Raw genomic sequence first — 43314 nt, forward strand, 5'->3', positions numbered from 1 at the left:
AGCCGAATTTTTGGGCCACCACGCTGCTCAAACCAGCGTTGTCCAGAGATTCCCTTAGCAAGATAAGGACGATTGTCGTTATCGACCAGATGGATCGTTGACAGCTCAGGCATCAGACGGTGAATCCAGCGTCCTGCAACAGATTAAGAGCCGCTGTTGGTAGCCAGGCGATCTCAAGCTGGTCGAGCACGCCAACGACGGCCTTAGGATCGAATTGCTCCCAGTCGATCGCCTGATAGATCGCCTTGGGATCGTCGGCGAGGCGGACCTCCTTCCAATCAACAACGGATGGGATGAAGAAGGGTGAACGGGATGCCTCGACGAAGTCCACACGATCCCACTGGATTTGTTTGCGCTGCTTGGAGCGGAGCTGATCGTAATCCACCTGATCCCAGTCCACCGCTTCATAAAACGTCGAGGTGAGCTCAGGACTCTTGTGGATCTTGGACAACACACCGAAATCAAGTAGCACATCACCCGTTCGACCCAAACGATCGAGTCCATCCTTGATCGCAGCGGGAGAATCTATCGGTGCAAGAGGATCACCAAACAGCGCGTCTCGGGCGTCGGGATTAAGACTCGACACCTTGAAGCGCAACGGGTACGCATCGACGCCGGATGCAACAAGGGCAGCTTGCAGGGGCGCAACACGCTCGGCCGTCAGGCTGGTCGGATCAAAAGCCTTGGCCTCAAAACCCTTCAGCCGACTCAGGAAGCTAATGCTGGCCTCGGCCTCAGGCAAACCATCCACCAACAGGTCGTAGCCATAGAGAGAACCCACCTCAGACCCACGGATATCGATGAAGTAGCGACCAGCGGCCGGAGGGATCCACCACAATCCGACACCGTCCTGGTCCTCAATCTCGAGCAGAGGCTTGGGGGATAGGGTCTGATCATCAGCAACTGCGTACACGGATGCAGAAATCTCTCCGTACCCATCGTCGAGCCAATCGAGCTCCGGCAACACAACAGGCGATGGAACACCGGCCAACGAACGATCGACCGAAACAGGTGTGAGCGACGGGGCCAGATCCAGGTCCAGCCAATCCTGGGCAAAAAGGCTGAGAGCGTTGCTCTTCTCGTTGAAATCAAGAAGGGCGTCGATCTGCAACACGTCATCCGGACCAGCAAGCTGATCGCTGAAACTGATCAGCTTGCTTCCCAGCGGCACTCGGGCGAGCCGTTTGGGATCGCTCAAGCTAGGAGCATCAAATCCATAGGTGATCAGAGCTGCTGTATCCAACCTGCTGGTGCCCTTTTGGCCGAAATAATCGATCACATAGTTGTAGGGCTTAGTGAGATCAAGCTTGGCCACTGGCAGAAGGCTCGTCTTCGAGCCAAGCTGATCGAGATTCACGTTTAAATCGAACGACTCCAACACAACACCATCTGCAATGATCTGGCATTCCGCGAAGACAGTCAGATTCTTGATCAAGGCTTCTTGATCTACAAAGCTCAAGGTCTGAGGGTTGTACCAATCACCAAGGCTCGACCGCGCCGCAGCATCCACCTGAAGCGAAACATCCATGGGACTGGACGGGAGCACAGGAACTGGCACTCCGACCTGATCCAAATCAAATGCTGAGGCCAGGATGCGCGGGTCGTCGATACCAATCACCAGCTCCACAAGGTCGAGTGGGTGAATAAATTGATGCTCTTGCCAGTCAGGAGGGATTTGCAGAATTTCGAGATTCAGACCCGGCCTGGGCTGCGTAAGATAGGTCTTCGTATCCAACGAGTAGACACCGCGGCCATACGTAAACGCGAAAAGCTGATCATCCCGCTGGTCGTAAGCCAGGTTGGCCACGCGCGTGGTTGGCAGGTTGTCGTTGTAAGTGCCACCAATCTTTTGCCAGGCAGCACCCGGCACGTGTGTCAACAACTTGTACACGCCATCGCCTGTGGCGGAATAGATCGTATGAGAATCAACCACAATCACATCATTGTTCTGACCCGCGACCGGCAGAAAAGCGGCATCTGGCACGGGCGAACCAGAGACAAAGCGCGTGATTTCCGGGAACGTGCGCTCCCGATGAGCGATCGCGACAAAGCCATTACCAGATTGATAAAAGTCGTTCGAATCCGCATGGCTAAATGCCAGCGATGCGACAGCACCTCCACGTGGATTGAATGCAATATTCTGAGCATCCGCATCCACTGGTTGATCGACAAGCTCCAAGGCTCTACGCACGAGCAGGGCTTCACCACTGGCGAAACCAATCAACAAGGTTTGACCCGATAAGTCCCAGGGAGCGAACGCAAAGGAGGTGATCGCTGATGATCCAGAGCTGCCCAGGGTGTCACATCGCAGCTGATCTAAATCAACCGTACGCCAATAATCAGCCCTAGCGACATTGCTGGAATCAAAAACATTGGGGTAGACATAGATGCGGCTTCGATCGGCGAGGCCGATCATGGAGCGCTTGGCAGGGTGCTGCTCTGCAGGGAAATAAAAGCTGGCACCGTCGGAATAAGCAGGGCCGAATTGCACGGCGGTGTCACCGCCGTTAAACGAAACATTAACAGCAGGCTGCACATATTCCTTCACATCGATCGTGAGTCGCGGCGATGAATCAACCGTTGCCACATCCATACTCACATAATCGATCTCGCCGTTTTCTCTCATGATCTCTAGATAGAGATTGCCACCATTGGAAGCAAGAAAATCTGCGATATCGCGCTGCGTGGTTGCCGTTGAAGCCAGCATGGCCGTGAAGGCAGGCGCTGCACTGTTGCCTGGCGACCCAATCCAACGCAGATTGAGATTGGTGATCTGAGCACGCCCACCCGTTAACGCACGACGGAAGTGATCTGCGATGGCAGCCTGATCGCCAGAAATAACAGCCTGATCGCCGGAAATGGGCTGGAACAAGGGCAGCCGCTGGGCCCAAATATCAGCACCAGCCGATGGAGGATCCGATCCATTGTCGATCAGAACAGCATGTGTTTTGAAAAGTGTGGCAACAATGTTGCCTGAAACGGTTCCGGTCCAGTTACGTGGGCCATTGAGTTGCCAGATGGGCACGGTTGCATGATCAGACGCATTGCCAAGTGAGACCTCATCAAGCATCCGGTAGGCCGTTCGCTTGGCAAATTGATTGGTAAACGCCAACAGTGCATCTGAATCACCGAAGAAGCCTGCACCACCATCGCCATTGCTCACGAGATACGGCGTGTAACGATCCATCGACCCAACACTGATGCCGTTATCCTGTGCACCGGTAATCCAGCGATTGCCTCTCGCATTGAGGGAGCCGCCTTGGTAGAGGTTCGTAACGAGGTCAGTATTCAGATTCTCCCAATTGGCTGGATAAAAGCCAAGGGCAGGCAACATTTCTAGTCCAAAAGGCCCAATGGGAGACGCTGGATTAAAGCCGCCGCCCTCAATATCCCGGCGAAACTCACCCCACGTGTACGATTCACCCAGCCCCTTCAGCAGGATGGACTCGGCGCCATCATCCGGATTGGCGAGAAAACGGTTAAGCCCCCCATCGTTACCATAGTAAAGATAAGAACCATCCGTATAGAGTAATTGCGCGTCGGCATGGGTTTTGTTATTAAACGATCCAGCAGCATCCAGAAAAGCGCTTAGGCTTTGCCGGTCGGCTGCACTTCCGCGACCGGTTTGAGCCCAAAGATCAAGGGCGACTCTCGACAGGCCAGAGCTTCCAGGCGATAAAACACTACCCGTGCCATCAGGACGCTGCACATAAGAATTAAAACCGGCAGGATCCCAATGCAAATTGACGCCCCTTTCCTGAGGCTGGCGGACCGACACGGATGGATGAAGAAGATAGCCAAGCGTGGTGGCTCCCACATAAACCTTGTCAGGGAAGACGGGATCCACAAGTAACTCATTGGTATGAAACCACTGATTACCTCCCTCGATCGCAGTCCCCTGCCCAAGGGCATCCCACAGACTGGAACGGAAAACAGTTTTGGTGGCATCCGCTGGATCGGGGATGCTGTATCCCCATGCCATCCACTGAGTTGAGCGATCAAGCGCCGTAAAAACGCCCGGGCTCACCGCTGTGACCGTTGAACCAGAAAAATCTCGGTCGATATCTAACGAATAGAGTGTCGCCAGACCTGGATCCGCTGTCTCGTCAGGGAAACCATCATCGTCTGGACTAGCGAGAAGATACAGTCGGAATTGTCCGCGACCGAGGTCAGCCGTATCAATCCTGAAATTGGTAGATGTGATCGGCAGGGATAGGCGACTAGTCGTGCTACTAGCAAGGTCGATCAGAAAGAGTTGATTCAGATCCGACAAACCGAGAAGACGATCGGGGTCACCAGGGATCGGCTTGAGCTGTGTATAAGTTCGAGCGTCAGGACCGTTGGACCAATTGCCAGCGAGCAAGTCGCTCCATCCCCTTGAGATGTCATACAGCTGCAGGCCACTATCCGTGGCCAGAATCACGTGATCACCTACTTGGAGCGTGTCTCGCACAACACTCCTCGCTACCGACGTGGAACGATTCCACATGACACCGGAATCGAGTGAATAAAGGGTCTCCGTACCACCTGCCGAATCAGAAAAAGCAACCATCAGAGTGTCTGCTGAGGCAGAACTACGCAGTGCCGACAAGGCGGTGAAATTCATCGGTGCCCTCCTTGCACCGCGATCCTGATCACTCACCTGCGTCCAGCTCACTCCGCCATCACTGGAAGACCAGAGGCCGGCATTCTTCAAACCCAGAATGAGATGATCAGGGCGAGCTGGATCAACGGCAATGGACTGGGGCCGACCTGCATTCAACGCACCAAACCATCTCGTGTGATCCAGGAGTGTGCCGATCTGGCTAGGGGAATCTTGAGACAGAACCCAATCACGTTGATGAAATCTGGCACCCTCGCCGATCTTGCTCATCAGCGATGGATCCACTCCATCGCTCACCACAACATCAAAGACTCCCTGGCCAAATAAACCTTCGAGTTGTTTGGATGCTTGCGCGGTCCAGGTCTCGGCAGAGAGTCCGCCGAGCGAATCAGCTGAACCCCGATCAGTCAGCGAGAAGTTATAAAGCGCTCGGGCAGCTGGCTTCGAGAGTGTGCTGACGTCGTCAATCCCAGACCAATCACCACGGGCCAGCTGTTGAAGCAGCTCCCAAGACGCAACAAACGACTTCTCAGGCGTGAATCCATTGAGGTCAACAGTCCCAACTTCACGCCAGTCCGATCAACAACCTTGGCAGAAAGGTTGTTCTTACCAAGCGTCCATGTCGTACCCGCAAGTTGTTGATCAACCAGTGCCAGAACATCCAGCGATGTTCTGAGCTGGCTCAGCTGCGCCGCAAACAGGACATCCGCCACGCTGGCGCGCTCCTGATCGGTGAGCCTAGCCAACCACTTCGGGTTCCAGAGTGGCGTGTCAGTCTCCGAAGTACGGAGCACGATCAAGCCATTGGGGGCCTTCACCAGGTAACCGGCTGCTGCACGGGTGGCCCCGCGAGTCTCTGTAGCCACGAAGGGGGCCTCTTGGTCCTGAAGGCGGTTCAGAACTGCATCAGCTACGGCCCAGGACGCATTAGAGAGATAGCGCAGTAGCTGCTTGGAATCCATGACCCACAGAGCTTGAATACTCTCATTATGGGGTTAACCCAAAAACCGCGCACCACGTGAATCAATTCAAAGAAAGTTAAAGCTTTCTTCGGGATTTAGTTGCAGGAGTCGTGCGCTCGGGACCCTGTCAGTCAGCGTCGAGAGCGCGAATCGGAGCCAGGCGGGGATCGAGAATCTTTGGCCCCATTCCCGCAAATTTCACGGCAATCGAGATCTTTTCACCACTACCAAACAAATGGGTGACAACCCCCTCGCCAAAGCTGGTATGGATCAGGTGATCACCCACTGCCCAGGAGTGATCAGGATGGGGGGCTGCGGATCGCCGACGAACCGCATTGGCAGCCGATGCAGCGGCGGCCGGATCCTCTCGATCCACCCGGGTGAGCCGCTCGAGGCGCTGCTCGCGGCGAATCGAGGCACCACCACTACGGGGCAGATCACCCTGAACAAGAGCCTCTGGCAGCTCCGACAGAAAAACCGATGGCACCGCCGGCTCACGCATGCCGCCCCAGAGCCGTCGCTCACTGGCATGAGACAGGAAGAGTCGCTCCTTTGCACGGGTGATGCCCACATAGCAAAGGCGCCGCTCCTCCTCCAGGGCAGCAGGGTCCTCCAGTGAACGGTAGCTGGGGAACAATCCCTGCTCCAGACCCACCAGAAACACCACAGGAAACTCCAAACCCTTGCTGGCATGCAGGGTCATCAGGGTCACCCGATCCTGATCGGTGTCTTTGGAGTCTGCGTCGCTGGCGAGAGCTGCAGAGGCCAGAAAATCATCGAGGGATCCCTCTTCATTTTCCTCCTGATACTGCAGTGCAGCATTAACGAGCTCATTTAGATTGCGACGTCGATCTTCCGCTTCGTCGGTTCCCGCAGCAATCAATTCAGACAGATAACCGCTCTTCTCCAGCACATGCTGGATCAACGCGGAGGGAGGAGCCTCCGCAGCACGGGCCTGCAACCCCTGCAGGAGCTCACTGAACTGCAGCAGTCCCTTGGTGGAACGTCCCGCTAAGGAGCGCACAGCTTCGGGATCACTCACCACATCCCAGAGGGGAATAGCCAATTGGTTGGCGGCATCCGTCAACCGCTCAATCGTGGTCTTTCCGATGCCACGCTTGGGAACATTCAACACCCGCAGCAAGCTAACGCTATCAGCGGGGTTAACCAAAAGCTTTAGATAAGCAAGTACATCCTTGATCTCTCGCCGATCATAAAAACGCAAACCGCCAACAACGAGATAGGGGATTCCCCAACGCACCAGCGATTCCTCCATCGCGCGAGACTGAGCATTGGTGCGATACAAAACAGCCATATCACCCCAACTCAGATCTGGATGAGCGGCTTCGAGCATGCGCATCCGGTGCACCACAGCCTCTGCCTCGGCGATCTCATCGTCGCAGCGGGTCAGGCTGATCAACTCGCCTTCACCACGCGTGGGTCGAAGAACTTTGTCAATCCGCTCTGAGTTATGCGCAATCAAGGCATTCGCGGCCTCAAGAATGGTGGCTGTCGAGCGGTAATTGTCCTCCAACTTCACCATGGTGTTGGTCACATCATCAGGAGCCCCATCACCAAAGTCGTCCTGAAAACCCATCAGGATGGTGAAATCAGCTGCACGGAAGCTGTAGATACTCTGATCGGCATCACCAACCACGAACACCGAGCGACCACTCCAATCATCGAAAGCCTCAGGATCGCGTCCATCGGTCGCGAGTAACTTGATCAGCTCGTACTGGGTGCGATTGGTGTCCTGATACTCATCCACCAACACATGGCGGAAGCGCCGATGCCAGTAGTGGCGAACCTGCTCGTTCTGGCGCAACAACTGCACCGGCAACAACAGTAGATCGTCGAAGTCGAGCGCGTTGTTGGCGGCCAGGGCACGCCGATAGCGCCGATAGGTTTCGGCCATGAGCTTGCCGCGCTGCCCACCGGCATCAGCCTCAAGCTCTTCGGGCATCCAGCCTTGGTTCTTGGCACCGCTGATCGCCCAACGCACCTTCTTGGGCTCAAATCGCTTGGGGTCCAAACCCAGGTCCTGGGTCACAATTTCTTTCACCAGGCTTTGCGCATCGCCTTCGTCGTAGATCGAAAATTGACGCGTCCAACTCAGGCCTTCTGGATCGCGAAACTTATCAATATCGAAACGCAGCAGCCGGGCAAACAAAGCGTGAAATGTGCCAATCCATAAATCCTTGATCACCTCGCGGTAAATCCTGGATCGCAGCTGGCGTTGCTCAACAGCTGGCAGCGTGCTCCAGGGCTGACCGAACTGGCTTTGCGCCAACTTCTGAGCTAAGAGCAGCTCCAACCGCTCCTTCATCTCCCGAGCGGCCTTATTGGTAAAGGTGACAGCCAGAAGCTCAGCCGGATCAACACCATGGTGCCCAATCAGATGAGCGATGCGATGGGTGAGGGCCCGTGTCTTGCCGCTACCCGCACCAGCCACCACCAACAAAGGACCGGTGTGATGGTCCACTGCTTTGCGTTGGGCATCGTTAAGGCCAGATAGAAAGCTCAATGACGACTGCGGCATGCATGGTCTTGCACCAACTCTAAGGTTCAAAGCATCACGTGAGTCGCCACCGCATCAAACCGGCATCCATGAGTTGCGCCGCACTCGCAAAACGCCTGGAGGTGGAATCGGTGAGAGCCGCGTCTCGGAGCCGAGACCGCTCAAAAAGCTCCGCATAACAGGCATATTTACGACTGCCCTGCGAATGAGACCCAAGGGCGATCGCCATCTCTGTTCGCCGATAGAGATCATGGGTGAACTTGAAATGAGCGAGCGTGAGCAGGATTCTCCGGTCTGGATTGCAGCGCGTGCGATGACTGCCCACGATCCAGTTGTTGTGATGCAGATAGAGCGGCACCTTGAACGGTGTCGTGACATACGGCTGCTTCACCCCAGCGCCACGAAAGATGCGGGTGGAGGCGGAGGGGCGAATTCCCGCCAAACCACCACGCCAGCGAAAACGGGTGAGCGGCGCATGGTCGTAGTAGGGAGCCGTAGCCAGGAGGTCCGGCAAATCCTCGGGCGTCTTCTCCTGTTCCAGATCGATCAACCGAGACGGGAAGAATTCCACAAGAGCCGCCCCAACGGTATGAATTCGATACTGCTTCAGGGCTGCCAACAATGCATCAGCATCAGGCAGTTCTGGCGGCAGCAACAGAAACTCGTCGGCATCCAACGCCAGAACGAATCGATGGTTGAGCCAGAGTTGAGGGATGTACTGCTTGAAGAAGAAACAGGCTCGCCGCTCCATCCTGCGGCCTGCAAGATCAACGCTGAGAACAGGTTCCGCGTATGTCAAAGACGAGCGCAACAACACACAATCGTGTTGGGAGGCGATGTAAGCCGCTGACCCATCGCTCGAACCATCGTCGAGCAGCAGAAACTGCCGCACACCGAGGCGGCGGTGATACGCCAGAAAAGCTGGCAGGAAGAACATTTCATCGCGGATCACCGCGAACACCGCCAACCCGGGAGCCGCTCCATCCGGATCTCCCGAGACCAGCTCAAGGGCATCCCCGAAGCGGGGAAACACTCGTGCCATCACGTCCATGCGGCAAGGGGTCACGATAGGCAGGGCCCTTCCTCCGCCAACCGCGTGACCTCCGCTCCAGAAGCCGTGTTCATCGGTGGTTGCCCGCGCAGCGGCACAACGCTGCTGGCCAGTCTGCTCGGGGGATTTCCGGGATGCGTTGTCACCCCGGAATCCCAGTTCAAACATCGGCCACTGCAAAGGCTGCACCGCCAGCCTGAGATCCGACTCTCGGGGGAGGGCTTGGCACGCGAGTGGCGCAGCCACCTGCGCTTTCGCCATTGGGGCGTGGACCTGCTCGAGGCTGATCTCGAGCACACACTGGATCCCCAGGCGTTGCGCGCCCTGCTGTTAGCGCTGGTGGGTCGCATGGCAAAACCCGAGCAACAGAGCCTCGCTGCTGTCACCTGGATCGATCACACGCCTCAAAACATTGAGCTCGGCCTGGCCCTGAGCAGCCTGTTCCCGACCGCCAAACTGATTCATCTCGTGCGAGATCCTCGGGCCGTGGCGGCTTCGCTGCTGCCCTTGGACTGGGGTCCGCATTCCACGGCTGGGATTGCCAGCCTCTGGAGCCACCGACTGGCCCATGGTCTGGCTCTGGAAAAGGCGCTTCCCGAACGCATCCTGCGGGTGCATTACGAGGATCTTTGCCGGCACCCAGAGGACACCCTGAAGCATGTGGCCGCATGGCTGGGGCTGACGATGCCCACCAACAGGGCGCTCCTGCAGCCCACGTGCGATTTCCTCCCGCGTTACACACGCCATCAGCATCAACGGATCGGCGAGCGCCCACAGGTTGAACGCATCAACGCCTGGCGAGGGCAGCTGGAGCCCTGGCAACAGCGAGAGCTGGAGGGCCGACTCGGTGAACTGATGGCCTTGATGGGGTATCCAGCAGACGCGGAGCCACCTCGCCCGGGGGACCATCCACCAAGCCTCTGGCAACGACGAATCTGGCCCCTCGTCCGCGCGCTTCGAGGGCGGATTCGACATCGCCGGCACCAACGCCTTCACGCTCAGCAGCTCCGGTAACGTTGATCCCGTTGGCGAAGAGCGCGAAAGCAATGGAACAGCTGCGACCGATTTTGGCAGGCACGGCGCAGCAGGGCGGAATCGGGCGCGTGTCGATTGTGATCGAGTGGGAGAATGTATTGCTCGCTGGCAATAGCCGCGCCAAGCAAATGCTCGCCCAAGTGATTCAGCAGGCGAATCGACTGCCGAACTGCCATGAAATCCTGATCAGCGCCACCTGCAACCAGCCAGCTCTGGCCCAGCGGCCCAACACCCTGCGTGATGCAATCGACTGGCAGCTGCTCATCCACCCGGGACAGCACTACTACGAGCTTAAAAATCTGGGGGCACGTCAAGCCAGCGGCGATCTGATCGCCTTCGTGGATAGTGATGTGCTCCCGGAGGACAACTGGCTCGAGCAACTGCTCGCACCCTTGGACGAGCCCTCCACCCAGGTGTGCTGCGGGCGGGCTCACATCGATACGACGAACCTTTACACCAAAGCCTTTGCCCTCTTCTGGTTCTTCCCCGTGCGCCAGAGATCGAGAGTGCAAACCGGTGCGCCGTTGGTCAAACACTGCTGGCCCACAACAGATCATTTCTTTGCCAACAACATTGCCTTTCGCCGGAGCACCGCCCTGGCTTATCCGTTCCCTGCCAGCAAAGCCACATCCCGAGGGGCCTGCCTGGAACTATCCCAGCAGCTGCACAAAGCTGGTATCCCCATCCGCCTCAACAGCCAAGCCTGGGTGGCGCATCCACCACCGCAGCCCGGCGAACATTTTGTGCATCGAGCCCTGGCCCAGGGGCGCGACTGCTACCTGCGCAGCAGCGGGCTCAGCCGAACCATCCTGGGAAGTGGTTGGCGCTGGATCCGCAACAGTGGGCGCACCCTGATCAAGATCGCCTGGCTGCATCAACACGTGGATCTGAAGTGGTATGAGATTCCAGCCGCGTGGCTGATCGGGTTGGCGTACTACAGCCTCTACTGGATGGGAGAGATCGGCACGATGCTGCGCCTAAAGGCCGTGCTGTCGATCAGCATCTAACACAACCGTTGGCGGATGGCTTGCCGCCAAGCCTGCACGGCGTACAACGCCCGCAACCACACAACCGGCATCCTGGAAACAATCAGCCAGCGGAGCTGATTGCGTGGCGACAGGTCCGCTGGATAGGGCAGGGATCGCGCTGCTGGCGGCAGCAAGCCCACACGCTTGCGCTGCAGCATCCAATGCAACGCTTTACGGTTCGCGAGTTGCCGTATCCAGTGTTCTTCCTGCTTTCCCCAGGTGGGTGGGAGCCTCAGGCGCCCTGTTAAAGCATCCTCGGCAACACGGCACACAGGATGAGCACCGGTCATGGTCATCGGATCACGCACCACCTCACTGTGATCGCGTCGATAGCGACTGGTGACCTGTCCAGCCAGGATCACCGGTGAGCCCTGCAGAACACACCGGAACCACAGCGCATGATCACCGCCGCGGCGGGCCCCCCACTCGGGAAAACCACCGCAGGCCAGCAGAAGTTCACGCTGGATCACCAGCGAGTTGGTATGGATGAGATCAGAACGTGCATAAAGAGCCAGAAATGCGTTAGCAGCCAAACAACGACTGACCAGCACGCTGATCGTCTTGACAGCACCACCCATGTGCTCTTCGAAGCCTGAGCAATACACACCAGCCTCGGGGTACCGAGCAATCCAGCCGGCAGCCGTGGAGAGATGCTCAGGGAACCAGAGATCATCCGCATCAAGAAAGGCAATCCAGCGGCCCCGAGCTTCGCGGATTCCGAGATTACGGGCGGCATACCCCGCAGGCCCCGGCGTGCTTCGGTGCAAACAACGGATCGGGAGGCTGGGAAAGGCATGGATGGCCGTGAGGCCGTCATCGTCTGAGGCATCGTCAACAACCAATACCTCAAAATCCCGATGAATCTGGGTCGCCACACTTGCCAAGGCTTCGGCCAACAGAGGGCCCTTGTTATGGACAGGGATCACCACGGAAAACATGGGCCGCTGCCCTGTATCAGTCATGACAAGCCTCAACTGCCCTGACGCACTCCAACATCTGTTCGGTGCGACGGTCGTAGGTGAAGCCTGAGGCGAAGGCACTACGCTCCTGGCGCTTAGCAGGTGAGTCCTCATCCATGGCAGAGCGCAAATGCAGCGAGAATGCATCAGGGCAGGGCGCCACAAGATGCGCCCAGTCCGCAAAAGGCTGCAAAGAGCGAATGGAAGATGCCACAACGGGGCGTCCAGCCGCCAGATACTCGAAAAACTTCATCGGAAACATCGCATCGGTATAGCTATTGCACTGCAGCGGCAGAATTGCCGCATCCATCCCCGCCAACCAGGCCGGCAATTCCGCATACAGCCTCGAGGAGATGAAATAAACATTCGAGAGACGTTGCAAGGCCGTGATATCTGTGGCGGGATCCCCCTCACCAACGGGGCCGATCAGCACAAACGACCAATCGGGCCTGGCGGTTGCCAATTGCTCGAGCAGGTTGAGATCCAGCTTGTAAGCACTGATCGCACCGATGAAACCAACACGAGGCTTGGGGATCTCAGTGAGCAACCCCGGAAGTTGAGTCCCAGGATCTAAAGCAGCTGCAAAATGGGCATGATCAGCAACATTGGGAAAGTAATGAACCTCAGGATTCAGCGGACGCAAACGGTCAGCCAATGCTGGTGAGGTGACGAAAACAATCGAAGCCCGACGACACAGCAAAGCCTCCCATCGGTCGAGATCAGTAGGATCCATGCCGGGCTGAGACTGAATATGATCCACAGAGTGATAGATCACTTGCCGATACGCCGACACATCGAGGCAGGCAAGCGTGCGCGGGTTGTAGGTCCAGAGCCAGTCGCAGCGCAACCGGAGGCAAAAGCGAGCCCAGGCCAAACCCACCTGCAAGAGCACCCGATTGACCGCAGTCAACGTGCGTCCACGGGCTCCCGGCCAAACCAGCGGAGTATGCACCCAGAGGCCTGGAGCCACCTGACGTGGGGGACAAAAACCACGGCGGATGCGACGAACCACACGACGCCAATCCGAAGCTTGAGCTCGGAGACCGCGCAGCCCAAGCGAATCGACATACAACACCTTGTGCCCTTGGCGTGCCAACGAAACAGCAACATGCTGCTTATTCGTCCAGATTGGGTGATCCCAATCTGCGGTGGCTAGCAGGGTGATGTCAGCCATTGGCCCTGGACACGAGCTCTCGAAAGGAAGACGATCGTTCCTGCAACTGTTGATAATTGCCGTAGGCTTTCACAACTCCTCCTTCAAATTCATAGATGCGATCGCAATTCTTGATCGTGCTCAGGCGATGTGCAATGACGATCGTGGTGCAACGGCGCGCGATCAGCTCCAAAGCATCCATCACTTCACTTTCAGTTTTGTTATCCAATGCACTGGTTGCCTCATCGAGCACGAGTACGTCGGCCTTCTTATAGAAAGCACGGGCCAAGGCCAAGCGCTGTCGCTGCCCGCCAGACAAGCGAAGACCATTCTCACCGATCATTGTGTAGAGACCATAGGGGAGTTCGGATACGAACTCGGATAATTGAGCTGATTCCAAAGCTTCCCAGACAGCATTATCCCGAATAGAGTTTGGATCAATACCGAAAGCCACATTCTCACGGATGCTGGCATCTAACAACATAATTTGCTGTGGAACCATGGCACAACATCCCTGCCAGGCAGACAGCTCACTCTCCTCCAAAGGAATACCATCCAAGCTAATACAGCCTTGCTGGGGCTGATATAACCCAAGCAGCAGATGGGCCGCCGTGGTCTTTCCTCCACCGGTGCGACCCACCAAGGCCACACGCGAGCCAACAGGAACCACAAGATCAATTCCACGAATCACCCAATCTTCTGCGTGGGGATAGCGATACCAAACCTTGTCGAGCTTGATGCTGTTGCGCGGCATCACCCCTGCGCGGCTGGGCACACGTGCCTGAGACTGCAACATCCGCTGTGGGGGGAGTGCCAGCAAGAGCAAGGCATCGGAGATTTCGGGCAAGCCCCCACGGAAACGATTCACTGAGCGAAAAATCGCTTGTAGTGGCGTTGAGAGCTTGAGGGCCGCAAAAACCAACGCCGCGATGGTTGGAACAGACTGCTGGAGACTTTCTCGACCCCCATCAGCGAGCGCCGGAAACAGACAAACCGCTAGCAAAATGGTAATTCCAGCCGGTTCAATCACAAAGCGAGGGATTTCCGGCAACAATCGCGCCAAACGATCATATCGCTTGCCGCGCGCGCCAATATCAGAAAACTTCTCAAGGAAATAAGACTCGGCCCCATAAAGCTGCAAGTCGCGAGCCGATGCAATTGACTCCATGATGACCTTATTAATATTTACAGAAAGTCTTATTTTTTGCTTCGAGGCGAGTCGCAACCGCGGTGTCACCAAGGCCGATAAGAGCGCATACGCCCCAAACAAGGCTCCAAAGACCAAAAGGGCAGATGAGCCAATCACGAAAACGATTCCGACCGTTAGCACACCCGCAGAAATAATACTGGAAAGAAATGTGAGCAACGGCAGCACAATCCGATCAGAGATCTGATTAAGGATCAGGTTGAGACGCCCTAACAGATTCGAGGTTTTTTGACCCTGAAAATACTCCAGAGGCTGATAAAGAATATTGGCATAAATGCGATTGCCATAATCCGACCAAATCTGGGCACTGAGGAAAGCCTGCATCGAAGCAAGCAAAAAACGGAGTCCGTTCGATAGCCACACCAAAGCAATCAGAATCGAAGCCACCCAGATGGCTTGATCAGCCCTCCCACCTCCAAAAACCCAAATCTGAGGCAGGCTATTGGGCAACTTGGCACCACTCAGCGTTCCCACCAAACGGGCCAGCAAGCCAAGAAAAACAACGTCGATCAGGCCAACGAAACTGGCAACGAGCAACAGCACCAGAAAGCCTCGCAAGCGACGCGGTGGCAAGAAGTTCAGCAGTTGCCATAGCTGAACAGCTGTTTCACTGCGGAGACCTAGGCCAGGCTGATGAGCCACAGTGCGTCGTTGCAGTCTCAGTGAATCAAACACTATCGACCACCCTGGCAGGCCATGACGGAGACAAGCCAGTCAGGGAACTGATCGAGCCATCAGGCGATTGAAGGCTGTGAACAAACGGGGCGCCCGAGCTTGCCAATGCAAGCGGTGTCGCGACGGAGCCTGCAGCGGACGCACACCGTCACCGAGACGTGACCAGTGCTCTTGGATTTGGAGCAAGGTCGCTCTCCATCGTTCAGGTAAAGCCGCAGGATCATGGGCTTTGAGCAACGAGTTGAGCGCATCTGGGGCTGGCTGCCAAGACTCAGGCGACAGCACTGCTTGGTGGATGCGGTCCACGTCAGCCTGGAGGGTGCCACAGCCGATCTGAAACCCGAGACGACCATCTCCCAAGTGATCAGCGAGGGCATGGTTGAGGCTGCTGAACACCACACATCCGCAGGCCAAGGCTTCGATCGGAGGAAGCCCGAAACCTTCGCTCACACCCCGACCTCGCCAATAGTCTGCCGAGTCATAGAGATACACAGTCGAACGATTGAACAACTCCACCAAGTCGTCAACCCAACCGCTCTGCACCTCCACACGTAGGCCCCTCGCTCGCAGCGCCGGGACCAACTGCCTGAGCACATAGTCGCTGCTCTTGCGCTGCTGCACCAGCACATCGATCGGCCGGCGGAGACCACAGCGTTCCTGCTGACGTATCGCAGCCGCCGTGCCTGGGCGGGCTCCCTGTTCCAACCATGGGGAATCCAGGGCATTCGGCACCAGGAACAGCGGGTTGCGGGGAGCTCGGTCACCCCAATAGCCAAGCGTGTTACGACTCACCGCCACAACCGGCACCGACGCTGGCAAATCAAAACCGTACCCACTGCTGTGGGCGTGATAGGCCACAGGGCGGCCCTTCAGACGCCTGAGCAACTTGGGTACATCAAATCCCCAGCTCACAATCCAGAGTGGAACTTCGGCCGGAGCACCACCTCCATCCGACACACGGGGTTCCTGCCTGAGCAGGTCGGCAAGGAAGGGATAATCAGGCTCTCGCTGCCGGTACGTGACCACGTCAACCGACGCGACCGCGCTCACCAAACGTGCTGTCTGCAATTCCACCAGTAATCCACCACAGCGAAATCGGCCTGTGGTGCCTGGAACCAAGAAGCGTAGCGAGGGCACAGGGCCCGCTTCAGGCGGCAACGGCTTCGGTGCTCCCGGCCCGCTGGCGTCGGGTCAGGAAGCCAAAGAGCACTTTGCCAATCGCTGCAATCAGGTTGCCCTCGAGCTCCTGGAACATCTTCATGTTGAGGTGGAACGCATGGTTGGCTTCCTCTACGATGCGGTCAGCTACAGCCTGGTCGATCGGCAGGTTATCGAGGGTGGCGCGATAGTTGGCCTTAAATCCCTTCTCATCAGCAATGGCATCAAACTCATAAAATCGCAGGCCATCGTGGTCACCAAGATTCATGGCCTTCTGTGCGATGTTCTTGAGAATCTGGCCCCCACTGAGATCACCGATATAACGCGTGTAGTGATGACCCACCAACAGCTCGGGAGCGTCCTGCGCAATCTGATGAATACGGGCCACGTACTCCTGGGCGGCTGGGGTGGCCTTCACACTGTTCCGCCAGCCGTCTCCGAAATAAAAGGCCAGGTCCTGCTCCAGCGTTTCTCGGCGGTTGAGCTCGGGGAAACCCACGGGCCCTACCACTGGATGACCAGCGGCGCGGAGCTTACCGATCTCCTCCTCCATCGCCGAATACACAAAGAAGAGGTCAGCCACCAGGGTGCGGTAGCTGGCCTTATCCACCACGCCCTTGAGAAAGCAGCTCACAAAACCCGTGTTCTCAGCCATGGTGTGGGACTTTTTGGTCCCTTCACGCAGTTGGGCAGCAAGGGCGACAGACATGGTGATCGGTCCGCGGTCAGCACTCGGGCAGATCGCTCAAATTAGTGGGGCTGTCCCCAGCCACGCGGCGAAGGTTGCGAAGGGTTACGCAGCCTGGCTGCCTGGAGGCAAGGCCTGGCCCCCATCCACGCCAAACAGCTCAAACAACTCCCGCATGAAGGCGTGCAAAGCGTCCACGACAACCGCTTGAGGTCGATGGCTGCCCGTGGGCTGCCAGTCGCCCACGCTGGCCAGGCGCCACCGCTCAGATTCATAGGTAAGGCCGCGGATGGTCACCCCCAGCAAGCGGGGCTGCTCAGGCCCTCCGGCCGGAGCCTGTTCAAGCCGCAACTGCACCAGAAACGATCGGCACTGGCTGCGGGGACTCCAGCCGGGCAGATGAAAGGAGAGATCCAGGCTTTCCGCCTCAGCGAAGGCCCGGGTCAGGGGGTCATCGCGCCAGGGGGTGAGGTTGGCGCGGGCATCGGGGAAGTGGTGGCGAAACAACGCCGCGACGGACGCGATGCGTTGGGCCAGTTCCACAGATCGGACCTGGTCTGACGCATTCATGCCGTTGCCCCTGCAGCAGAACCGCACATCTCCAAAACCTAGGCTCGCCTCACTGTTCACGCCGCCCTCGGTTAGCAAGCACCCATGGCCACCTACGAGAAGCTCACCGCCCCGGCCCAGGGCACGGCCATCCGCTTCGAGAACGGCCAGCCCGTGGTGCCGAACGACCCGATCGTGCCGTTCATCCGCGGCGATGGTACCGGCGTGGACATTTGGCCGGCCACTCAGAAGGTGCTGGATGCGGCCGTGGCCAAGGCCTACGGCGGTGAGCGCCGCATCGAGTGGTTCAAGGTGTATGCCGGCGATGAGGCCTGCGACCTCTACGGCACCTATCAATACCTGCCGGAAGACACCCTCGAAGCGATCCGCACCTACGGCGTTGCGATCAAGGGCCCCCTCACCACACCAATCGGCGGCGGCATCCGTTCCCTGAACGTGGCCCTGCGCCAGATCTTTGATCTGTATTGCTGCGTGCGCCCCTGCCGCTACTACGAGGGCACCCCCAGCCCCCACAAGCGGCCCCAGGACCTCGACGTGATCGTGTATCGCGAGAACACCGAGGACATTTATATGGGGATCGAATGGGAAGCCAGTGATCCCGTGTGCCTGGAACTGATCAAGCACCTCAACGAGGTGGTGATCCCGGCCAACGGCAAGCTCGGTAAGCGCAAGATCCCTGCCGGCTCAGGGATCGGCATCAAGCCGGTGAGCAAGGAAGGCAGCCAGCGCCACATCCGCAAGGCCATCCAGCACGCCCTGCGCCTCGAAGGCAACAAGCGCCACGTGACCCTGGTGCACAAGGGCAACATCATGAAGTTCACCGAGGGCGCCTTCCGCGACTGGGGCTACGAGCTGGCCACCACCGAATTCCGCGACGTGTGCGTGACGGAACGCGAAAGCTGGATCCTCGATAACGCCGCCAGCAACCCGGGCCTGAGCATCGAAGCCAATGCCCGCATGGTGGACCCTGGCTACGACGCCCTCACCCCCGAGAAGAAAGAAGCCATCTCCGCCGAAGTGAAGGGCGTGCTCGATGCCATCGGCTCCACCCATGGCAATGGCCAGTGGAAGAAGATGGTGATGGTCGACGACCGCATCGCCGACAGCATCTTCCAGCAGATCCAGACCCGCCCGGCCGACTATTCGATCCTGGCCACCCTCAACCTCAACGGCGATTACATCTCCGATGCCGCCGCTGCCGTGGTGGGCGGTCTGGGCATGGCCCCCGGCGCCAACATCGGCGACAACGCCGCGATCTTCGAGGCCACCCACGGCACCGCGCCGAAGCACGCCGGCCTCGATCGGATCAACCCCGGCTCAGTGATCCTCAGCGGCGTGATGATGCTCGAGTACATGGGCTGGCAGGAAGCCGCCGACCTGATCACGGCAGGCCTGAGTGCGGCGATCGCCAACAAGGAGGTCACCTACGACCTGGCGCGTCTGATGGAGCCGCGGGTGGAGCCGGTGAGCTGCAGCGGTTTCGCCGATGCCGTGATCCAACACTTCGAGGCCTGATCAGGCGCTTGATCAACTCAGCCGCTCGCCCTTCACGGTGGGCACTCCTATCCCTGGATCAGCCGCGCATGCAACAACTCAAACAAGCGATCAAACATTGGATTCTGAAAGAACCGCTACCCGTCGGGACGGTCGTTTCCTTTCCAAAGTCTGGTCGAACCTGGCTTCGCGTGATGCTCGACAAGCTCGATGTCACCATGAGCTACACGCATGCCGGCAGCGAATACACGGTGAGCTGCCACTTCAATGACTTGCCGATGCCCAGATCACGCAGCGGACCAGGGAAGCAATTATTCCTACTTAGAGACCCACGAGATACCGTTGTTTCAGGTTATTTTCAAAAAAGCAAGCGCAAAAAGCGGGATCCCTTTTCGGGCGATCTATCAGAGTTCATCCGCGATCCGCACTATGGAATCGAAAAGATCGCGCAGTTCAACCTTGCATGGCTAACGAGCTTTGCATCCATGGATTCGTCCACCCACAGGTCGATCAGCTACGAAGCCATCCGCAACGATCCGGCTCAAGCCATGACCCTGATCTACACCTATCTCAAAGACCAGCCCCCCAATCCGCTCTCCATCCAGAGCGTGATTGAAGAAGCAAGCTTTTCCAGGATGCAGGCCCAAGAACGCAGTGGCGAGCTCGGTGCACAGTATGGATCAATCCTCACCCCCGCGGATGCGTCCGACCCGGAAAGCATGAAAGTGAGAAAGGGGAAGATCGGCGGCTATAAAGATTACATGAACCAAGACGATATCGCCTTTTGCAACTCAATTCTGAACAACAGGCGCTACGAGGCCACGGTATTGGATCATGCGCCACTCTTTCTTCTCTAAATCAACAACGATCCAGCAACGATTCACCCACGGCACGCGCGATCTCTGGGCTGAGGCGCTCAGACTGACCCCATGACGATGCCCGGACTAGCGGCCAAAGGCACCGACCCCTGCGTGCACTGCGGCTTCTGCCTGCCCACGTGCGCCAGCTACCGGGTGCTGGGCACCGAGATGGATTCGCCCCGGGGGCGGATCCACGCCCTCAAGGCGATCGAAGCCGGTGAGCTGGAGCTGGATGCCACCACGGCGAGTCATTTCGATAGCTGTCTGGGCTGCTTCGCGTGCGTGAGCGCTTGCCCCTCGGGGGTGCGCTACGACGAACTGATCGAGGCCACCCGGCCGAAGCTGAATGCCCCGGAGCTGCGAAGCCCCGCCCAGCGCGCGTTTCGGCAACTGTTGTTGGCACTGCTTCCCTACCCCCAGCGGCTGCGGACTGCCCTCGCGCCGCTGCGCGCCTATGCCGGCACCCCCTTGCAAGGCCTGCTGCGCCGCTCCGGACTGCTGCGGAGCCTGCCCGCCTCGCTCGCAGCAATGGAGCAGCTGTTGCCACCCCTGGCCGCAGAAGCCTTCCGCGACGGTCATCCCGTGGTGGTGCCCGCCCAGGGGAAACGCAGGGCACGGGTGGGCCTGGTGCTGGGCTGCGTGCAACGGGTGTTCGACCCTGGCGTGAACCGCGCCACGCTTGAGGTGTTGAGCGCCAATGGCGTCGAAGTGGTGATCCCACCAGCTCAGGGCTGTTGCGGCGCCGTGACTCACCACCAGGGGGAACTGGCGCAGACGCGCGAGCTGGCCAATGCGCTGATCGAGAGCTTCAAGGCGGTAGTGGGCCCAGGCCGGCCAGCGGGTCCCGAACCGCTCGACGCCGTGCTGGTGGCGGCGTCGGGCTGCGGCCACACGCTCAAGCACTACGGCGACCTGCTCGAGGACAGCGCTGGGGCGGGCTTTGCGTCCCAAGTGCGGGACGTTCACGAATTTCTGGCGGAGCTGGGGCTGAGCGAGAGCTTCCGGGCACGCCTGCGCCCGTTGCAACACGCAGACGGCCAAACCGCCACGGCCGACAACCCTGTGCTGGTGGCTTATCACGATGCCTGCCACATGCTCCACGGCCAGGGCATTAGCGCGGAACCGCGCCAACTCCTGCGCGCCATTCCGTACCTGCAGCTGCGGGAAGCCACAGAAGCCGGCGTGTGCTGCGGCAGCGCGGGGATCTACAACCTGGTGCAACCCGAGGAAGCCGCTGCACTGGGGCAGATCAAGGCGGCAGACCTGCAGGGCACTGGGGCCGAGCTGATCGCCAGCGCCAACATCGGCTGCACCCTGCAGCTGCGCCGGCACCTCCCGCAGGTGGGTGAAAGCAGCCTGCAATCACCCACCGTGGCCCATCCGATTGAACTGCTGCATCGCAGCGCCCACGGCAGCCAGGTGTGAGCGAGCCAGAACCCACAGCCACCCAACCGGGCAAGCTGCTCTCGGTGCTGGGGGTGGCCTTCGGCCTGGCGGGTTCCGTGGGCGGCACGATCGGCGCAGGCATCTTGCGTACACCAGGCCTGGTGGCCGCACAGCTGCACACACCGTCAGTGGTGCTGTTGGCCTGGCTGGTGGGAGGCCTGTATGCCCTGCTCGGTGCCATCTGCATCGCCGAGCTGGCCGCCAGCCTCCCCCGGGCTGGCGGTTGGTATGTCTATGCAGAGCAGGCCTTCGGCCGGCGCGCCGGCTGGCTGGTGGGCTGGACCGACTGGCTGGCCCACTGCATTGGCCTGGCCTGGGTGGCCACCACCGTGGGTGAGTTATTGGCGGAGTGGATACCCGCGAACACTGCCGCCACTTGGCAAGGCCGGGCGTTGGCGCTGCTCGTGCTCGGCCTGTTCAGCGCCGTTCAGCTGCTGGGTGTACGCGCCGGAGGCGCCAGCCAGGAGCTCCTCAGCCTGGTGAAAGCGGTGGCCTTTCTCGGCCTCGCCGCGGCCAGTTTTGCGCTGCCTCCAGTCGTTCCTGCGGTGTCGACTGCCGCGGATCCTGCTGACCTGCTCCAGCAGGGACCTGCTGTTGCGATCGGAGCGGTGTTGGCCTTGCAGGCCGTGATCACCACCTTCGATGGCTGGGCCTCACCGGTGTATTTCGCCGAGGAATTCAGCGACCCCAGCCGCGACCTGCCCCGATCCCTGATTGGCGGGGTTCTGGCCGTGCTGGCGCTCTATTTGTTGATCAACGCAGCTCTACTGCATGTACTGCCCATAGGGGTGCTCAGCGAAGCGAATTTGCCAGCCGCGGATGCCGCCCGCAGCGTGTTGGGCCAACGCGGGGGCCAAGTGATCAGCGCCGTGGCCCTGATCTCCTTACTCGGCCTGATCAACACCGTGGTGATGGCGGCACCACGCATCCTCTTTGGCCTGAGCCGCGATCAGCTGATGCCAGCAGCACTCAGTGGTGTCAACCCCGGGGGCACGCCCACCGCCGCACTGGTGCTCACGAGCGGCTGCGCTGCTGTACTCGTGCTCGCAGGCTCGTTCGATCACCTGCTTGGCATGGGTGCATTTCTCTATGTCGCCCTGCCCCTCAGCGGAATTGCAGCACAGCTGTGGTTACGCCGCCAGCAACCGGAGCTACCCCGACCGTTCCTGAGTTGGGGCTATCCGCTCACACCCTGGCTCGTGGGCGCTGGCTCACTGGCTTTTCTGATCGGAGCCATGGTGAGCGACACGGCCGACAGCCTTCTGGCCCTAGCGCTGGTGGGTGCGGGCGGGATCGCTGGCGAGAGCTGGCAACGACTTCAGCCCAAGGCAGGCAGCTGATCCATCCATTGCCAAGCCAACCTCAACGTGCCCGCATCCCCCAGATTTCCGGGAAAGGTGATCACCGGCAGATCCTCCGCCAGCACCAGCGACAGCCCCGGCAACAGCTGCCCCTGAAGCTCAACCGAGGCCTGATACAGCCCATCGGCCAACAGCGTGTGCGTGGTGATGCCGCCCTTGCTGATGATCAGGCCGAGCCCTGGAGCCAGGGCCGCCGCCAAGCGCGCCATCAAAGCGGCCAGCTCCAAGCCGAAGCGCCGCCGCTCCTGGGCTGAGGCAAAGCTCAATTCTCCGCGACTGGTGAACAACACCGGCGTCAGACCCTGCGCCAAAAGCTGGCGCAGTTCCGACAGCCAGCTCTGCTCCAGAGACGCGAGCAACTCACCCGGCAGCGGCCCCTCCAACACCCGCGCCAAGGTCGCCACCGGCAGCTCCAGGCCACGGCAACCTGGCTCCTCCAACAACTTCTCCAGCTGCTGATCCGCCAGGGGCACATGGGAGCCCACCATCACCAAAACCGGCAGCGGAGCTCCGCTGGGATCCCGGCGGCGCAAACCCGCCAAGCCGGCGGCATCCAGGGGCTGCGGCGGCAGGGGCACCAGCCCATTGATCAAGCTGGCCGCGCTCTGGAGCAACAGCCGCCGCGGCCGCGCTGATGCCGGATCGCTCACCGCCCAGATGGCAGCCCCGAGGGCGTCCAGCTGCGCCGGTTGCTCCGCATCCACCGCCACCACCTGCTGATCGTGCAGATCAGCCAAGCGAGCGCGCAGCGTCTCGGGAGGCCCCTCCAGATCGGCCAGAGCAATCCGCTCCACCGCCGCCGCCGCGATCCGAGCGACGGTTTTCTCCTCCACCCACTCAGCCAAATCACTGCTGCGGAAGCCGAACAGGCGATCGCGGGCAAAGGCAGTGTTGTGCACAGGCTCCCCGTGCAGGTAGTGCACGCCGCCGCGGGTAGTGCGCCCCCCCGGCAGGAAAGCAGGTGCCAGCAAGGTGGCATCAAACGGCCCCAGCTCGGCCGCGATGGCGTCCACCTCCACGGGGAAATGCCCCCGCAAGGTGGAATCCCCCCGGCTCACGATCAACCAGCGATCGAGCGCACCGGCCGCCTGGGCTTCTTCCAGCAAGGGCCGCAGCGTGCGACAGATCTCACGGATGCGCGCCCGGGCCTGCGCAGGCTCCAGAGCACGGGTGTTGGCGAGAACAAACAGCAGGGGAGACGGGTGCTGCAACCCCCTCCGCAAGGTGCCGGCATCCCAGCGCAACAACAGAGGCGCGCTGTGCACCGTCTGCGACCCGGTGGGGTCGTCATCCAACACGATGACCTTGCGCCGCTCTGCCATGGCACCATCGTGCCGTGATCTGTCCTGAGCCCAGCGAGCTGCAGGAGCTGGTGCGCGAGCTGCATCAGCAGGCCCAGCCATGGCTGCCAGCCGGCAGCGGCAGCCGGCTGAGTTGGGGCGGACCTGTACTGCCTGCGCCGGGCGAGAACGAGCCCCTGGTGGTGAGCACCGGCGGGCTCAACCGGCTGGTGGAGCACTGCGCCGGCGATTTCACGGTCACCGTGCAGGCGGGCCTACCCCTGGTCACCCTGCAGGCAGAACTAGCAAGCACCGGCCAGTGGCTGGCCCTCGATTGGCCCTGGGGCAGTGGCCCTAATGGAGAAGCCAGCGGCACGGTGGGTGGCCTGGTGGCCCGGGGCCTGGCCGGGGGCTTGCGCCAGCGCTATCTCGGCGTGCGCGACCAACTGATTGGTCTGGAGCTGCTGCGCGCCGATGGCACCGCCGCCAAAGCGGGCGGGAAGGTGGTGAAAAACGTGGCCGGCTACGACCTGATGCGCCTGTTCTGCGGCAGCTGGGGCAGCCTCGGCCTGATCACCCAACTCACGCTGCGCACCTACCCGCTGCCCCGCCATCGCAGCGGCCTGCTGATCCGAGGGGAGCTGGCGGCCCTGGAGCAACTTCGCCGCCGCTGCCTAGCGGCGCCGCTGATGCCGCAGCGCCTGGATTGGTGGAGCGCGGGCGTGACGGGGAGCGAACAACCCGCCTTGCTGCTCACGCTGGCCAGCGTGAGCCAGGCCGCCATCGCCGACCAAGTGACGCAGCACCGCCAGGCCGCAGCCGAGCTGGGCCTCCACACCGACCCCCTCACACCCGAACAGCTGCAGGAGCACGAAGGCCGGGGCCGCCAGGGCAAGAGCGACTGGCTGTTGCAACTGGGGGTACCGCCGGCCCAGGTCGCTGCACTCCTGGCCGATTCAGCCTTCAAGGGCGTGGCCTGCAACCTGGCCGCCGGCGTCGGCACGGGCCTGGCCTGGGCGGCAGCAAACGCCCTCCCCAACTATCGCGTGCAACAGCTGCGGCAGCGCTGCCGAGAGCTGGGGGGCCAGCTGAGCGTGCTTCAGCAACCCGCCAGCGCCACCCCCCTGCCCTGCTGGGACGCCAGCCCCGCTTCTGCGGTGATCGAAGCAGTGAAGCGGCAATTCGATCCGCTGCAGCAACTGGCCCGCGGTCGCTTGCCCGGCGTGGTTCAGGCCGGGCTGAGCACGTAGCGGCAGCGCAACTCAGAGCGCTGCCCTGGCTCCAGCTCCAAACCCAGTTCACCGCGCCGGGCGCTCCAGGGCTCCAGGCAGAGCATCGGCCGCGGAGGATCACTCCACAACACGGCATGGGCAAAGGGGGGCTCCATCTCCAGCTCCACCACGGCGCCGGAGCCCGTGGTGAGCCGCGGAGCGGGATCCTGCGGTGGCTGCAGATCCAGCCGCAGATCCACACCCTGCTCCAGCCGCGCCAGCTGATCGGCCGTTGCGGCTTCAGCGGCACTGAGGTGGTCAAAACAACGCAGCGGCAGGCCATCCACCCGGGCCTCAGCCAGGCTCTCTACCTGGAAATAGGGATGCAAACCGAAGGCAAACGGCATGGCCGAATCGGATGGGCCAAGGTGCTCCACCACAGCCCGAATCGCCAGGGCCTGGGGCTCGAGCTGAACCTCAAGGCTCAAGGCGAACCCAAACGGATAGGCCGCCCGTGTCTCCGGGCTGTCGCTGAGCTGGAGGCAAACCCCATCACCGCTGTCCAACTCCGTCAGCTGCCAGGGCAGATCACGGGCAAAGCCGTGCTGCGCCATCGGGAAGGAACCCTGGGGCAACACCAATTGATTGCCGGGCAAGTTCCCGCACACGGGAAAGAGCACCGGAATCCCGCCGCGCACGCTCTTGCTGGGATCTGCAAAGCGCTCAGCGTCGAAATACAGGCGCTCCTGGCCGCCAGAACGCCAACCGGTGATCAGACCACCCCGCTCCGGCACCACTTGCAACTGATCCCCGTTCGGGGCAGTGAACAGCCAGTGGGGGTAAGGGGTTTGAACGCGGGAGAGGGTCATCGCAGCGTGGCCAGCCACTCCAACATGGCCCGGTTCACCTGATCCGGCACCTCATCGTGGGGGCAATGGCCGGCCTGCAGCACCACTTCGGTGGTGTTGGCCGGAGCATGGCGCTGGAAGGCGCCGCGGCGACCCGCGGCATTGATCCAGGGATCGCGGATCCCCCAGAGCAGCAGCAGCGGGGCCTGAAGCTGGGCAAACAGCTCATCGAGGGGCTGGCCGCGGGGGATGTCGAACACCGTGCGGAACACCCCGAAGGCACCGGGATCGCGGCTGGGCCGCAGGATCGACTCCACCAACTCGTCGTCGACGTTGGTGGGATCGATATACACCTGTTTGAGCGTGCGGCGCACATTGCCGGGGCGGCGCATGTTCTCGAACAGCAGCCGCTGCAGGATCGGGCTCTTGAGCAGGGCGCTGCCGATGGTGCGGCGGGCGATGGCACCCCAGCCCTTCGGTTCACCCTGCTCATCGGAGAAAGGTCCAGCTGCATTCAGCAACACCACCCCAGCGCACTGATCGCCCAAGGACGCCCCGGCCGCCAAAGCCGCGTAGCCGCCGAGGGAGTTGCCCACCAGCACCGTGGGCCGGCCGATGCGCTCGCGCACGTAAGCCACCAGCTGATCGCGCCACAGCGCACCTCCATAGCGAGGCCCCTCGGGCTTGGCGCTGCGCCCGAACCCGAGCAGGTCGAGGGCATGCACCTCGTAATGCTCGGCAAGCACAGGGATGTTGAAGCGCCAGTGATCGGTCGAAGCACCGAAGCCATGCACCAGCAGGATCGCCGGGCCCTGGGCCGCAGCATCGGGGTCACGGCTGAGGCTGTGGATCGGATGGCCCTCGAAGGTCCACGCCGCTGCAACGGTCACCGGCAACACCAGGCTGGGTGGTGGATGCTAGGGAGATCTTCACCGCCGGCTGCCTGGTGCCCGACTGGATTCCTGAGAGCTGGGCCCTACTGCTGCCCGGCACCGCCCTCTGGGCTCTGGCGGTGTACTTGCCACTGAGCGCGCCTCTGTCGCGGCTGGAGGAAGCCCTGGCCGCAGGGCCGCTGGATGAAAGCAGCCAGCTGGTGGCTCTGGTGGTGAGCAGCCTGCTGCTGGCCCTCGGCGCTGGCGCTGTGATCAATCTGGTTCTGGGCTGGACCCTTGGCCCCGGCTGGGGCACGAGCCTTGGCCTGATGGCAGCGCTCTACGGCCTGTTCTGGGGCCTCGCGGCCAGTCGCAACGAGTAGGCATGCCACAAAACGGGGGCAACCCCAAATTGCGTACAAGCCGTACAGGAGTGAGGGAAGCGGCTGCGACCGAATGGATCGAAACTCTTGAGACAAAACTGCAACAGGGCCCAGTGGGAGGGCAACCTCAGCCGCGCCAATCCAGCCAGGGCAGCCCAGGGATGATCGCCGGAACGGCGCTTCGATAGACGGCGTACTCAGGATGCAGCCGCAGCAACATCCGTTCCTCCCGCCGGGCCTTGCCCCCGAGCACCGCACACAAGCCCAGCAGCAGGGCCAGATGCAGCAGGCTGCCGAGGGCCAACACCACCCCCAGTGAGCAGAGCAGCACCGCCTGATACAGCGGATGGCGGCAACGGGCGTAGGCGCCACTGGTCACCAGCTCTGCGCCGGGTTTGGGATCAGGCAGGGGCGTGAGGCTGGGCCCCAACCGCCAGAAGGCCTGGGCCGCCAACAGCAGCCCTACCAGAAACAACACAGCGCCAGCCAGGGTCACCGGCAATGGCCAGGCGTAGCCCCAGCTGCCGGGAGCAGGCCAGGCGGGCAGCAGGTGGGCCGCAATCAGCAACAGCTGGGCCAGCAGCCACCACTCGCCGTGGCGGTTATCGAGCCAGCCGGCCCAGCTGAACTGCCAACCCTCAAGTGGGGATTTCGGCGAGGGGGTCGAGGTCGGGTCCATCGCTCTTGCCAGCCAGCACCAGTCTGAGCAGCACCGGCGCCAGGAAGGTGGTGCCGATCACCATCAACAGGATGGCGGCCTCAAGGGCTGGGCTGAGCAGCTTGGCCTGGGTGCCCAGGCCCAGGAAGATCAAGCCCACTTCACCGCGGGGCATCATCCCCAGGCCCACCACCAGGCGGTTGGTGGGTTGGCTGGAGAGGAAGCACCAACCCGCCGCCACCTTGCCGGCGATCGCCACCACCAGCAGGAACGCCGCCACCACCAGGCCGGGGCGGTTGGCCGGATCGAGCGGGTTGAGCACCGAAAGATCCATCCCGGTGCCGATCAGCACAAAGAAGATCGTGGCAAACAGGGCCACCACCGGCTTCACGGCCGCCTCGATGGCGTGGCTGTGGTTCGACTTGCTGAGGATCAGGCCGGCGGCAAAAGCCCCCAGAGCAGCCTCCAGGCCGATGGCGGTGGCGGCAAAGCAGCAAAGGGTAAGCACCACGAAGGAGGCCACAGCCACATCGCCAGGGGCCTTGAGCCGATCGATCACCCAATCGAAGCCTGGGGCTGCGGTGCGGCTGAGGCCGATGGCCGCCACTACGAACACCAACGCCGCGGCCACCAGCTTGAGGATCGGACCGATCTCCAGGTTGCCGCCACCGGCAAGGCTCACCACCACCGCCAGGATCACGATGCCGAGGATGTCGTCGAGCACTGCGGCGCCGATCACGATCTGCCCCTCGCGCGAACGCAGCATCTTCAGCTCACCGAACACGCTGGCGGTGATGCCGATGCTCGTGGCCGTCATCGAGGCCCCGGCGAACACCGCTGGGATCACATCCACGTGGAAAAAGGCCATCAGGCCGGCGGTGCCCAGGGCGAAGGGCAGCGCCACACCGGCCACAGCCACTGTGGTGGCCTGGCCCCCCACCGCCACCAGCTCATCGAGATCGCTCTCCAGGCCGGTGAGGAACAGCAGCGCAAACAGGCCGAGGGTGGCCACCGCCTGCAGGGAGGGGAAACTCTCGGCATAGAGGTGGCTCACCACATCCGGCGGCACATCCGCCAGGGAGCCCACCAGCTGCACCAGGCCCTGGCTTAGGGCTGCCTGGGTTTCCGGCGGCACGATCAGATGCAGGCCGCTGGCACCGATGATCACGCCGGCGATCAGCTCCCCCAGGATCGTGGGCAGCTGCCAGCGCACCAGGAGCTCCGCCAGCAGCCGGGCGGCCACAAAAATCACCAGAAAGCGGCCCACCCCAATCAGGGTTTCCGCCACCTCAAGCTGGTGGGCTCCGATCTCGGGCATCAACGACGTGGGCAATTCCGCACGAGAGTCTCGCCCTGGCAGGTCATCCCCTGTGACAACGGCTACGTTCCGGCCAGAGCCTGAGGGTGCGCCCCCATGACCCTGAGTCAAACCAACCCTGCTCCGCAGCTCGCCGGTCCGGCGCTGGAGCAGATCGACGCCTGGTGGCGCGCCGCCAACTACCTGGCGGTGGGGATGATCTACCTGCAGGACAACCCGCTGCTCAGCGAGCCGCTGCGGCCCGAGCACATCAAGAACCGTCTGCTGGGCCATTGGGGGTCTAGCCCGGGCCAGGCCTTCATCTGGGCCCATGCCAACCGGGTGATCCGCGAGCACAACCTCGACATGATCTACCTGTCGGGGCCAGGGCATGGGGCCCCCGGGGTGCTTGCCCCCACCTACCTCGATGGCTCTTATTCCGAGATCTATCCCGACAAATCCCAGGACGCTGCGGGGATGCAGCGCTTCTTCAAGCAGTTCTCCTTCCCCGGCCACATCGGCAGCCACTGCACCCCCGAGACCCCCGGCTCTATCCATGAAGGCGGCGAGCTGGGCTATGTGCTCTCCCACGCCTGCGGCGCGGTGTTCGACAACCCCGATCTGATCGCCCTGGCCTGCGTGGGCGACGGGGAAGCAGAAACCGGGCCGCTGGCCACCAGCTGGCACATCAACAAATTCCTCAACCCGATCTCAGACGGCGCCGTGCTGCCGGTGCTGCACCTGAACGGCTACAAGATCGCCAACCCCACCCTGCTGGCCCGCATCCCCAGAGAGGAGCTGGCGAGCCTGATGCGCGGCTACGGCTGGGAGCCGCTGTTCGTGGAGGGCAGCGAGCCGATGGCCATGCACCAGGCGATGGCGGCGGCCATGGATGAGGCCACTGGCCGCATCCGGGCGATCCAGGCGGAAGCGCGCCGCAGCGGCGAGGCGCAGCGGCCCTATTGGCCAATGATCGTGCTGCGCTCCCCCAAGGGCTGGACTGGCCCTGCGGCCCTCGGCGACAAGAAGCTGGAAGGCTTCTGGCGGGCCCACCAGGTGCCCCTGCCTGATCCCCGCCACGACACCGCGCAGCTACAGCAGCTGGAGAGCTGGCTGAAGAGCTACCGCCCCTGGGAGCTGTTCGATGAGCACGGCAGCCTCAAGCCCGAGCTACAGGCCCTCTCGCCGCAGGGGAACCGCCGCATGGGATCCAATCCCCATGCCAACGGCGGCCTACTGCGCCACAAGCTGGTGCTACCGGCGATCGCCAACTACGCCGTGGCCGTGCCGCAACCGGGACGCGTGCAGCACGAGAACACGGCGGTGTTGGGAGAACTGCTGCGGGATGCCATTGCGCTCAACCCCGATTCGCTGCGGGTGTTCGGCCCCGACGAAACGGCGTCCAACCGTCTGCAAGCGATCTACGCGCAAAGCAAGAAGGTGTGGATGGAAGAGCTTCTGCCGGAAGACCTCAACGGCAGCGAGCTCTCCCGCAGCGGCCGGGTGGTGGAAATGCTCAGCGAGCACACACTGGTGGGAATGATGGAGGGGTACCTGCTCACCGGCCGCTACGGCCTGTTCCACACCTACGAGGCGTTTGCCCATGTGATCGCCTCGATGTTCAACCAGCACGCCAAGTGGCTGGAGAGCTGCCTGCACCACGCCCCCTGGCGCGCGCCGATCGGCCCCTGGACCTGCCTGATCTCCTCCACGGTGTGGCGGCAGGACCACAACGGCTTCACCCATCAGGACCCCGGCTTCATCGACCTGGCCGGCAACAAGAGCGGCGAGGTGGTGCGTGTTTACCTCCCCGCCGATGCCAATTCGCTCCTGGCGGTGGCGGAGCAGGCGCTGGTGGAGCCGAACGTGTGCAACATCATCGTGAGCGACAAGCAGAAACACCTGCAGTACCTGTCGCTCGAGCAGGCCCGCGCGCATGTCGCCAAAGGCATCGGCCTCTGGAGCTGGGCCAGCAACGATCACATCGGCCATGAGCCGGATGAACCGGATGTGGTGATGGCCTGCGCCGGCGACATCCCCACCAAGGAAACCCTGGCGGCGGTGCAGATCCTTCGCCGCGAGATCCCCACCCTCAAAATCCGCGTGCTCAATGTGGTGAAGCTGTTCGCCCTCACCCAACCGAGCGAGCACCCGCACGGCCTGAGCGATCGCGATTTCGACAGCCTGTTCACCACCGATCGACCGGTGATCTTCAACTTCCACGGCTACCCCTGGCTGATTCACCGCCTCACGTATCGCCGCACCAATCACGGCAATTTCCATGTGCGTGGCTACAAGGAGCAAGGCAACATCAACACCCCCCTTGAGTTGGCGATGAACAACCAGATCGATCGCTTCAATCTCGTGATCGATGTGATCGACCGGGTTCCGGGGTTAGGGTCGCGCGCCGCTCACGTGAAAGAGCAGATGAAGGAGGCGATCCTGGCCAACCGCGCCTATGCCCATGCCCACGGCATGGACGCCCCCGCCATCACCGATTGGCAGTGGACAGCCGCCACCAGCAGCGAGGTGAACTGATGCACGAGCCAGCCCCCAGCCGCCTGCAACTGCCCACGCCCGGTTGCTACGCCGACCCCGACCGCAGCGGCCTGACGGCCGATGACGTGTTCGACGGCATGGCCGAACACCTCTTCTACACACTCGGCAAACTCGCCCCCACCGCCAGCCGCCACGACCTCTACCTGGCCCTGAGCCACGCGGTGCGCGACCGGCTGATGACCCGCTATCTGGCGGGCATCGAAGCGATCAACGCCACCCCTACCCGCGTGGTGGCGTACCTCTCGGCTGAATTCCTGATCGGCCCGCAGCTGGGCAACAACCTGCTGATGCTCGGCATCCAGGACGCAGCCGCTGAGGCCCTGCGCCGCTTCGGGATCGAGCGCCTCGAGGAAATCCTCGATGTGGAGGAAGAACCCGGTCTGGGCAACGGCGGCCTGGGTCGCCTGGCGGCCTGCTTCATGGAATCGCTGGCCAGCCTGGAGATCCCGGCCACGGGCTATGGCATCCGCTATGAGTTCGGCATCTTCGATCAGCTGATCCGCGACGGTTGGCAGGTGGAGATCACCGATAAGTGGCTCAAGGGCGGCTGGCCCTGGGAAATTCCCCACCCGGATCAAGCCTGTTTTGTGGGCTTCGGCGGCCGCACCGAGAGCTACCGCGATGAGCGCGGCCACTACCGCGTGCGCTGGATCCCTGAGGAGCACGCCATCGGTGTGCCCCACGACGTGCCGGTGCTCGGCTACCGGGTGAACACCTGCGACCGGCTGCGCCTCTGGCGCGCCGATGCCAGCGAGAGCTTCGATTTCTACGCCTTCAACATCGGCGACTACTACGGAGCCGTGGAGGAGAAGGTGGGCAGCGAAACCCTCTCCAAGGTGCTCTATCCCAACGACGGCACCGACGAGGGCCGCCGCCTGCGCCTGAAGCAACAGCACTTCTTCGTGAGCTGCTCGCTGCAGGACATGCTGCGCAACCTTGATCAGCGCGGCATCCCGGTGCAGGAGTTTCCCGACCACTGGGCGGTGCAACTCAACGACACCCACCCGGCGATCGCCGTAGCCGAACTGATGCGGCTGCTGATCGACGACAAGCACCTGGATTGGGATCAGGCCTGGGACATCACCTGCCGCTCGCTGGCCTACACCAACCACACCCTGCTGCCCGAAGCGCTGGAGAAGTGGGGCCTGCCGCTGTTCGGCTCCCTACTACCCCGCCACCTGGAGCTGATCTACGAGATCAACCGCCGCTTCCTGCAAACGGTGCGCCTCAAGTATCCCGGCAACGAAGCGCTGCTGCGCAAGGTGTCGATCATCGATGAGGAGGGCAGCAAAGCTGTGCGCATGGCCAACCTGGCCACGGTCGCCTCCCACCACGTGAACGGTGTAGCAGCCCTGCACAGCGAACTGGTGCGCACGAAGCTGCTGCCGGAATTTGCCGCCCTTTGGCCGGAGAAGTTCACCAACGTCACCAATGGCGTCACGCCCCGGCGCTGGGTGGCCCTCGCCAACCCGGCCCTGCGCCAACTTCTGGCGGAGAGCATCGGCGAAGGCTGGGTGGCCGATCTCGATCAGCTGCGGCAGCTCGAGCGCTTTGTGGATGATGCCGGCTTCCTGGAGCGCTGGGAGCAGACCAAGCTGGCCAGCAAGCGCCATCTGGCCAACTACATCCACCGCCAGAGCGGCCTGCTGGTGGATCCGGCGTCGCTGTTCGACGTGCAGGTGAAGCGGATCCACGAATACAAGCGGCAACACCTCAACGCCCTGCAGGTCATCGCCCAATACCTGCGCATCAAAAACGGCCAGGCCGATGGCCTGGCCCCACGCACGGTGATCTTTGGCGGCAAAGCTGCCCCCGGCTACTACCTGGCCAAGCTGATCATCCGCTTCCTCAACGGCATCGCCGAAACGGTGAACGCTGATCCCGACATGGATGGCCGCCTGCGGGTGGTGTTCCTGCCGGATTACAACGTGAAGCTGGGCGAACGGGTGTATCCGGCTTCGGATCTCTCCGAGCAGATCTCCACCGCCGGCCTGGAGGCCTCCGGCACCGGCAACATGAAGTTCGCCATGAATGGCGCCCTCACGATCGGCACCCTCGATGGCGCCAACGTGGAGATCCGCGAACAGGTGGGCGCCGACAACTTCTTCCTGTTCGGCATGACCGAAACCGAGGTGGCAGGCCTCCACGCCGAGGGCTATCGCCCCTGGGAGCTCATCGCGCAGCAACCGGAGCTGGGCGAGGTGCTCAAACTGGTGGAGCAGGGCCACTTCAGCAACGGTGACGGTGATCTGTTCCGGCCGTTGCTGGAAAACCTCACCGGCCGCGATCCCTTCTTCGTGCTGGCTGATTTCGCCGACTACCTCAGGGTGCAGCAGCAGGTGAGCGAGGCCTGGGCCGATCGCAACGCCTGGAACCGCATGTCGCTGCTCAACAGCGCCCGCACCGGCTTCTTCTCCTCGGATCGTTCGATCCGGGACTACGCCCAGCGCATCTGGAAGGCCGAGAGCTTCCCAGTAACGATCACCTGTAACCTCGACGCCTAACGCCCCATGTTGCTGGTGCTGAACGTGGGCAGCTCCAGCCTCAAGGCTGCGGTGCTGCAGGCCACGGCGGCCCGCTCCACGGAGCTCTGGCGAACGGAGAGCCAGCGCCAGGGTGCCCTGCAGGATCAACTCCGCGATTGGCTAGCCCCCCAGCTGAAGCGGTGGTGGCCCCAAATCAGGGCGGCCGGCCATCGCGTGGTGCATGGGGGTGAGCGGTTCATCACCCCCACACGGATCACCGCGGCGGTGTTGGATCAGCTGAACGCCGTGTCGGCCCTGGCGCCGTTGCACAATCCACCGGCCTTAGAGGCGATCCGCTGGCTGCAGCAGCTCCGGCCAACCCTGCCCCAGTGGGCCTGTTTCGACACGGCCTTTCACGCCAGCCTGCCGCCCGAAGCCAGCACCTATGCACTGCCTGCCGCCTGGCGGCAACTGGGATGCCGCCGCTATGGCTTCCACGGCCTCAACCACCAGCATGTGGCGGAAGCCGCTCCCTGCCATCGGCTGATCAGTGCCCACCTCGGGGCGGGCTGTTCCCTGGCGGCGGTGCGGGATGGCCGCAGTATCGACACCACCATGGGCTTCACACCCCTGGAGGGGCTGGTGATGGCCAGCCGCAGCGGGAGCGTGGATCCCGGCCTACTGCTGCACCTGCAGCGTCAGGGCCTGAGCCTCGAGGAGCTCGATCAAGGGCTGAACCGCCACAGCGGCCTGCTGGGGCTCTCGGAGCTCAGCGGCGATTGGCGCCAGCTGCGTTCAGCCGCAGGGGCTGGCCACAGCGGAGCCCAGCTGGCGGTGGCGGTGTTCCTGCACCGGCTGCGGCGCGAGATCGGAGCCATGGCGGCCAGCCTGGGCGGGGTGGATCAGATTGCTCTGAGCGGCGGTATCGGCAGCCACGACGATCAGCTAGTCGAGGAGCTGAGCGCCAGCATGCGCTGGCTTGGCCCGGTGGGCTGGCGTCGCGTGGCGGCCGACGAGGAAGGAATGGTCGCCCGCTTGATCAGCCGGGCAGATCCGGTGTCTGATGCAGGAGGCGATTCAGCCGCAGCCGATCGGCATTGAGGGGATCGGGAGCCAACTCGCCGGCCAGCTCACGGAACTTCTGCTCCACAGCATCAGGCACGCGCACATCAAAAATGCGCTCCATTAGGGCCTCAATCGAGAACAGATGGGCGTTGATGTTCTCGAGATCGGCCATGGCCTGCTGGATCGCATCCTGCTCGCCGACATCAAGAGGAGCACCGGCTGCAGCGGGGGCCATGGCAGCATCCGAATCTCCGTGGGTTTTCTGGAGCTCTTCGAGGGCTCTGCCCGCCAGCGTGCGGAACGATTGCAAGGCGGCCCAGCTCAGCTCCTGCTGCTGACGCAGGGTCGGGTTCTCGCGAATGAGACGGTCGTGCTCCCGGTAGAAGCGCTGGCAGTCAGGGCATTGGCAGGGCTCTTCCGGCACCGCAGTCCCCTTGGCGTTTCACGACCCATCATGGCATCAAGCCGCGCAGCAACCGTCGCTGGCACTATCAGGATCTTCACTGGCACCTGGGATGGGGATTTCGATCGAACTCACCACCTGAATCACGTCCCGCAGACGCATGGAATCGGCAAACCAGGCCATGGCCTGATCGGTGTCGCCATCCGCCACCGCCTCATTCGCGCTGTCTTCATGGGCCTCGGCCAGGAGCGCCAACCAACACAGGCAACGGGCCTGAATCACCGAGAGATCCAGCCCGTCGGGAAGATGTTCAACGATCTGCTCGCTTTCCTGCTGCACCAACAGCCGGAGCCGGAGATCATGCAGCTGTGCCATGGGCTCGTGGCGACTGCAGCCACGCTAGCGGCAGCGGATTGATTCGCCATCCCACTACCGGTAGTGCTGAATACCATGTCACAGGGTCAAGAGATGGGACAGTGACATGCACGTCTCACGAGAGCTGGCTAGAGCTGGCGTGAACCGTCCTTCACGCCGCCATGAACCTGGCAACGCGTCACATTGCTAGCAAGATCGCGATCCTGATCGCTACCCTCCCGCTCCTCAGCACCCAGGCGCTGGCAAACCCGTCCTACTGGCGACACGACGCCCATCGTTGGGCCCCCGGCCGATGGAACCCTGCCGAGCGCTACGACCACTGGAACCGCCCCTGCGGCGGCCTGGGGTGCGATCGCCGGACTTGGGAACCGCGCTGGACCCATCACTGCAGTGGACTGGGCTGTGACCCACGGACGTGGTCGTGGTCCGGCTATCGCAACTGGGGCTGGTGGTCGCAGCGATCTGCAGCCTGGGAGATTGGAGGGCTAGCGGCCAGCGCAGTGATCGCAGCAGCCGTCAATAGCGCACGGGCATCCAACCAAGCCATGGTTGTTGTTCCTGGCAGCTCCTATCAGCTCGACTACAACTCCGTTCAAGCGTCAACCAGCAACGACATCCGATTTCTAGTGAACCGCAACGGCGTGACCTACCAGATGGATGCTGACTGCGAGGACGGCGAACTCAATGGATATGCACCCAACAGCGCAGCGGAAGCTCAACTGCTGAATGCGGCCTGCCAGATCGCGTACGGCAACTAAACGTCAGTTCGCACCAAAACGGCTGCGTTCGCCATGGTGGCCGCCTCACTCAAGCCAGAGGATCGGCCACCAACGTGATCTGACGCAATGAAAAATCAAGTTTCAGATCATCGGCATTGACGTTTGCAACAACCGCCTTGACGTCGTCCAGCTTAACAATCCAAGCGTTCTTACCCCGCTGCTCAATACGAGTGGACGGGCATCCGCAGAACTCAATCACCTCGCCAGGCTCCATATCCATGATCCTCATGTAGCCGTTCCCATCATTGATGGTGACGTACGTATCCATACCGCTACCACCCCAAACGCGATAGGTTCCTTCCTTCGTCGAAATCAGATCATCACCTCCGAGCCCATAGACCAAACGCTGCTTTGGAGTACCGATCAGCTCGTCGCGCTCTGGAGTTCCGAACAACTTGCGCCGAGAGCTTTTGGCACGGGATTGCTGACGAGAAGAAATGGGGTCCTTCATCACCGGGTGCAGGGCGAACCGTGGAATCAATATCTGCATCTTAACTCGAGTAACAAGCCGCTGCCTGCCGTGGTGGGCATCCAACCAGTGCTGGCGATGACTGCTGTGAGGAAGATCACTGCCCGGCGTGAGAACGGTCAACACCTCAGCCGACAGACCGGGCGATGGTGAGTGCATCGGAGGGAGAGATCTCTTCGCCAACACCTTCAGCCAGTCCAGACCATGTACAGCTATCGGCACAGCCTCAGTCGCATCAAAGGCTTCATTCTTGCGAATCTGATCTTCAATCCAAGCCGGAGCACAGACTATTCAGCCGACACCATGCGAAACGGCATCTCCCGATTTCGCAATGAGTCCCCAGCAGATACGGATGAGCTCGTAGTCGACCAGTACATGCGAAATGACACGCTGGAAGTAAATTTCGACATGGGCACTGGCACCTATACCGAGACAGCCTATTTAAACGGAGTCAGCCAATCCAGCACATACAGGATGAATGGCTTTGAAGAATATCTCCCTTTAGTATCTCGCGTCGTCAGACACTCCATTACAGGGACAGATGCAGGGAATCGGATTGCAACCGGCAACGGGAACGACAGCATCTGGGGCAAAGGTGGAGACGATGTGCTGCTTGGCGGTGGCGGCCGAGACTACCTGCATGGGGGCGATCACGACGACATCCTGATTGGGGGAATCGGAGCGGATGCCCTGATTGGCGGCAGCGGCTATGACACGTTCGTGCTCAGCAGCCTCTCCGGAGGAACTGACACGATCAGGGATTTCCAACCTGGATTTGACAAGATTGATATCAGCTCTGTGGCGCCAGGCATCAGCCTGGTGCCCCATGGCAGCGGCAGAAGCGGTTACACCGAAATCCTCGACGGTTACCGCAATGTCGTTGGGAGAATCGAGGGTTGGGCGGGCCCTGGGCTGGTGGTGACCCATGATTTCATCCTGTAGGCGGGGTGATGGGAAGGCGGTCATCATCAGCCCGGCGGTTTGAATCACACCAAAAACAGACGATTCAGGGGTAAATCCCAAAACAAAAGGGCGGCATTAAAGCCGCCCAAACGCACAACTATGCTAAGAGGAACGAAGTTCCATTAACCGATGCGCAAAACTAGATAATATTGCCACTGCCCCAGGAGGCGATGGTTCCCTCTGCGAGGTTGTAGGTCAGTGGATCAATCCAGCCATTGTCGCTTAGGGTTTCCAAGAATTTTGCGTCAACAGAGTAATCTGCACTGACGGTGAATTCCGCAGACGGATCTTCGAATGAAAACCAGCTAGCACCTTGCGGAGTCGTCTTTGCGTCTACAACCATCGGCACCGTCAAGGCCGCACCGACAGTTGCAAGCTTATCCCCGCCAAAAAGAGGTACTTGATCAGGAACGAAGAGGCCAACACTAATCTCGGCCTGAGGCGTCAGATGGAACTTCATACCATATTGTGTAAGCATGTCATAGCTACCATTGGGCGACGTCAGGTATGGATTTTTAAATTGAGAGGACGATTCAAAGCCATTCTTGCTTGCTTTAATGAAGAGTTCAGGTGTCACACCGGCTTCGTAGGTAAAAAAGGTCGGCGATGTCCACGGTTGACTTGCATAGGCTTCGATGCCATAACCCAGAGACGTTGCAAGCTGACCACCCACAATGTCACCAGATTGAGGCAGCGTCAGCGTAATCTCTGGACCTTCAACTTCGTCCTCTACTAAGGGCACTGAGAGCCCAGAACCCAACCCAAGTGATGCCGCCGCGCTGACCCGTAAAGGCATACCAACGGAAATCTCTACAGACCCGAAGTCACTACCATCAAACAATTCGTACATACTAGTTGGCAACGAATACTTGCAATCGCCTTCCAGGGAAGCTGAGAGGTCTAACGAAAGAGATGAATTTCCGTATTGCCAATCTTTAGAGAGTAAATTCGTGAGATTGCCCGAGAAAGCGGTGTGCCCAGTCGACGGAAGCCAATCGCCGAACCAATTTATTGCACCGCCCCATATCTCATCAAAAGTCGGGTAGAAAACGTCGTCAAACCATTGCTCCGTATAACTCCAACCATCATCGAACGAGCCGACAATAGAATCCCACAAAACCGGATCGGAAATGGGTTCGATGATGTTTTCACTGACCCATGAAGTGGCAGTATCAATTCCAGATGAAATAGTGTCAGCAACTGGGGTAAAAACCTCAACCACTGCATCAAACCAATCTTCGCCAAACCAAGATGTCCGCGTGCCAAGATTAACATCGCCAACCGAAACCAACGAGTTTCTGTTGGGAAGACTTTGACCACTTGACTTGCCGCCAAGCGCCTCAAGCCTCAATCTTACATAGTCTTTCGTAGCCGAGTAATGGTAATCCTGTGCGGCATCAATCCAATCATCATCGGACAACGAATCAAAAACTACTTTAACGTCAGAGATCCTTTGAGAGACTTCATGCGATGACTTAAGGTGTACAGAATGACGTGAAAGCGTGTCGGAGCCAAAGATCTCCTCGTGGTCAAACAGGTCGCCAGACTGAGCAGCTGACGAGAGCTCAGCCCTGGCACCTTTCAGCACTAGCTGACCACGCTTATTGAGCGCAAGTGATTCCTGGTTAAATTCAAAGACAAAGCCATGATCACGCCCTGAAGAATCAGTGTAATGAATTCTCCCATCATGCAAACCTGGGTGATCCGAAAGGTACGATAGAAGCTCAGACGATGAGTGATAGCCCTCTTTGCCGCTTTCATTCTGATAATGAATAGCAAGCTTATCAGTTTCCTTGCGGCTGAGCACAAGCTTCACGTCATGGCTACCGGTGCCATCGGCATCTTGCACCAGTCGGGCTTTGCCAAGTTCAAAGCCATGAATCGAGTCTTCTTTGTGGCGGTTGGTAGCGTGAAGCCCAGCCATTGGCTATAGTTGAAGAACTCTTACAATATGACTGCATGTTGACCTGCTGTCAAGCTCTTCGCTGAGCAGTGAAGGCCAAGTGTTCATTAGGGCACAGAGTATGCGGCGCAGGCGCCGAACCTCAAGATGCGCTGGTTGAGATCAATATCAAAGAGATGGCTCTGATGACTATGCATATCAGCACCTTGTTGAGAACATTATCAGGCGACTTCAGGGGCAACCTATCTGACGGCCATGGCCCTGAAAACGGGAGGATGCAGGTGTTCGGCTCATCATCCCGCCCAGGGCCGATGCACCCGTTTTGTCATTCACCTTCTGGCATGACCTCCGCAGAAAGCTGTGCGCCATCCGCCTGCCAAAGCGAAACTGCTCGCCTGCAAACTCCCGGAGGCAATGCCTCAGCTTGGTCTCCTCAATATCAAGGAGCATGGTGCGGCCAAGCAAGTACTCGAACCTCATCCAAGCCTCCCAGATCGCCATGGAGGTCTGCACAGGGTGGAATCTGAGAAGGGCTTGGAAACGCGCACCGGATCGTCAACCTCACCGCGCATCGGACAGGTGCCGTGCTTTTTTTGCATGCCTGCGGATGGTGGGGATGGAAGTGATTCGGTCCGAGGCTCACGCGTGACACGATTGGATGCCGTCGTGCTGCGAACGGGTGCCGCGGAACCACCAGCCCATCCTGACGCAGGCAGAGCATTGGCCACAACCCTGTTGATGTAGGCATTGTTGGCTCACGGGGCTGGCGGGACTCGAACCCACGACCTACGGTTTAGGAAACCGTCGCTCTATCCGGCTGAGCTACAGCCCCATGCGGGAAACCCGCATGGGCATTATGGGTGTTGAAAGCAGGCGAGGTGATCGCGACCGGCGCCCGCGTCGGTTGAGGAAAGTCCGGGCTCCCCAATGGCCAGGCTTGCTGGGTAACGCCCAGTGCGGGTGACCGTGAGGAGAGTGCCACAGAAACACACCGCCGATGGCGGGGGCTCGCCCCCGATCAGGCAAGGGTGCAAAGGTGCGGTAAGAGCGCACCAGCAGCATCGAGAGGTGCTGGCTCGGTAAACCCCGGCTAGGAGCAAGGCCCAGGGACAACGGTTGGCCATGACACCCGTCCCGCTCAACGTGCGCCGCTCGAGGCCACCGGTAACGGTGGTCCCAGACAGATGATCACCCCCCGGAGCGCTCCGGCACTCCGGCGAACAGAACCCGGCTTACGTCCTGCTTTCACCTCTTCCGCGCTGCCTATGGAAGCCGCCCGCCGCCAGCAGCTGCTCACCTTTCTGCAGCAGCTCTCGCTGGAGCCGCCCACGGTGCTCAGCGATCAACAGCTGCTGCCGCTGGAGCAGGCCCTCACCCACACCTCAGCCGGCTGGGCCTACAACCACGAGCAGCTGGAGTTTCTGGGCGATGCGGTGTTGCGCCTGGCCGCCTCGGAATTTTTGGAAGACGCTCAGCCGCAGCTAGCGGTGGGTGAGCGCTCGCGGCTGCGCGCCCAACTGGTGAGTGATCGCTGGTTGGCCGAGCTGGGGGAGCAGTGCCGAATCGAATCGGTGCTGCGCATCGGAGCGATGGCCGCTGGCGATCACACCGGCCGCGCCACCCTGCGCGCCGAAGCCTGTGAAGCGGTGATTGGCGCCCTGTATCGGATCTGGGGCGACCTCACCCCCGTCCACCGCTGGTTGCAGCCCCACTGGCACCGCAGCCTCGCGGAACTCGAGGCCGACCCCCACCGTCACAACTGGAAGTCCGCCCTTCAGGAGTGGAGTCAAGGGCAGCAGCGTGGCCTTCCCAGCTACCACTGCAAGGAGGTCAGCCAACGCCACGGCGACCCACGCCGTTTCCACAGCCAAGTGAGCCTCGGCGACGTCCCGCTCGGCGAAGGCTGGGGAGGCTCACGCCGTCAGGCCGAGCAGGAAGCAGCGCGCGCGGCCTTAGAGGCGCTCAGGCCTGCTCGAGGATCTTGAGGGGCATCGTCACCAGCTTGTCCCAGTTGCCGCCTTCAAAGAGCACAGCGGCGTTACGGCCACTGATGCGCTGCACGAAGCCCTGGTAGCCGTTGTAGATGGAGGTGACATCCCGCACCACCACGGTGGAGCCCGGCAGGATCGGCAGGGTGTCAGCCATGGGTACGGCACGGGTGCGGGGCCATTATCGAGGCTGACGGTGCGGTGTGGGCCCATGGCGGAGGAGCAAGAGCTGCTGGTGGTGGGTCGGGTCGTGGCCGCCCAGGGGCTGCGCGGTGAACTGCGCGTGAATCCGCTCAGCGACTTCCCCGAACGCTTCACCCGCCCCGGGCGCCGTTGGCTGCGCCCAGCCCAGGGGCGCCGCGGAGAAGCTGCTGAGGCTGCCGAGGTGGAACTGCTCAGCGGCCGTCAGCTGCCCGGCAAGGAGCTGTTTGTGATTCGCCTCGAGGGGGTGAATGACCGCAGCAGCGCCGAAGCATTGGTGGGCCATGAGCTGCTGGTGCCAGCGGAGGATCGCCCCAAGCTGGCGCGGGGCGAATTTCATCTCCTGGATCTGGTGGGCCTGGAGGTGCGGCTCCTGCAGAGCTCAGAAGCCGAGAGCCCCGCACAAACCGGCCGCTGCATCGGCACCGTGAAGGATCTGATCCACGCCGGCAACGATCTTCTGGAGGTGGAGCTCACCACGGGCGGAGCGCCCCTGTGGATTCCGTTCGTGAAAGCGATCGTTCCTGAGGTGCGGCTGGAGGCCGGCTGGATCGGCATCACCCCGCCACCGGGCCTGCTGGAACTGGGACAGGCCAGCAACGACAAGCCCGACGATGCCGACGCGTAGGCCAGGCGCACACGAGTGATTGCGTCCATCCCGTACAAAACCGGCACGATCACGCACCACTGGGCAGAGCAACCGCGCTGGGTTGGAATAGCTGAACGCTTTGACGCCGCTGCGCCCAGCTCGCCCATGACCGCACTCGTACCGGTGATCCTCTGCGGCGGCACCGGCACCCGGCTCTGGCCCCTCTCCCGGGCCACCT

36 protein-coding genes, 1 tRNA gene and 1 other RNA gene are annotated in these 43314 nt (G+C 61.1%); 17 read left to right on the plus strand and 21 right to left on the minus strand.

Translation table 11 applies throughout. From position 1 onward, the window contains the following. Positions 1 to 112 precede the first annotated feature (112 nt). The 4 genes from H9532_RS08735 to H9532_RS08750 all read right to left on the minus strand — a co-directional run bounded on the left by H9532_RS08735 (position 113) and on the right by H9532_RS08750 (position 9125). Positions 113 to 4873 (minus strand): hypothetical protein, encoded by a 4761-nt coding sequence (locus H9532_RS08735; RefSeq protein WP_296367480.1) that lies wholly within the window; start codon positions 4871 to 4873, stop codon positions 113 to 115. A 137-nt stretch (positions 4874 to 5010) separates the two neighbouring features. After that, positions 5011 to 5565: a hypothetical protein gene (locus tag H9532_RS08740; protein WP_296367482.1), complete on the minus strand. Its 555-nt coding sequence runs from the start codon at positions 5563 to 5565 to the stop codon at positions 5011 to 5013. 127 nt (positions 5566 to 5692) lie between these two features. Further along, on the minus strand, positions 5693 to 8089 hold the full coding sequence (locus H9532_RS08745; protein ID WP_296367485.1) for a UvrD-helicase domain-containing protein: 2397 nt from the start codon (positions 8087 to 8089) through the stop codon (positions 5693 to 5695). Between the two features lie 49 nt (positions 8090 to 8138). Beyond that, positions 8139 to 9125, minus strand: a complete 987-nt coding sequence (locus H9532_RS08750) for a glycosyltransferase family 2 protein (protein ID WP_296367486.1) — start codon at positions 9123 to 9125, stop codon at positions 8139 to 8141. Between the two features lie 54 nt (positions 9126 to 9179). Between H9532_RS08750 and H9532_RS08755 the strand changes: the two genes are divergently transcribed. After that, a complete protein-coding gene (locus H9532_RS08755) occupies positions 9180 to 10148 on the plus strand; it encodes a sulfotransferase (RefSeq protein WP_296367488.1) in 969 nt (322 codons plus the stop codon). 89 nt (positions 10149 to 10237) lie between these two features. After that, positions 10238 to 11176, plus strand: a complete 939-nt coding sequence (locus H9532_RS08760) for a glycosyltransferase (protein WP_296367490.1) — start codon at positions 10238 to 10240, stop codon at positions 11174 to 11176. On the opposite strand, the gene H9532_RS08765 is transcribed toward H9532_RS08760, so the two are convergent. The 6 genes from H9532_RS08765 to H9532_RS08790 all read right to left on the minus strand — a co-directional run bounded on the left by H9532_RS08765 (position 11173) and on the right by H9532_RS08790 (position 17607). Then, on the minus strand, positions 11173 to 12135 hold the full coding sequence (locus H9532_RS08765; protein WP_296367492.1) for a glycosyltransferase family A protein: 963 nt from the start codon (positions 12133 to 12135) through the stop codon (positions 11173 to 11175). The genes H9532_RS08760 and H9532_RS08765 overlap by 4 nt on opposite strands. A gap of 16 nt (positions 12136 to 12151) precedes the next feature. Continuing rightward, complete coding sequence (locus tag H9532_RS08770) at positions 12152 to 13330, minus strand: glycosyltransferase (protein ID WP_296367494.1); 1179 nt, start codon at positions 13328 to 13330, stop codon at positions 12152 to 12154. Further along, complete coding sequence (locus tag H9532_RS08775) at positions 13323 to 15059, minus strand: ABC transporter ATP-binding protein (RefSeq protein ID WP_296367496.1); 1737 nt, start codon at positions 15057 to 15059, stop codon at positions 13323 to 13325. Before H9532_RS08775 ends, H9532_RS08770 begins: the two co-directional genes overlap by 8 nt. Before the next feature lie 171 nt (positions 15060 to 15230). Further along, positions 15231 to 16328: a glycosyltransferase gene (locus H9532_RS08780; protein ID WP_296367499.1), complete on the minus strand. Its 1098-nt coding sequence runs from the start codon at positions 16326 to 16328 to the stop codon at positions 15231 to 15233. A gap of 10 nt (positions 16329 to 16338) precedes the next feature. Beyond that, positions 16339 to 17058, minus strand: coding sequence for a biliverdin-producing heme oxygenase (locus tag H9532_RS08785; protein ID WP_296367501.1), 720 nt, complete (start codon positions 17056 to 17058; stop codon positions 16339 to 16341). Positions 17059 to 17142: 84 nt separating this feature from the next. Further along, positions 17143 to 17607, minus strand: a complete 465-nt coding sequence (locus H9532_RS08790; protein ID WP_296367503.1) for a hypothetical protein — start codon at positions 17605 to 17607, stop codon at positions 17143 to 17145. An 84-nt stretch (positions 17608 to 17691) separates the two neighbouring features. On the opposite strand from H9532_RS08790, the gene H9532_RS08795 reads away from it, so the two are divergent. The 4 genes from H9532_RS08795 to H9532_RS08810 all read left to right on the plus strand — a co-directional run bounded on the left by H9532_RS08795 (position 17692) and on the right by H9532_RS08810 (position 22747). Then, positions 17692 to 19122, plus strand: a complete 1431-nt coding sequence (locus H9532_RS08795) for an NADP-dependent isocitrate dehydrogenase (RefSeq protein ID WP_296367506.1) — start codon at positions 17692 to 17694, stop codon at positions 19120 to 19122. A 68-nt stretch (positions 19123 to 19190) separates the two neighbouring features. Continuing rightward, entirely contained in the window at positions 19191 to 19958 is a 768-nt protein-coding gene (locus H9532_RS08800; RefSeq protein ID WP_296367508.1) for a sulfotransferase domain-containing protein, read from the plus strand. 72 nt (positions 19959 to 20030) lie between these two features. Then, entirely contained in the window at positions 20031 to 21386 is a 1356-nt protein-coding gene (locus H9532_RS08805; RefSeq protein ID WP_296367510.1) for a (Fe-S)-binding protein, read from the plus strand. Then, a complete protein-coding gene (locus H9532_RS08810; RefSeq protein WP_296367512.1) occupies positions 21383 to 22747 on the plus strand; it encodes an APC family permease in 1365 nt (454 codons plus the stop codon). The genes H9532_RS08805 and H9532_RS08810 overlap by 4 nt, the downstream gene beginning before the upstream one ends. Here H9532_RS08810 and H9532_RS08815 read toward each other — a convergent pair. After that, entirely contained in the window at positions 22726 to 24090 is a 1365-nt protein-coding gene (locus H9532_RS08815; protein WP_296367514.1) for a four-carbon acid sugar kinase family protein, read from the minus strand. The genes H9532_RS08810 and H9532_RS08815 overlap by 22 nt on opposite strands. A gap of 14 nt (positions 24091 to 24104) precedes the next feature. On the opposite strand from H9532_RS08815, the gene H9532_RS08820 reads away from it, so the two are divergent. Then, the gene (locus H9532_RS08820) at positions 24105 to 25298 is read left to right on the plus strand and encodes an FAD-binding oxidoreductase (RefSeq protein WP_296367516.1); all 1194 of its coding nucleotides are present in this window, start codon (positions 24105 to 24107) and stop codon (positions 25296 to 25298) included. On the opposite strand, the gene H9532_RS08825 is transcribed toward H9532_RS08820, so the two are convergent. Then, positions 25277 to 26128 carry a galactose mutarotase gene (locus H9532_RS08825; protein ID WP_296367518.1) on the minus strand — a complete coding sequence of 284 codons (852 nt, stop codon included), beginning with the start codon at positions 26126 to 26128 and terminating at the stop codon, positions 25277 to 25279. The genes H9532_RS08820 and H9532_RS08825 overlap by 22 nt on opposite strands. Then, the gene (locus H9532_RS08830) at positions 26125 to 26997 is read right to left on the minus strand and encodes an alpha/beta fold hydrolase (protein WP_296367520.1); all 873 of its coding nucleotides are present in this window, start codon (positions 26995 to 26997) and stop codon (positions 26125 to 26127) included. Before H9532_RS08830 ends, H9532_RS08825 begins: the two co-directional genes overlap by 4 nt. 17 nt (positions 26998 to 27014) lie before the next feature. Between H9532_RS08830 and H9532_RS08835 the strand changes: the two genes are divergently transcribed. Continuing rightward, positions 27015 to 27362 carry a hypothetical protein gene (locus tag H9532_RS08835; RefSeq protein WP_296367522.1) on the plus strand — a complete coding sequence of 116 codons (348 nt, stop codon included), beginning with the start codon at positions 27015 to 27017 and terminating at the stop codon, positions 27360 to 27362. A gap of 127 nt (positions 27363 to 27489) precedes the next feature. Here H9532_RS08835 and H9532_RS08840 read toward each other — a convergent pair whose 3' ends face one another. After that, positions 27490 to 28041 (minus strand): isoprenylcysteine carboxylmethyltransferase family protein, encoded by a 552-nt coding sequence (locus tag H9532_RS08840; RefSeq protein WP_296367524.1) that lies wholly within the window; start codon positions 28039 to 28041, stop codon positions 27490 to 27492. Further along, complete coding sequence (locus H9532_RS08845; RefSeq protein WP_296367526.1) at positions 28001 to 29338, minus strand: cation:proton antiporter; 1338 nt, start codon at positions 29336 to 29338, stop codon at positions 28001 to 28003. The genes H9532_RS08840 and H9532_RS08845 overlap by 41 nt, the downstream gene beginning before the upstream one ends. Before the next feature lie 96 nt (positions 29339 to 29434). Between H9532_RS08845 and H9532_RS08850 the strand changes: the two genes are divergently transcribed. Genes H9532_RS08850 through H9532_RS08860 form a run of 3 tightly spaced genes read left to right on the plus strand, consistent with a single transcriptional unit; the run spans position 29435 to position 35442 of the window. Next, the gene (locus H9532_RS08850; protein ID WP_296367528.1) at positions 29435 to 31855 is read left to right on the plus strand and encodes a phosphoketolase; all 2421 of its coding nucleotides are present in this window, start codon (positions 29435 to 29437) and stop codon (positions 31853 to 31855) included. After that, complete coding sequence (locus tag H9532_RS08855; protein WP_296367529.1) at positions 31855 to 34380, plus strand: glycogen/starch/alpha-glucan phosphorylase; 2526 nt, start codon at positions 31855 to 31857, stop codon at positions 34378 to 34380. The genes H9532_RS08850 and H9532_RS08855 overlap by 1 nt, the downstream gene beginning before the upstream one ends. Before the next feature lie 6 nt (positions 34381 to 34386). Beyond that, complete coding sequence (locus H9532_RS08860) at positions 34387 to 35442, plus strand: acetate kinase (protein ID WP_296367531.1); 1056 nt, start codon at positions 34387 to 34389, stop codon at positions 35440 to 35442. On the opposite strand, the gene H9532_RS08865 is transcribed toward H9532_RS08860, so the two are convergent. Continuing rightward, positions 35381 to 35830, minus strand: a complete 450-nt coding sequence (locus tag H9532_RS08865; protein WP_296367533.1) for a hypothetical protein — start codon at positions 35828 to 35830, stop codon at positions 35381 to 35383. The two genes, H9532_RS08860 and H9532_RS08865, sit on opposite strands and share 62 nt — an antisense overlap. Positions 35831 to 35866: 36 nt before the next feature. Further along, entirely contained in the window at positions 35867 to 36184 is a 318-nt protein-coding gene (locus H9532_RS08870) for a hypothetical protein (RefSeq protein ID WP_296367536.1), read from the minus strand. Positions 36185 to 36684: 500 nt separating this feature from the next. On the opposite strand from H9532_RS08870, the gene H9532_RS08875 reads away from it, so the two are divergent. Beyond that, positions 36685 to 36942: a hypothetical protein gene (locus tag H9532_RS08875; RefSeq protein ID WP_296367537.1), complete on the plus strand. Its 258-nt coding sequence runs from the start codon at positions 36685 to 36687 to the stop codon at positions 36940 to 36942. A 49-nt stretch (positions 36943 to 36991) separates the two neighbouring features. Here the strand turns inward: H9532_RS08875 and H9532_RS08880 are convergent, their stop codons facing one another. Next, on the minus strand, positions 36992 to 37555 hold the full coding sequence (locus H9532_RS08880) for a hypothetical protein (RefSeq protein ID WP_296367539.1): 564 nt from the start codon (positions 37553 to 37555) through the stop codon (positions 36992 to 36994). Between the two features lie 81 nt (positions 37556 to 37636). On the opposite strand from H9532_RS08880, the gene H9532_RS08885 reads away from it, so the two are divergent. Continuing rightward, the gene (locus H9532_RS08885; protein ID WP_296367540.1) at positions 37637 to 38374 is read left to right on the plus strand and encodes a M10 family metallopeptidase C-terminal domain-containing protein; all 738 of its coding nucleotides are present in this window, start codon (positions 37637 to 37639) and stop codon (positions 38372 to 38374) included. Between the two features lie 160 nt (positions 38375 to 38534). On the opposite strand, the gene H9532_RS08890 is transcribed toward H9532_RS08885, so the two are convergent. Then, positions 38535 to 40319, minus strand: coding sequence for a hypothetical protein (locus tag H9532_RS08890; RefSeq protein ID WP_296367542.1), 1785 nt, complete (start codon positions 40317 to 40319; stop codon positions 38535 to 38537). Between the two features lie 737 nt (positions 40320 to 41056). Then, a tRNA-Arg gene (locus tag H9532_RS08895) sits at positions 41057 to 41130 on the minus strand. Between the two features lie 33 nt (positions 41131 to 41163). Here H9532_RS08895 and rnpB point away from each other — a divergent pair. After that, positions 41164 to 41549: RNase P RNA component class A (gene rnpB / locus H9532_RS08900), an RNA gene on the plus strand. A 14-nt stretch (positions 41550 to 41563) separates the two neighbouring features. After that, on the plus strand, positions 41564 to 42283 hold the full coding sequence (gene rnc, locus H9532_RS08905; RefSeq protein WP_296367544.1) for a ribonuclease III: 720 nt from the start codon (positions 41564 to 41566) through the stop codon (positions 42281 to 42283). Here rnc and H9532_RS08910 read toward each other — a convergent pair. Continuing rightward, complete coding sequence (locus tag H9532_RS08910) at positions 42261 to 42443, minus strand: NAD(P)H dehydrogenase subunit NdhS (RefSeq protein WP_296367546.1); 183 nt, start codon at positions 42441 to 42443, stop codon at positions 42261 to 42263. The two genes, rnc and H9532_RS08910, sit on opposite strands and share 23 nt — an antisense overlap. Positions 42444 to 42497: 54 nt before the next feature. Between H9532_RS08910 and rimM the strand changes: the two genes are divergently transcribed. Continuing rightward, positions 42498 to 43115, plus strand: coding sequence for a ribosome maturation factor RimM (gene rimM / locus H9532_RS08915; RefSeq protein ID WP_296367548.1), 618 nt, complete (start codon positions 42498 to 42500; stop codon positions 43113 to 43115). A 15-nt stretch (positions 43116 to 43130) separates the two neighbouring features. Next, positions 43131 to 43314, plus strand: a 184-nt coding sequence (locus H9532_RS08920) for a sugar phosphate nucleotidyltransferase (RefSeq protein WP_296367550.1), incomplete at its 3' end; no start/stop codon positions are given.

The organism is Vulcanococcus sp. Clear-D1 (genome assembly GCF_014654725.1).
In the GTDB taxonomy this organism is placed as follows: domain Bacteria; phylum Cyanobacteriota; class Cyanobacteriia; order PCC-6307; family Cyanobiaceae; genus Vulcanococcus.

What these genes read in the sequence shown, in the direction of transcription:
- H9532_RS08735 (WP_296367480.1), bottom strand. Translation starts at nt 4,873, where the DNA reads ATGAGCAAGATCGGCGAGGGTGCCAGATTTCATCAACGTGATTGGGTT.
- H9532_RS08740 (WP_296367482.1), bottom strand. Translation starts at nt 5,565, where the DNA reads ATGGATTCCAAGCAGCTACTGCGCTATCTCTCTAATGCGTCCTGGGCC.
- H9532_RS08750 (WP_296367486.1), bottom strand. Translation starts at nt 9,125, where the DNA reads ATGGCACGAGTGTTTCCCCGCTTCGGGGATGCCCTTGAGCTGGTCTCG.
- H9532_RS08765 (WP_296367492.1), bottom strand. Translation starts at nt 12,135, where the DNA reads ATGTTTTCCGTGGTGATCCCTGTCCATAACAAGGGCCCTCTGTTGGCC.
- H9532_RS08770 (WP_296367494.1), bottom strand. Translation starts at nt 13,330, where the DNA reads ATGGCTGACATCACCCTGCTAGCCACCGCAGATTGGGATCACCCAATC.
- H9532_RS08785 (WP_296367501.1), bottom strand. Translation starts at nt 17,058, where the DNA reads ATGTCTGTCGCCCTTGCTGCCCAACTGCGTGAAGGGACCAAAAAGTCC.
- H9532_RS08790 (WP_296367503.1), bottom strand. Translation starts at nt 17,607, where the DNA reads ATGAATGCGTCAGACCAGGTCCGATCTGTGGAACTGGCCCAACGCATC.
- H9532_RS08795 (WP_296367506.1), top strand. Translation starts at nt 17,692, where the DNA reads ATGGCCACCTACGAGAAGCTCACCGCCCCGGCCCAGGGCACGGCCATC.
- H9532_RS08800 (WP_296367508.1), top strand. Translation starts at nt 19,191, where the DNA reads ATGCAACAACTCAAACAAGCGATCAAACATTGGATTCTGAAAGAACCG.
- H9532_RS08805 (WP_296367510.1), top strand. Translation starts at nt 20,031, where the DNA reads ATGACGATGCCCGGACTAGCGGCCAAAGGCACCGACCCCTGCGTGCAC.
- H9532_RS08815 (WP_296367514.1), bottom strand. Translation starts at nt 24,090, where the DNA reads ATGGCAGAGCGGCGCAAGGTCATCGTGTTGGATGACGACCCCACCGGG.
- H9532_RS08825 (WP_296367518.1), bottom strand. Translation starts at nt 26,128, where the DNA reads ATGACCCTCTCCCGCGTTCAAACCCCTTACCCCCACTGGCTGTTCACT.
- H9532_RS08840 (WP_296367524.1), bottom strand. Translation starts at nt 28,041, where the DNA reads ATGGACCCGACCTCGACCCCCTCGCCGAAATCCCCACTTGAGGGTTGG.
- H9532_RS08845 (WP_296367526.1), bottom strand. Translation starts at nt 29,338, where the DNA reads ATGCCCGAGATCGGAGCCCACCAGCTTGAGGTGGCGGAAACCCTGATT.
- H9532_RS08850 (WP_296367528.1), top strand. Translation starts at nt 29,435, where the DNA reads ATGACCCTGAGTCAAACCAACCCTGCTCCGCAGCTCGCCGGTCCGGCG.
- H9532_RS08855 (WP_296367529.1), top strand. Translation starts at nt 31,855, where the DNA reads ATGCACGAGCCAGCCCCCAGCCGCCTGCAACTGCCCACGCCCGGTTGC.
- H9532_RS08860 (WP_296367531.1), top strand. Translation starts at nt 34,387, where the DNA reads ATGTTGCTGGTGCTGAACGTGGGCAGCTCCAGCCTCAAGGCTGCGGTG.
- H9532_RS08870 (WP_296367536.1), bottom strand. Translation starts at nt 36,184, where the DNA reads ATGGCACAGCTGCATGATCTCCGGCTCCGGCTGTTGGTGCAGCAGGAA.
- H9532_RS08885 (WP_296367540.1), top strand. Translation starts at nt 37,637, where the DNA reads ATGTACAGCTATCGGCACAGCCTCAGTCGCATCAAAGGCTTCATTCTT.
- H9532_RS08890 (WP_296367542.1), bottom strand. Translation starts at nt 40,319, where the DNA reads ATGGCTGGGCTTCACGCTACCAACCGCCACAAAGAAGACTCGATTCAT.
- rnc (WP_296367544.1), top strand. Translation starts at nt 41,564, where the DNA reads ATGGAAGCCGCCCGCCGCCAGCAGCTGCTCACCTTTCTGCAGCAGCTC.
- H9532_RS08910 (WP_296367546.1), bottom strand. Translation starts at nt 42,443, where the DNA reads ATGGCTGACACCCTGCCGATCCTGCCGGGCTCCACCGTGGTGGTGCGG.
- rimM (WP_296367548.1), top strand. Translation starts at nt 42,498, where the DNA reads ATGGCGGAGGAGCAAGAGCTGCTGGTGGTGGGTCGGGTCGTGGCCGCC.